The sequence below is a fragment of the Pseudomonas sp. PI1 genome (genome assembly GCF_000812405.1).
In the GTDB taxonomy this organism is placed as follows: domain Bacteria; phylum Pseudomonadota; class Gammaproteobacteria; order Pseudomonadales; family Pseudomonadaceae; genus Pseudomonas; species Pseudomonas citronellolis.
This window is the reverse complement of record NZ_JWMC01000029.1, coordinates 1-44,442: the sequence shown is the minus strand read 5'-3', so window position 1 is coordinate 44,442 and position 44,442 is coordinate 1. Positions and strand designations below refer to the sequence as shown.

Here is a 44,442-nt window from a genome sequence, read left to right as displayed (position 1 = left end):
AGCTTGGGCTCCTACTCGTGCTCGCAACACCGCGGACCTGCAGCTTGCCTCCCGTCGCTCTCACCTTCGATCCTATCGAAAGTCGCTGACACAAGCGGACCTTGTCCGCGATAGCCGGAACCACCGGCGCGTTTCGCGGATGAGATCCGCTCCTACGCTGCCCCACCCCCGCCATTCCCATGTAGGAGCGCGCCCTGCGCGCGAATCGCGGGCAGGGCCCGCTCCTACAGGCGAACCGCATGGCACGGCGTTTGTTCGCGAGCAAGCTCGCTCCTACGAAGGGCACCTCGGCGCGGTTACAGGTTGACGCCAAGTCTCCCGTCCATGCCTGCCCGCCAATCCCACGCCCTTTCCCACAGACGAAAAAAAGCCCCGCCAGAGCTGCGCTCGGGGCGGGGCGGAGAGTGGGACGAGGAATCAGTCGGCCAGGCCCAGACGCCCCTGCTGCAGGCTTTCGCGAGCCTGGCCGCGGGTGGCCAGGCAGTAGTACAGCGGGCAGGTCACCAGCAGGCCGGCCAGCCAGGACAGGTCGGCGCCTTCCAGGTAGTTGGCGTAGGGCCCGACGTAGAGCGCGGTGTTGGCGAACGGCAGTTGCACCAGGATGCCGATGGCGTAGGCGATGATCGCGTGCGGGTTGAAGCGCCCGTAGATGCCGCCGTCGGCGCGGAAGATCGAGGCGATGTCGTAGCGCCCGCGCTTGACCAGGTAGAAGTCGATCAGGTTGATGCAGGCCCAGGGCACCAGGACCAGCAGCAGGGTGAGGATCAGCCCGATGAACTGCGAGATGAAGTTCGCCGAGGCGCTCAGCGCCACCAGGCAGCTACCGGCCAGCACCACCGAGGACAGCGCCACCCGCAGGCGCACGCTGGGCGTCCAGGCGGCGGCGAAGGTCTGGATTGAGGTGACGATGGAAAGCACCGCGCCGTACAGGTTCAGCGCGTTGTGGCTGATGATGTTGAGCAGGAACAGCACCATCAGCGCCGGGCCGAACACGCCGGTGGCCTGCTTCACCGCGGCCATGGCCTCGGTGCCTTCGGGCGTGGCCAGCACCGCCACCGCGCCGAAGCTGAACGACAGGCTGGTGCCCAGCACCGCGCCGAAGAAGGTGGCGAAGAACGGCCTGGCGATGCCGACGCTGGCCGGCAGGTAGCGCGAGTAGTCCGAGGTGTAGGGCGAGAAGCTGACCTGCCAGATGATGCCCAGGCACAGGGTGGCGACGAAGCCGGAGAGGTTGAAGCCACCACGGCTGAAGAAGTCCGCCGGCAGCTGCTGGCAGAAGATCCACGCGAAGCCCACCAGCAGCGCGCCGCCCATCACCCAGGTGCCGATGCGGTTGAGGGTGTGGATGAAGCGGTAGCCGATCACGCCGATGGCGGTGGCGCCCAGGGCGCCGAACAGGATGCCCGCCGGCAGCGGCACGGCCGGGGCGATGCTGTGGATGGATTCGCCGGCCAGGACGATGTTGGAGATGAAGAAGCCCAGGTAGATCAGCGCGGTGAAGAACACGATCAGCAGCGCGCCGTAGCGGCCGAACTGGCCGCGGCTCTGCACCATCTGCGGGATGCCCAGCTGCGGCCCCTGGGCCGAGGCCAGGGCGATGCCGACGCCGCCGAGCATGTGCCCGAGGAGGATCGCCACCAGCCCCCAGAGCAGGTCCAGGTGGTAGACCTGGACCACCATGGCGCCGGTCACCACCGGCAGCGGCGCGATATTGGTGCTGAACCACAGGGTGAACAGGTCGCGCGCACGGCCATGGCGCTCGGCCGGGGGCACGTAGTCGACGGTGTGGTTCTCGATGAGCGGGGTGGACTCGGTATGGGACATCTTCTGGCTCGCTGCGGATGGCCGGGCGCGAGCACGGATCGGCCGGCCGGGCGGCCGACGTCGATCCACTGCGGGCGCGGACAGTCGGGAATCGGGATTGCAGGAATCAGGCCGCGGACGGCCTGGCGCCGGACCGGCGGTCCAGGGGCGGGTGCAACCTCGGGGAATCATCGAGCCAGGCCCGGTCGGGGGCGCGGCGGGGGAACATCATGGACAGCATCTTCTTGTCTTCTTTGTACGAAAGCCACGTATGAAATTTGCCTTCGGCAGCAAGCCCCGGAAAGGGCTGGCAGGCATGCCTAGGAGAACACCATATTATGGTATTCCAAAATTCCGGCAAGCCCCTTCCCCGCCAACGGCTCCGACCATGGTCTATCCTGGCATCCCTCCCGGCATCCCACCGAAGCCTTAGAGCCCAGTCCACATGCGGATTCCAGCCGCGAGCGCGACGTTCGTCGGCAACCGACTGGCGGTCACCCAGGGGCTTGAATTTTCAATAATACGGTATACCATCAGACGAAAATAATTCCTCCACCGCCAGCCCCCGTGGCAGCAGGTAACCGCAATGATCGACGCCAACCTCTACAAGCAAGTCATGGGCTCCTTCCCCTCCGGCGTGACCGTGATCACCACCCTGGACGAGGACGGCCAGCTGGTGGGCCTGACCGCCAGCGCGTTCAGCTCGCTGTCGATGGACCCGGCGCTGGTGCTGTTCTGCCCCAACTACACCTCCGACTCCTACCCGGTGCTGATACGCCGCAAGCAGTTCGCCATCCACCTGCTCTCCGCCGAGCAGCAGCGCGAGGCCTACAGCTTCGCCAAGAAGGGCAAGGACAAGGCCCTGGGCATCGACTGGCAACTGAGCGATCTGGGCAACCCGTTGCTGGAAGGCGCGACTGCGGTGATCGAGTGCGAGTTGTGGCGTGAGTACGAGGGTGGGGATCACGCGATCATGGTCGGCGCGGTGAAGAACCTGGTGGTGCCGGAGCAGCGGGTGCAGCCGATGGTTTATTGCCGTGGGAAGATGGGGGCATTGCCGGCTTTGGCGTGACGCCGATTGCCAGCGAGCTTGCTCGCGAACGGTGTTTCCCGGGGCGTAGGTGCTGGGTTCAAGAGCGCCCTCTCCCCAACCCTCTCCCGCAAGCGGGAGAGGGGGCTGTCCTGAGCGCCGGTTTCGCTCGGCCTTCTGAAGGGGCGTTCCGGTGCGCTTGGATGTTTCTCTGGACGAATCGCGGACAGAGTCCGCTCCTACGCCCATGCGAGCAACTGTCTTGCCGGCTGCGCCGAGGTGCTCTTCGTAGGATGGGTTGAGCTTGCGAAACCCATGCGGCCACGGTGATGGGTATCGCTTCGCTCAACCCATCCTACGGGGGTGTTGCCGGAGGGCGAGCGGACCTTGTCCGCGATTGGACTCACCGGCCACGCCGGACACCCCGGTGGCACGAACAGCCCCCACCACCTCGATCAGGTCCTGAACCGCGACACCAACCGATTCAACTCCTCCGACAGCCCATTCAACGTCTGCGCATCCCCCCGCGTGGCCTCCGCCAGCCCTGCCACTTCCCGGGCGTCGCGGTGGATCTGGGCGATGTGCCGGTTGATCTCCTCCGCCACCTGGTGCTGCTCTTCCGCCGCCGTGGCGATCTGCGCGTTCATGTCGCGGATCACGTCCACCGACTCGCGGATGGCGCCGAAGCAGGCGCGGGCCTCGCGGATGGAGCCGACGGTGCGCTGCGAGGCCTCCAGGCTGGATTGCATCTGCCGGCCGGTGTCGTGGGTGCGGCGGGCCAGGTTGCCCAGCAGCGCGTCGATCTCGCCGGTGGATTCGGCGGTGCGCCGCGCCAGTGCGCGGACCTCGTCGGCCACCACGGCGAAGCCGCGGCCCTGGTCGCCGGCGCGGGCCGCTTCGATGGCGGCGTTGAGCGCCAGCAGGTTGGTCTGCTCGGCGATGGAGCGGATGGTGCCGAGGATCGACTGGATGTCGTTGCTGTCCTGTTCCAGCTGGCGCATGGCGCTCGCCGAGCCGGCGATCTCCTCGCTCAGGCGGCCGACGCTGTCCACCGCTTCGTCGATCTGCAGCTGGCCGTCGTGGGCCTGGCGCTGGCCGCTGTCGGCGGAAGTCGCCGCCTGGCTGCAGGAGCGCGCCACCTCGTTGGCGGTCATGACCATCTCGTTGAACGCCGTGGACACCATGTCCACCGCCTCGCGCTGGCGCGCCGCGGCCTCGGCCAGGGCCTGGGAGGTGCCGCTGGCGCCGCCGGCGCTCTGGTGGATGCCGGAGGCGGCCTGGCCGATGTGCTGCACCAGGCGGCGGATGGCCTCGAGGAACTGGTTGAACCAGCCGGCCAGCTGCGCCGTCTCGTCGCGGCCGCGCACCGCCAGGCGCCCGGTCAGGTCGCCGTCGCCCTGGGCGATGCCTTCCAGGCCGTCAGCCACCGCGCGCACCGGGCGCACCACCAGGCCGGCGAACACGGCGCCGACGCCGGCGAAGCCCAGCGCTATCACCGCGGCGATCAGGCCGACCAGCCAGGTCAGGCGCGTCGCCCCGGCCATCACCTCGCTTTCCTTGATCAGGCCGACGAAGCGCCAGCCCAGGCCCTCCGACGGCCAGACGTTGGCCAGGTAGCGCTCGCCGTCGATCTCCACCTCCACCAGGCCCTTGTCGGCGCTGGCCAGGCTGGCATAGCCGGCGCCCAGCTCGCCGAGCTTCTTGAAGTTGTGCTCCGGCTGGTGCGGGTCGACCAGCACGGTGCCGTCGCCCTCCATCAGCATCAGGTAGCCGCTGTCGCCCAGGCGGATGCCCTTGACGATGTCGGTCAGGCGCTTGAGCGAAACGTCGATGTTGACCACCCCGCCCTGCTCGCCGAGACGGTTGGCGAAAGTGCGCACGCTGCTGACCAGCACCACCTTGTCCGCCGCCCAGTAGTAGGCGTGGGTGCGCAGGGTGCGGCCCGGCTGGGCCATGGCCGCCTGGTACCAGGGACGGCTGCGCGGATCGTAGCTGGCCAGCTTGTCGTCGCCCGGCCAGAAGGCGTAGCCGCCGTCGCGGGTGCCCAGGGACACGTAGGCGTAGTCCGGGTGGCTGTGGGCCAGGCCGGCGAACAGGTCGAACACCTGGCGGTCCAGCGCCCCGGTCGGGTGCTGCGCGGCGTCGGCGCCGATGTACTGCTTGAGACTGCCGTCGATGGCCTGCAGCTGCGGGTGCGCGGCCAGGTACTCGACGTTCTGGGCGATGCCGTCGAAGAACAGCTGCATGGCGTTCTCCACCTGGCGGATTTCCCGGCTGCTGCTGTCGATGAAGCCTTCCCGCGCCTCGCCACGCAGGTTGAAGATCACCAGCACGGCGACCAGCAGCACCGGCAGGCTGGCGATGGCGGCGAAGGCCAGGATCAGTTTCTGTTTGAGGTTCATCCTTAACTCCTTGGGGTGGCGCCGGGCAGAAACGCCTTGCAGATATTCCGTATTATGGTATACCAATAAACCACGGACACCCAGCACGTTTGTGGCCAATCGCCATGACCGCGCCCATTCCCCGAAGCAGCGGTGCGCGCAGGCGCATCCCATCCGCCGGCCCGCCCAGCGCCGGATACAAAAAAGGTTCGAGGTAAGCGATATGAAATTTTCCCTGTTCGTGCACATGGAGCGCTACGACGAGCAAACCAGCCACCGCCAGCTGTTCGAGGAACTCACCGAACTGACGCTGATGGCCGAGGCCGGCGGCTTCAGCACCGTGTGGATCGGCGAGCACCACGCCATGGAATACACCATCTCGCCCAGCCCCATGCCGCTGCTGGCCTACCTGGCCGCCCGCACCGAAACCATCCGCCTGGGCGCCGGCACCATCATCGCGCCCTTCTGGCACCCCATCCGCGTGGCCGGCGAATGCGCCCTGCTCGACGTGATCAGCAACGGCCGCATGGAAGTGGGCCTGGCCCGCGGCGCCTACCAGTACGAGTTCGACCGCATGGCCAACGGCATGCCGGCCACCGAGGGCGGCAAGTACCTGCGCGAGATGGTCCCGGTGGTGCGCGCGCTGTGGCAGGGCGACGTCGCCCACGACGGCGAGATCTGGAAGTTCCCCACCGCCACCTCCTCGCCGCGGCCGATCCAGAAGCCCACCCCGCCGATGTGGATCGCCGCGCGCGACCCGGACTCGCACAACTTCGCCGTGGCCAACGGCTGCAACGTGATGGTCACCCCGCTGATGAAGGGCGACGAGGAAGTGGTCGACCTGAAGAACAAGTTCGAGGCGGCCCTGGCCAACAACCCCGGCGTGCCGCGCCCGCAACTGATGGTGCTGCGCCACACCCACGTGCACAGCGCCGACGACCCGGAAGGCTGGAAGGTCGGCGCGCAGGCCATCTCGCGCTTCTACCGCACCTTCGACGCCTGGTTCGGCAACAAGCAGACCCCGGTCAACGGCCTGCTGCCGCCCAGCCCCGAGGAAAAGTTCAAGGAGCGCCCGGAGTTCGAGCTGGAAAACATCCGCAAGAACACCATGATCGGCACCCCCGAGGAAATCATCGCGCGCATCCGCCACTACCAGGAGCTGGGCGTCGACGAGTTCAGCTTCTGGGCCGACAACAGCCTGCCCTACGAGCAGAAGAAGAAGTCCCTGGAACTGTTCATCAAGCACGTGGTGCCGGCGTTCCGCTGAGTGCCCGCCCAGGCTTCGCAACGACAACGCCGGTCAGGAAACTGACCGGCGTTGCGCATTCAGGCCCGGTTCACCAGGAACCGGCGCCCGCCCCCCCCTCGGCCGCCTGTGCCAGGAACAGCTGGGCATGACGCCCATGGCGGCGATCAACGCGCGCCTGGTGCTGGAAGCCAAGCGCGAGCTGGCCCACTCGCGCCAGAGCATCAAGGCCATCGCCCACGACCTGGGCTTCTCCGACGTCGGCTACTTCAGCCGCTTCTTCCGCAAGCACACGCAGTTGTCGCCCAGCGAGTTCCGCGGCCAGGGCGCCGCCTGACGCGGCCTGCAACCCTCATATTCAATTAAAGAATAATAAAATCTTAATTTATTCTTTTTTACCTCAACCTCGATTCCTCTATAACTGCGCAGGAATCGACGGCCGCTCCACTGTTGCCCTGCCAACAGTTGCCCAGCAGCAACTAGCCGCCAGCCAACAGTTCGCCCAGCAACACTTGATGAATACCCATACCAATCAATGACTTGAGTCCTGGCACAGGTCTTGCGAAACCCGACCTGAACCCGCCCTGCCGGCAGGGCAACAGCACAGGAAACCGAACATGACTGCCCCCTTGAAAGTGGTCGCCGTATCCGGCGGCGCCTATCGCCCCTCGCGCACCCTGGTCCTGACCGAGGCCATCCTCGCCGAGATCGGCCGCCACCTGGACGCCGAGGTCCAGCTCATCGAGCTGGCCGACATCGCCCGCCCGGTGGGCGGCGCCCTGAGCCGCGCCGAGCTGCCGGAAGAGGTAGAGGCGCAGCTGCGCGCCATCGAGGGCGCCGACCTGCTGCTGGTGGCCTCGCCGGTGTACCGCGGCTCCTACCCCGGGCAGCTCAAGCACCTGTTCGACCTGATCGGCCAGGACGCGCTGATCGGCACCCCGGTGCTGCTCGCCGCCACCGGTGGCAGCCAGCGCCACGCGCTGGTCATCGACCACCAGCTGCGCCCGCTGTTCAGCTTCTTCCAGTCGCTGACCCTGCCCCTGGGCGTGTACGCCAGCGAGGCCGACTTCAAGGACTACCGCATCAGCTGCGAACTGCTCCAGGCGCGCATCCGCCTGGCCGTGGAGCGCGCCCTGCCGCTGTTCGACGACCACCGCGCGCTGCGCCGCATCGCCTGAGGAGCCGCCCGATGAATTCGCCGGCACAAGCCTCCATCCTCAGCCCGCTGCAACTGGCCCGCCAGCTGGCGGCGGAATTCGCCGAAAGCGCCGTCGAGCGCGACCGGCTCGGCGGCACGCCGAAGGCCGAGCGCGACGCCCTGCGCCGCAGCGGCCTGCTCGGCCTGGTCATCCCCAAACAGTACGGCGGCCTGGGCGCCAGCTGGAGCGAGGCCCTGGAAGTGACCCGCGAGTTCGCCCGCGTCGACAGTTCCATCGCCCACGTGTTCGGCTTCCAGCACCTGATGCTGGCCACCGTGCGCCTGTTCGCCCGCCCCGAGCAGTGGCAGCCATGGTTCGAGCAGACCGCGCGCAAGCACTGGTTCTGGGGCAACGCCCTGAACCCGCTGGACACCCGCACGGTGGTGAAGAAGTTCGACGGCTGGCGCGAGTTCTCCGGCAAGAAGAGCTTCTGCTCCGGCGCCAGCGATTCGGAAATGCTCATCGCCTCGGCAGTGGACGAAGGCAACGGCGGCAAGCTGCTGATCGCCGCCATCCCCAGCGGCCGCACCGGCATCACCCTGCACGGCGACTGGGACAACATGGGCCAGCGGCAGACCGACAGCGGCAGCGCCACCTTCGAACGGGTGCGCGTGGAGGAATCCGAGCTGCTGCTCGACCCGGGCCCGCTGAGCACGCCCTTCGCCTGCCTGCGCCCGCTGATCGCCCAGCTGCTGTTCGCCAACCTGTTCCTCGGCGTGGCCGAGGGCGCCTTCGAGGAGGCGCGGCAGTACAGCCTCAAGGAAAGCCGCCCGTGGTTCCGCTCCAGCGCCCGCAGCGTCGGCGAGGACCCGTACGTGCTGCGCCACTACGGCGAGTTCTGGGTCGGCCTGGAGAGCGTGCGCCTGCTGGTGCAGCGCGCCGCCGCGCTGCTGGACGAAGCCTGGCGCAAGGAACACGCCCTGGGCGCCGAGGAGCGCGCGCAGCTGGCGGTGGCCATCGCCACCGCCAAGGTCGCAGCCAGCCGCAGCGGCCTGGACATCTGCAACCGCCTGTTCGAGGTCACCGGCGCCCGTGCCACCCATGCCTCGCTGCGCCTGGACCGCTTCTGGCGCAACCTGCGCACCCAGACCCTGCACGACCCGCTGGACTACAAGCTCCACGAGCTGGGGGACTGGGCGCTCAACGGCACGCGGCCGACACCCACCTTCTATTCCTGAGGCAGAGACATGCAACTGCTGACGCTACCCCCCTCCCCCGCACTGGCCACCTCGATCCGGGCGACCGCACAGGTCTTCGAAGACCCGAAATCGCAGGCGCTGCTCGCCCATCTGCAACAGGTCGCCCCCAGCGAGGCCAGCGTCCTGATCATCGGCGAAACCGGCACGGGCAAGGAACTGGTGGCGCGGCACATCCACAACCTCAGTGGGCGGCGCAACGGGCCCTTCGTCGCGGTGAACTGCGGGGCCTTCTCCGAATCGCTGGTGGAGGCCGAACTGTTCGGCCACGAGAAGGGCGCCTTCACCGGCGCCCTGAGCGCCAAGGCCGGCTGGTTCGAAGAGGCCAACGGCGGCACCCTGTTCCTCGACGAGATCGGCGACCTGCCGATGGCCATCCAGGTCAAGCTGCTGCGCGTGCTGCAGGAGCGCGAGGTGGTGCGCCTGGGCTCGCGCAAGAGCATCCCGATCAACGTGCGGGTGCTGGCGGCCACCAACGTGCAGCTGGAACGGGCGATCAACGCCGGGCACTTCCGCGAGGACCTGTACTACCGCCTCAACGTCGTCACCCTGCAACTGCACCCGCTGCGCGAGCGCCCCGGCGACATCCTGCCGCTGACCCGCCACTTCATCCGCAGCTACAGCGAGCGCCTGGGCTACGGCCAGGTGCAGCTCAGCGCCGAGGCCGAGCGCAAGCTGGTGGGCTACGGCTGGCCGGGCAACATCCGCGAGCTGGAGAACGTCATCCACCACAGCCTGCTGACCTGCCGCGACGGCCTGGTGCGCGAGGACGACCTGCGTCTGTCCAACCTGCGCCTGGAACGCCAGGAGGAAGCCCCCGCCGGCCATGCCGGCAGCCCCGCGGCCAGTGGCGGCGAGTCCGCCGAGGAACTGCTGCAGCGCGCCTTCCGCCGGCTGTTCGAGGAATCCGCCGGGGCGCTCTACGAACGCGTCGAGGAAAGCCTGCTGCGCGCCGCCTACCGCTTCTGCCACCACAACCAGGTGCACACCGCCAACCTGCTGGGCCTGTCGCGCAACGTCACCCGCACGCGGCTGATCGCCATCGGCGAGCTGGTGGTGAACAAGCGCCGCGGCCCGGAACAGGCGCTGGACAACCGCGTGGTGCGGCTGTCCATCTGAGCCCCGTCAGGCACTGCCCACCAGGCTGACCCGGTCGGCCAGCGCCTGCGCGCGCGCCACCACCGCCTCGCGCTCCGCCGCCGGCGCCGCCACGCGCAGCCGCAGGCTGCCCAGGGAGCGGCCCTGGATGCGCTCCAGGCTGGCCTGCACCAGGCGCACCTCGTAGCCCAGTTCGCGGCCGATGGCGGCCGGCTCCGGTTCGCGGGCGCTGGCGCCGCTGTAGTGCAGGTCCAGCAGCAGGCCCTCGCCCGCCGCTTCGCCGTCGGCATCATGGTGCAGCGTGCCGAGCAGGCTGCGCGTCACTTCGTGGCGCGGGTCGCCGAACACTTCCCAGACCTCGCCCTGCTCCACCACCCGGCCGCGCTCCAGCACCACCACGCGGTCGCAGAGGTCGCGGATGACTTCCATCTCGTGGGTGATGAGGACGATGGTCAGGCCCAGGCGGCGGTTGATGTCGCGCAGCAGCGCGAGGATCGACTGGGTGCTTTCCGGGTCCAGCGCCGAGGTGGCTTCGTCGCACAGCAGCAGGTCCGGTTGCAGCACCAGCGCGCGGGCGATGCCGACGCGCTGCTTCTGCCCGCCGGAAAGCTGCGCCGGGTAGGCCTCGCGCTTGTCCGCCAGGCCCACCAACTGCAGCAGTTCGGCCACCCGCCGCTCGCGCTCGGCGCGCGGCACGCCGGCCAGCACCAGGGGCAGCGCGACGTTGTCGCCGACGCTGCGCGAGGCCATCAGGTTGAAGTGCTGGAAGATCATCCCGGTGCGCCGGCGCAGCTGCGCCAGGCGCGCGTCGTCGAAGGCGCCGATGTCCTCGCCGTCGACCAGCACCTGGCCGGCGCTGGGCCGCTCCAGGCGGTTGAGCGAGCGCAGCAGCGAGGACTTGCCGGCGCCGCTGCGGCCGATGATGCCGAACACCTCGCCGCGGCGGATCTCCAGGTCGATGCCGTGCAGCGCCTGCACTTCCCGGCCGCCGGCCAGGTAGTGCTTGGCCAGGCCGCGCAGGCGGATGTGGGTGGCAGCCGCCAGGGGCTGCGAATGATTGAAGCTGACCATGGGTGCGTTCCTGCCGGGCGCGGCGCCCGTCCTGGGCGCCGCGCCGGATCACGTCAGAAGCCGGGGGCGATCTCGCCCTTGTAGCGGGTCAGGATGAAGTTGCGCACTTCCGGCGAGTTGAGCGCCTTGGCCAGCTTCTGGATGCCCGGGTCCTGGATGTTGTCCGGACGCGCCACCAGGAACTCGACGTAGAGGTCCTTGCCCTTCTCGACGATCAGCGCGCTCTTGATGTCGATGCCGGCTTCCAGCGCGTAGTTGGCGAAGACGAAGGCCAGGTCCACCTGCTTCACCGAGCGCGCCAGCATGGCGCCTTCCAGCTCGCGGATCTTCAGGTGTTTGGGGTTATCGACGATGTCGCGCTCGGTGGACTGCGGATTGCTCGGGTCCTTGAGCTTGATCAGCCCGGCCTCGGCCAGCAGCACCAGGGCGCGGCCGGTGTTCACCGGGTCGTTGGGGATGGCCACGCTGGCGCCATCGGGCAGCTCGGCCAGGCTCTTGTACTTGGCCGAGTAGGCGCCGAAGGGCTCGATGTGCACGCCCACCACCGGCACCAGGTTGGTGTGGCGGGTCTTGTTGAAGTCGTCGAGGAACGGGCGGTACTGGTAGTAGTTGGCGTCGAGGTTCTTCTTCGCCAGCTGCAGGTTGGGCTGGATGAAGTCGTTGAACACCTTCACTTCCAGGTCCACGCCTTGCTTGGCCAGGGCCGGTTTGACGAATTCGAGGATTTCCGCGTGGGGCACCGGGGTGGCGCCGACGACGAGGTGCTCGTTGGCGTGGGCGTTGATGGCTATTACGGCTGCCAGGGCGGCCAGGACTTTCTTCATGCTGTTTGCTCCGATCAGTGGTTTCTTGGAATGGCCGTCGTGGGTTGGACGTGGGGCCAGCGGCGGCGTTTTCCCGGCCGCCGCGAGCGGGTGTTTGGGTTCAGCGCCGGGTGTAGTGGCGCACCAGGCGGTCGCCGCTCATCTGCAGGGCCTGCACCAGCAGGATCAGCAGCAGCACGGTGACCACCATGACGTCGGTCTGGAAGCGCTGGTAGCCGAAGCGGATGGCCAGGTCGCCCAGGCCGCCGCCGCCGACCACGCCGGCCATGGCCGTGTAGTCGACCAGCACGATGGCGGTCACGGTGATGGCGGCGATCAGCCCGGTGCGCGCTTCCGGCAACAGGGTGTGGAAGACGATCTGCCGGGTGCTCGCGCCCATCGCCTGCACCGCTTCCACCAGGCCGCGGTCGACCTCGCGCAGCGAGCTTTCCACCAGCCGCGCGAAGAACGGCGTGCAGCCCACCACCAGCGGCGGGATGGCGCCGCGCACGCCCAGCGAGGTGCCGGTGAGCAGCTCGGTGGCGGGGATCAGCACGATCAGCAGGATGATGAAGGGCATCGAGCGCAACACGTTGGCCAGCACCGAGAGCACCCGGTACAGGCGCGGCGAGTCGAGCAGCTGGCGCTGGCCGGTGAGGTACAGCAGCACGCCCAGCGGCAGCCCGAGCAGCACGGTGGAGCCGAGGGCGGCGCCGAGCATGCTCAGGGTGTCCAGGCAGGCCTGGGCGATCTCGCTCCAGTCGACGTTGGCCAGCCACTCGTTCATCGCCGGGCCTCCTCACGCAGGGCGGCGACCGGGTGCGGCGCGGCCAGGCGGTCGCCGGCGCCGAACAGCTTGTGGCGCAGGGTGCCTTCGGCGTAGTCGCGCTTGAACAGGCCGCGGGCCTGCAGCTCCGGCACCAGCAGGTCGACCACCGCCTCGAAGGTTTCCGGCATGACCACGCCGGCCAGGTTGAAGCCATCGACGTCGGTTTCCGCCACCCATTCCTGCAACTGGTCGGCCACGGTCCGCGGCGAGCCCACCAGCACCGGGCCGTCGCCGCCGATGGCGCAGTAGTCGGCGATCTCGGCGGTGGTCCAGGTGCGCGTCGGGTCGGCGCGGGTGAAGGCTTCCACCGCCGACTGGATGGCGTCGCTGGGCACCTCGCGCAGCACCTGGCCGGGGGCGTATTCGGCGAAGTCGATGCCGGTCCAGCCGGACATCAGCGTCAGGGCGCCGCTGGCGCTGGCGTACTCGCGGTACTCGGCCAGGCGCGCCAGGGCCTCGGCGTCGGTCGGCGCGACTATCACCGTGAGCTGTTCCAGCACCAGCACGTCGCCCGGCTCGCGCCCGGCGGCGCGCACCGCTTCGCGCAGGTCGGCCACCTGCTTCTTCAGCACGGCTTTGCTCGGCGCGGCGACGAACACGCACTCGGCGTTGGCTGCGGCGAAGGCCCGGCCACGGCTGGAGGCGCCGGCCTGGTAGAGCACCGGGGTGCGCTGCGGCGAGGGCTCGCAGAGGTGGAAGCCGGGCACCTGGAAGTATTCGCCTTCGTGGCGGATGCCGTGGACCTTGGACGGTTCGGCATAGACGCCGCTGTCGCGGTCGGCGACCACGGCGTCGTCTTCCCAGCTGGTTTCCCACAGCTTGTAGCAGACCTGCAGGTACTCGTCGGCCAGGGCGTAGCGCTGGTCGTGGGACAGCTGGCGCTGCTGGCCGAGGTTGCGCGCGCCGCTGGCCAGGTACGAGGTGACGATGTTCCAGCCGGCGCGGCCGCCGGTCAGGTGGTCGAGGGTGGACATGCGCCGGGCGAAGGGGAACGGGTGCTCGAAGGACACCGAGGCGGTCACGCCAAAGCCCAGGTGGCGGGTGGCCGCGGCCATGGCCGGGACCAGTTGCAGCGGGTCGTTCACCGGCACCTGCGCGCCGCTGCGCAGCGCGGCGTCGGCATTGCCGCCGTAGACGTCATAGACGCCCAGCACGTCGGCGATGAACAGGCCGTCGAGCTTGCCGCGTTCCAGGGTCTTCGCCAGCTCGACCCAGTAGTGGATGTCGGTGTAGCGCCGCGCCTGGTCGCGCGGGTGGCGCCAGAGGCCAGGCGAGAGGTGGCCGACGGTGTTCATGGCGAAGGCGTTGAGGCGTATCTGCTTGCTCATGGCGCCCCCTCAGTTCCAGTCGTGGCGCGGCGGGCGCTTGCCGTTGAGCAGCCAGTTGCCGACCAGGTGGTACTTCCAGCGCACCGGGTCGTGCAGGGTGTGCACGCGGGCGTTGCGCCAGTGGCGGTCGAGGTTGTGCTTGCGCAGGGTGGAGCGGGTGCCGCCGAGCTCGAACAGCTTGTTGCTCGCCTCGATGGCGATCTCGGTGGTCAGCACCTTGGCCCGCGCCACGGCCAGGGAAGCGGCGGCCACCTTGTCCTCGTCGGGCGCCGCCTTGCCGGCGTCGAGCACGCGGCCGGCGCGTTCCAGCAGGGCTTCGGCGGCTTCCAGGCGGATGTCCAGGCCGCCGACCTGGATGATGGTCAGCGGGTCCTCGCTGGCCTTCTCCACCCCCGCATCGATCCACGGGCGCGCCTGCTCGCGGACGAAGGCGATGGTGTCGCGCAGCGCGGCGCGGGCAATGCCGGCGTCGATGGCGGCGGTGGTAATCTGGGCGAAGGGTCCGGCCAGGGTCGGGCTCTCGTAGGAGCGGTAGCTGGGGAACAGGTGGAAGGCCGGCACGCGCAGGCCGTCCAGTAGCACGCTGCCGCTGGAGGTGGTGCGCTGGCCGATGCTGTCCCAGTCGTCCACCACCGTCAGCCCGGCGCTTTCCCGCGGGACGAAGGCCAGCTGCGCGCGGTCCTGCTCGTCCAGCGCCAGCACGCCCAGCCAGTGCGCGTAGAGCGAGCCGGTGCAGTAGCCCTTGCGGCCGTCGATGCGGTAACCATCGCCCTCGGCGACCAGGCGGGTGCGGATGTCCTGGACGTTCTTGCCGCCGGTTTCCGACAGCGCGTTGGCGAAGCGGTGGCCTTCCAGCACCAGGGCGAAGAAGTGCCGCTTCTGCTCCTCGCTGCCCTGCAGGCGGATGTCCTCCAGCAGGCAGTAGTGGTTCTGCGGGATCTGCCCCAGGGACGGGTCGGCCGCCGAGACGATGGCGATGACCTGGGCCAGGGTGGCATGGGACACCTCGGCGCCGCCGTATTCGCGCGGCACCGTGATGCCCCACAGGCCGCTGTTGGAGAAGGCGTCGACGATCTCCACCGGCACCAAGCGGTTGAGGTCGCGCTCGGAAGCGCCGGCCAGCAGCAGTTCGGCGACCTCGTGGGCGACGCGGAGGGCCTCGGCATCGTCGCGGATGATCCGCGCGGCGGGGCGGTTGATCGGATAGGCAGCAGAAACGGACATGGTCTTCCTCGTGGCGAACAGTGGCCCGTGTGGGGCCGGGACCTCCCGGCAGCGGGCCCTGTCCTGGCTGAGCACGATCCATGCCCGAAATTTTCTTCCTATAAATCAGCCACTTAATGGTTAGCAAAGGCAGCCGAGTCGCTGGCCGGACACTGTTTGTTGAAGCACTGTCCGGCAGCCAACAGTTGCCCGTCAGGCAACAGCCTTGCGCTGCGCCTCGTCCTCCAGCTCGCGCACCAGGGGCAGGACCTTCTCGCCGAAGTACTCCACCTCTTCCTGGAAGTGCAGGAAGCCGGAGAGCACCAGGTCCACGCCCACCGCCTTGAGCGCGAGGATGCGTTCGGCGATCTGCCGCGGGGTGCCGATCAGGTTGGTCTTGAAGCCGTCGTTGTACTGCACCAGGTCTTCGAAGCTGGACTTCGCCCAGTTGCCCTCGCCTTCCGGGCTGGCGGCGCCGGCGTTCTTCACCTCGTGGCCGAAGGCGTTGACCGCCTCGGGGTTGGCCTTGTCGATGATTTCCTGCAGCACCGCGCGGGCCTCGGCCTCGCTGTCGCGGGCGATGATGAAGGCGTTCACCCCGATCTTCACCGCATGGCCGTTGGCCGCGGCCTTGGCGCGGATGTCGTCGACCTGGGCCTTGATGCCTTCCAGCGTGTTGCCATTGGTGAAGTACCAGTCCGACACCCGCGCGGCCATGTCGCGCGCGGCCCGCGAGCTGCCGCCCTGGAAGATTTCCGGGTGCGGGCGCTGCAGCGGCTTGGGCTTGAGGCTGTAGTCGCGGAAGCGGTAGAAGTCGCCGTTGAAGGTGAAGTTGTCCTGGGTCCAGATGCCCTTGAGCGCGCGGATGAATTCCTCGGAGCGGCGGTAGCGCTCGTCGTGCTCCAGCCAGGGCTCGCCGATGGCGTGGAACTCGCCCTTGAACCAGCCGGAGACGATGTTCACCGCGATGCGCCCGCCGGTCAGCTGGTCGATGGTCGCCAACTGCTTGGCCGCCAGCGCCGGGTTCCACGGGCCGGGGAGGATGGCGGCGATGACCTTGAGCTTCTCGGTGGCCGCCAGCAGCGCGTGGCTGATGGCCACCGACTCGTGCTGGTACTCGGCGCCGTAGCCGGCGGTGAAGCGGATCTGCGACAGGGCGTAGTCGAAACCGGCCTTCTCGGCGCTCTGCGCCAGCCGGCGGTTGTAGTCGAAGTCCCAGCTGGTGCGCTGCTCGATGTTGCTGACGACGAGGCCGCCGCTGACGTTGGGCACCCAGTAGGCGAAGCGGATGGGTTGCTGGCTCATGGTTCTGCTCTCCGGGAGTTGCATGCCGCGCAGCCAGGCGCCACGCGGCTTCCACCAGGGCCGGAGCAGCAACCGTGCCAGTGCCGGAAAGCCTTGCGGATCATGAACTTGCAACAGGCGCCGGGTTATCGTCCTGTCCGCGGCCGAGCAAGCTGCTGATGCGCTGTTGCCAGGTGAACAGCCGGGCGACGGAAATGTGCCGCCGCGCCCTGCAAGCGCCAAAGCACCGACTAGACTTGCAACTCCCGGCCCGTGCATTTTCCAAGGAGGCCATCGTGCGTACCTGTTTCGTACTGCTCCTCGTGGCCGGCCTGGCCGGCTGCGCGGCGGATGTGAAGCGCGCCGACGCGCTCTCCCCCATCAGCACCTATGCCGACACCCGCAACCGCCTGCTGGTGAACTTCCAGGGCGACCCCAGCGTGACCGCTACGCCGGGCTGGACGCGGCTGACCAGCGCCTGGCGGCGCATCCTGGCGGACCGCGCGGCCTCGTCCGACTACCAGCTGGGCGAGCAGGCCGGCGCGGTGACCCCCACCGCGCTGCCGGCGACGCTGCTGGTGGTGGAAGTCGACCGCCTGCGCCAGCAGGCCGACGGCGACGGCCTGGGCAAGGGCAGCCTGCGCGTCAACGTGCGCTTCACCGACGGCCCCAGCGGCCGGCTGATGGGCTCGCGCCGCTACGAGACCGACTCCGCCGAACCCGAGGCGCTGGAAGGCCAGCTCAAGGACATTTCCAAGGCGATCATCGAGGAAGTCGAAAGCGCCCAGCGCATTGCCAAGCGCGACCCGCTACCGGCAGCGCCCATGCCGGCCAGCACGCCGGCCGAGCAACCGGCCCGCCCCGCGCCGGCCCCGGCGCCCGGCCAGTCGGTGGCCAGCCGGGAGGCGGCGGCCAAGCCGGTGGTGGCGGTGGAGAACCAGGAGCGCCAGCTGCAGAAGCTGCAGCGCAGCAACCTGCCGTTCGACCAGTACCAGAACGAGTACCGGCGCATCACCTCGCAGTGAGCGCCGGCGCGCCTCAGTCGTCGTGCCAGTGGGCGTCGCTGTCCTCGTCGTCCCAGTCGTCCTCAGCGTCCTCGGGCTCGTCGCGCAGGCCGGTGGCGTCGTGCTCGAAATCCTCCGGGGAATCCTCGTCCCACTCGTGGTCGAGCAGGTGCTCGTGCTCCGGCTCGGGGAGGTCGATGTCGTCGTCGTGCATGGTGCGGTCTCGGCAGGCGGGGTGCGGCAGGCCTCAATGCTACGGCCTCGCCGGACCCGCGCAAAGCCTCGGCGGTCGCGCGGCGCGGCGCATTTGGCTATAAGTCAGAAGGAAGGTCATGACGTTTTCCTATGGGGGCGATGCCGTTTCCAGCATTGTGCGGGAAGCCTCGCTTGCCGATCCTGTCGCCACCCCGGGGTAATAGCCCTGCGCACAACAGCAGAAGGACATCCAGCATGAAGACCGTCGCACAGCTCCTCCACGCCAAGCAGAGCCAGCAGGTGCACACCATAGGCCCGCACGAGATGGTGCTCGACGCCCTGCGGGTGATGGCGGTGAAGAACGTCGGCGCCCTGCCGGTGGTGGACAACGGCCAGGTGGTGGGCGTGGTCAGCGAACGTGACTACGCGCGCAAGATGATCCTCCAGGGCCGCAGTTCGGTGGGCACCCCGGTCAGCGCCATCATGAGCTCGCCGGTGGTCACGGTGGATTCGCAACAGAACATCGACACCTGCATGAGCATCATGACCGAGCGCCACCTGCGCCACCTGCCGGTGGTGGAGAACGGCCAGCTGGTGGGCCTGCTGTCCATCGGCGACCTGGTCAAGGAAGCCATCGCCGAGCAGGCCCAGCTGATCCAGCAGCTGGAGCAGTACATCCGCGGCGAACAGTGAGCCGGCGGCGGCTGCGGCGGACGGCGCCATGACAGGGGCACGGATGGGGCATTAGAATTTGATTAACATCCGCGAACCGAACAAGTAGAACCCATGGAAAACCGCACCGCCCGCCTGACCGTCCTGATCGACCCGGTGAAGAAGAAGGCCTTCGAGGAACTCTGCGCCAGCCAGGACCTGACACCTTCCCAGGTGGTTCGCCAGTTGATCCGCGATTACCTGGAGAGCCACGGGGTGAGCTATGCCACGCAGCCGAAGGTGGGGGGGCAGGATTGAGGGCCGCCGGCCAGTCCGGAGCAGCCTGCCGGCTCGATCGCGGACGGAGTCCGCTCCTACGCCCGTGCCGCCCTGGGCCCGGTCTCGCCAGCGCTTTTCGTAGGATGGGTTGAGCCTGCGAAACCCATGCGGTTGCGGTGATGGGTATCGCTTCGCTCAACCCATCCTACGGACGTTGCGTTTGCCGGCGGGCGTAGGAACAACTGTCTTGCAAGCCGCGCCGGGGCGCTTTTCGTAGGATGGGTTGAGCTTGCGAAACCCATGCGGTTGCGCTGATGGGTATCGCTTCGCTCAACGCCATCCTACGAAAAGCCGTGCTTCCTGGAACCGTAGGAGCGGACTCCGTCCGCGATTGCTCCCAGGCGGCGCCGAACCCTCCCTACGAAGAAACCACCTCTTCCCCCCGCCCCTCGCAGGCCGCCAGCGCCATGGCAAAACTGGCATGGTAATTCCGCCGCCCCACCGCCTCGATGATCCCCGCCCGCACCAGCTTGTGCCGCACCCGCGGGTTGGCCTCGCAGAGCTTCACCGTCACCCCGCGCTTGCGCAGTTGCTGGATCATCTCCTCCAGCGTCTGCATCCCGGTGATGTCCATGAACGGCACCCGCCTCAGGCGGATCACCAGCAACTGCGGATCGCTGCGGGTCTGCGCCAGGGCGCGTTCGAAGGTTTCCGCCGCGCCAAAGAACAACGGCCCCTCGATGGTGTAGACCAGCACGCCCGGCGGCAGCGCGCCCTGCAGTTCGCCCCGCAGCTCAGCGCTGCCCTGCTGCAGCACTTCCACCGAGGAGGCCATGCGCCGCATGAACAGCAGCATGGCCAGGATCACCCCGATGTTCACCGCGATCACCAGGTCGCTGAACACCGTCAGGCCGAAGGTGATCAGCAGGATGGCCACGTCGGCCCTGGGCGCGCGGCGCAGCATGCGCACGAAGTGGCGGGCCTCGCTCATGTTCCAGGCCACCACGAAGAGGATCGCCGCCAGCGCGCACAGCGGGATGCTCGACGCCAGCGGGGCGAGGAACAGGATGATCAGCACCAGGGTCGCCGCGTGGGCCACCCCGGCGATCGGGCTGTTGCCGCCGTTGCGGATGTTGGTGGCGGTGCGGGCGATGGCGCCGGTGGCGGCGAAGCCGCCGAACAGCGGCGCCAGCAGGTTGGCGATGCCCTGGCCGACCAGCTCCTGGTTGGAGTCGTGGCGGGTGCCGGCCATGCCGTCGGCGACCACCGCCGAAAGCAGCGACTCGATGGCCCCGAGCATGGCGATGGCGAAGGCCGGGCCGATCAGTTCCAGCATCCGCGGCAGGCTGATCTCCGGCAGGCTCGGCACCGGCAGGCCGCGGGGGATGCCGCCGAAGGCGCTGCCAATGGTGGCCACGCCGTCGAACTGGAACAGCGCCTGCAGCATGCTGACCAGCACCATCGCCAGCAACGGCCCCGGCACCCGCCCCAGGTACGGCAGGCGCGGGCCGTAGAGCACCGCGGCCAGGCCTAAGAGGGCCAGCAGGGTGGTCGCCGGGTGCAGCTGCGGCAGCGCCTGCAACAGGTGCCAGAGCTTCTGGTGGAAGTGCTCGCCGCCCACCGCCGGCAGGCCGAAGAAGTCCTTCCACTGGCCGACCCAGATGATCACCCCGATGCCGGCGGTGAAGCCGACGATGACCGGGTCGGGGATGTACTTGATGACGCTGCCCAGGCGGGTGATGCCCAGCAGCAGGAGGATGACCCCGGCCATCAGCGTGGCCAGCTGCAGGCCGTCGACGCCGTAGCGCGCGGTGATGCCGGCGAGGATGACGATAAAGGCCCCGGTGGGCCCGGCGATCTGCACCCGGCTGCCGCCGAACAGCGACACCGCGATGCCCGCCACTATGGCCGTGTACAGGCCCTGTTCGGGCTTGACCCCGGAGGCGATGGCGAAGGCCATGGCCAGGGGCAGCGCGACCACCCCGACGATGACCCCGGCCAGCAGGTTGCGTGGCCAGTTCTGCAACTTCAGAAGCCCGGCCGCCCAGGCGTCACGTACGGCGATCATCGTCCACTCCTCCGCGGAAGAATGCGCATCAGATTAACATGCCATGTTAATGGACGTGTACTAGGCCAAAGTCCTGTCTTACGCCTTTCCCGGGGAGGCGCTACGCTTGCCCGAGGGCGCTGCGCAAACGCAAACGCTGCTGCATTTCTGCATACAGTCGCCACGGCGCCGGGCCGCGGGGCCCCATGCCGCGGGCTCCGCGTCCTGGCATGCAACCTGCCTGGGTAGACGACTGGCCGGCGCCCCGCGCCGGCCCCGTCATCCCCCATGGAGAATCCCAGATGGACCCGCTACGCCTGCTGCTCGACCGTGGCCTGCTGCTGGCCGACAGCATCGCCGCGGATGGCCGCTTCCTCGACGTCTCCGCCGAGCAGAGCGACCAGCTCGGCTACCCGCCCGGCGCGCTCCACGGCCAGGGCATGGAACAGGTCTACACCGCCGATTCGGTGCGCGCCCTGCAGCAGCTCTTCGCCAACCCGCCGGCCGACGAACGGGTGCAGGACCTGGAGCTGACGCTGATCCGCCACAACGGCGGCCTGCTGCCGGTGCTGGCCAGCGGCGTGCTGCAGTGGCGCGACGGCGAGCCGGCGCGCCTGCACCTGGTGAAGATGCCCCTGGGCGGCATCAGCCGGCGCCTGGGCGAGTTGCAGAACGCCAACGAAGTCATGAGCCAGATGCTCTACAGCGCCAAGGTGGCCTACTGGTGCATCGAGTTCGCCGAGCCGGTGGACGTGCGCCAGACGCCGGACGAGATCGTCCGCCAGGTGTTCGAGAACCGCTCCTACTGGCGCATGTGCAACCGCGCCATGGCGGCGATCTACGAGATGCCCGCCGACGTCGACTTCGGCCAGCAGCCGGTGCGCCTGTACTGGCCGCGCAGCCCGGCCAACGAGGAGTTCGTGCGGCGGCTGATCGAGGCCGACTTCCACGTCGACGGCGCGCTCTCGGTGGACCGCCGCCACGACGGCTCGCCGGCCTACGTGGAGAACGACGTGCGCGCCAGCATCCACAACGGCCGCCTGCTGCGCATGTGGGGCAGCCTGCGCGACGTCAGCCAGGAGCTGCGCATGCAGCACGACGCCGAGCAGCGCATCGAGGCCCTGCGCCGGGTGTTCGACGCGGTGCCCGACGCGGTGCTGGTGATCGACGAAGCCGCCCAGCCGCAATGGCGCAACGCCGCCTTCGAGCAGGTGTTCGGCATCACCCGCGCCGCCGGCGTGGCCGCCACCCTCGACCGCCTGCCGCTGCCCGAGCGCACCTGGCAGCGCCTGGAGCTGCCCGACCAGTACGGCCGCTACCGCACCTTCGACAGCCACTGCTCGCGCATCCTGATCCGCGAGAACCAGGCCTGGCGCGTGGTGGTGCTGCGCCCGGACGGCGTCGAGCGCCGGCCGGCAGAGCTGCACCCATGAGCGGCGAGGGCTTCTTCGCGCCGATGCGCATGGGCATGCGCTCGTCGGTCAACGTCAGCGCCGAGATGCTCGCCGCGCTGCTGGAGGCGCCGGCGCTGCACGCCCTGCTCGACGGCTTCGGCGAGGCGCTGATCGTCTGCGACGGCGACTCCCGGGTGCGCTTCCTCAACCTGGCCGCCGAGCGCATCAACCGCGTGGCGCGCCAGGACGTGCTGGGCCTGAGCGACAGCGATTTCTACCAGCGCTCGGCGCTGCAGTTCGACGACTTCCTGCAGGCCGTGCGCCGCGGCGGCAAGAGCGCGCTGACGCGCTCGCGCGACGGCCGGCTGTTTCTCACCCGCCTGCAGAGCGTGCCCGCCGGCGCCTACGAGAAGCCCTACACGCTGCTGATCCAGCGCGAATACGAAGCGCGCGAAAGCGCCGGCCGCAACACTCCGGCCCCATCGCTGGCGGACAGCCCGGCGAGCCTGGGCGACCCGCAGGACAATGCGCTGCACATGTCGCCGCTGCTCTCGGACATCGCCGACATGGGCGTGCGCGCCTTCCGCCGCCGCGCCCGCCTGCTGCTGCTCGGCGAACCGGGCGTGGGCAAGACCGCCATCGCCCGGCACATCCACCGCGCCGCCGGCTGGGGCGACCGGCCCTTCGTCGACGTCAACTGCGCGAGCATCCCCGAGACGCTGTTCGAGTCGGAGATGTTCGGCTACGAGCGCGGCGCCTTCACCGGCGCGCTGCAGCAGGGTAAGCGCGGCTACATCGAGAGCGCCGCCGGCGGCACGCTGTTCCTCGACGAGATCGGCGAGATCCCGCTGCAGGTGCAGGCCAAGCTGCTCAAGTTCCTCGACGACGGCACCATCCAGCCGGTGGGCTCGCCGCTGTCGAAGAAGGTCCAGGTGCAGGTGATAGCCGCCACCAACAAGGACCTCAAGGCACAGGTGTCCGCCGGCCTGTTCCGCGCCGACCTCTACTACCGCCTGGCCGTGCTGCCGGTGGACATCCCGCCGCTGCGCGCCCACCGCGACGACCTGCCGGTGCTGATGGACATCCTCCTGGCGCGCATCAACCGCGACCGCCAGCCGCCCCTGCGGCTGTCCACGTCCTGTCGCCAGCGCCTGCTGGGCCATGACTTCCCGGGCAACATCCGCGAGCTGGTGAACATCTTCGAACGCCTGGCGGTGCTGGCCGACGACGTCGCCGAAGAGCAACACCTGCCGCCGGAGCTGCTGGGCCAGGCCGTGTCAGCCGGGGAGGAAGAACCGCTGCCCTTCGCCAGCGCCGACGAACCGCTCAAGGCACAGGTGCAGCGCTTCGAGCGCCAGGTGATCCTCCAGGCCGTGCGCCTGTGCGGCAGCAAGCGCAAGGCGGCGCAGCACCTGGGGATCGACGTCGGGACCTTGATTCGGAAGTTGCAGAGGGATTGAGCGGCAGGCTGCTCCTTCTTTTGCAGGAGCCACTGCCTTGCAGGCTGCACCGAGATGCTTTTCGTAGGATGGGTTGAGCTTGCGAAACCCATGCGGTGGCGGTGATGGGTATCGCTTCGCTCAACCCATCCTACGGGGGTTGTGTTTGCCGGGTGCATTGGCATTGTTCTGACCTCCGTTCCCTCTCCCTAACCCTCTCCCTGAAGGGAGAGGGGACCGTTGGGCAGGGTTGGGTATTCTGGCGTCAGCCGGCAGCTCCAGTGGTTTCCAGCTGAAACCACTCTTCCTCTCGGCACGGACTAGCCCCCTCTCCCTTCAGGGCGGGGCGCGCAGCCGAGGGCTGGGGAGAGGGGCGGCGCCCAACCAACACACCGCCGCCCCAGGATAACCACCCCCACCAACGCTGCATTTCTGCCTATCCCCCTTGTCATTTCTGCTTACATTTCCTCCCCTCAAAAACAATAATCCATTAATTTTCAACAACTTAATTTCTTGGCACACCCTGTGCTCCACCTCCATCGACCCGTGACCGTGCGCGGGTCCTCGAATCGCGCCAGGCATCCCCGACCGGGGTTGCCGGCAGTTCTGGAGGCACAACAACAATGCTCATCACAGGTATCAAGAGCAGGCCGGTCTACGACGACCTGCGCCCGCTCGCCGGCAGCAACCACATAGTCGCAGGGCAAGGCAGCGGCGGCAGCGCCATGCTCCGGCTGCTGGCCGAAATGCCGCGCACCGCGCCCATCCGCGTGCTCTATTCCACCGAATCCTTCTCCGGGCAGAACCACCTGGCCGCGCTGCGCGACATCGCCGGCGTCGAGCTGAGCGTCTATCCGAGCAACCGCTCGCTGGTCGACGACCTGCACGCCCTGCTCGGCCAGTCGCGCATGGGCACCCGCCTGTACCTGGCCGGCTCGGAAAGCTTCATCGGCACCGCCATGCAGGCGGCCGACGCCATCAACCTGAACCGGGACGAGGTGCTGCGCGAGCACTGCGGCTCCTTCGTGCGCCGCGTCTGGTGCGTGCACTGCGACGGCTACACCGAGAACGTCACCCAGCGCGTGTTCATCTGCCCGCACTGCGCCCGCACCCTGGTGGTCCGCGACCACTACTCGCGCCGCCTCGCCGCCTTCCAGGCGGTCAAGGCCGACGCCGAAGTCCCCGGCGAGCTGCCGGCAGCCGAGGAGCTCGACACATGAGCCAGTCCAGCGGAACCCTCAACGTCCGCGTCGCCCGCATCGAGCAGGTGACCCCGGAGATCAAGCGCTTCACCCTGGTGCCGCGCGACGGCGGCCAGCTCACGCCCTTCTCCGGCGGCAGCAACGTGGTGGTGCTGATCCCCCACGACGGCGGCACCTACCGCAACGCCTACTCGCTGATGAGTTCGCCCTACGACGCCAGCGCCTACCAGATCGCCGTGCGCCGCGTGGAAGACGGCCGTGGCGGCTCCAGGCGCATGCACGATGCGGTGAAGGAAGGCGACGAACTGGAAATCCTCCGCCCGGTGAACCTGTTCCCGCTGAGCAAGCACGCGCGCCTGCACCTGTTCATCGCCGGCGGCGTGGGCATCACCCCGGTGTGCTCGCAGCTGGCCGAGCTGCGCCTGCGCGGCACCCCGTTCGAAGTGCACCTGGCGGTGCGCGGCGCGGAACACGCGCGCCTGGGCGAGGAGCTGGCGCGCGAATACGGCGACGCCGTGCGCCTGTACCGCGACGACCGTGGCGAGCGCCTGAATATTTCCGCCGTGCTGGCCGACCGCCCGCTGGGAAGCGACGTGTACGTCTGCGGCCCCGAGGGCATGATCCAGGCCACCATAGACGCGGCCCACGCCCATGGCTGGACCGACAGCCACATCCACTACGAGCGCTTCCTCGAACAGGGCAGTTCCGGCGAGCCGTTCAAGGTCACCCTGGCGCGCAGCGGCGCGACCATCGAGGTGTCGCCCGACCAGAGCCTGCTGGAAGCCGCCGAGGCCGCCGGCCACGAGATTCCCTACCTGTGCCGCGGCGGCGCCTGCGGCATGTGCGAGACCAACGTCCTGGAGCTGGACGGCGAGATCCTCCACACCGACGACTGGCTGTCCGACGAGGACAAGGCCGCCAACAAGAAAATCATGCCCTGCGTGTCGCGCGCCAAGTGCTCGCGGCTGGTCATCGACTGCTGAGCCGGAGAACGACCATGACCATCCAATTCCGCCCCGACGAAACCTACCGCGACGACTACACCTACGCGAACAGCCCCGCGTGCATCGCCCGCGCGCCCTTCCCGTTCCCGGACGACGAGTACATGTACTCGATGAACCTGGAACCCCACGTCAGCGTGGGCGACGGCGCCTTCCGCGCGGTATTCGACATCGATGAGCACTACATCAGCGAATGCCGCGACCGCGCCATCACCCTGGAGAAGGACCCGGGCATGCACTACGTCTCGGCGCCGCACATGATGGAGGCGCAGTGGGACCTGCTGGAACTGATCATGGAGTCCTACGCCAAGGACTACCCGGAGTACTTCGCCCTGGAGCGCGACGGCACCCGCTGGCACTGGACCAACAGGCTGCTGGGCATCGACGACACCTTCACCTTCGGCGACCCGGCCACCCTGCCCTACGAGCCGATGGAATACATCACCCGCCAGGCCCAGGGCGACTGGGTGCTGCAGGAAGAACGCGACGGCACCCTGTACTGGGGCGCCGGCATCGCCACCCAGCGCGCCGACTACTCGCTGCGCTTCAACCTGGGCATGGCCTGGCACGAGTACCACGGCCCGGTGCCGCTGGTGAAGGAAACCGGCATGCTCGACCGCGCGCTGAAGTTCCTCCTGCGCCTGCGCAACGGCCACCCGGTGCGCCGCCTGAACTGGTCGCTGACGGTCAACCCGCGCCTGGACGTCTCCGCCGAGAGCCTGCCGGACTGGGCCCCGGACCGCACCCAGGTGACCGCCGAGAACGCCGGCAAGCTGGTCTACCTGCGCATCGAGCTGCAGCCGCTGCACCGCCTGCCGCGCAGCAACGCCATCGTGTTCCCGATCCGCACCTACCTGCTGAACCTGGAAGACATCGCCACCAACCCGGTCTGGGCCAAGCGCATGCACCGCGTGCTCAAGTCCCTGAACCAGGAACTGGTGGACTACAAGGGCTTCACCCGCTACCGCGACGCGGCGGTGGAGTGGCTCTCGCAGTACGACGACGGCAAATAGGCGCCGCGCTTTCCATAACGACAATGAGCCCGTAGAGGGCAGCGGCGGATGCGCAAGCTCCGCCGCAGACAATCCGCCACTGCCCATTACCCCCTGAGAGGAAACAACGATGAGTGGGTCCCCTGCCAAGCGTGCCGCTGGCGTAACCGATTCCGATGCCGAGCAGCTCGCCGCCCTCGGCTACAGCTCGAACTTCGAGCGCAGCATGAGCCTGTGGGAGAACTTCTCCCTGGGCTTCACCTACCTGTCGCCGGTCGTCGGCGTCTACACCCTGTTCGGCCTGTGCCTGGCCGCCGGCGGCCCGCCGATGTTCTGGTCGTACCTGCTGATCGGCCTCGGCCAGCTGCTGGTGTGCCTGGTGTTCGGCGAGGTGGTCTCGCAGTTCCCGATCTCCGGCGGCGTCTACCCCTGGGCGCGGCGCCTGGTGGGCAAGCGCTGGGCGTGGATGGTCGGCTGGGTGTACGCCTGGGCGCTATGCGCCACCATCGCCGGCGTCTCGGTCGGCGCCGGGCCCTACCTGGCCGCGCTGCTGGGCTTCACGCCGAGCGCGGACGTCAGCATCTACATCGCCCTGGTGCTGATCCTGGTCTCCACCGGCCTAAACCTGGTGGGCACCAAGCTGCTGGCGCGGGTGGCCATGTTCGGCTTCCTCTGCGAGCTGGTCGGCGCCATCCTGGTCGGCGGCTACCTGCTGATCTTCGAGCGCCACCAGCCGTTCAGCGTGCTGTTCGACACCTTCGGCCTCGGCGCGGCGCAGGGTTCCTACCTGCCGGCGTTCCTCGCCGCCTCCCTGGCCGGGCTGTTCCAGTACTACGGCTTCGAGGCCTGCGGCGACGTCGCTGAGGAAACCCCCAACCCCGGCAAGCGCATCCCCAAGGCCATGCGCATGACCATCTACATCGGCGGCGCCGCCGCGATGTTCGCTTGCCTGGCGCTGATCCTCTCGGTGCCGGACATGCACAAGGTGCTCGCCGGCGAAGACACCGACCCGGTCGCCACCATCCTGGCCAACGCCTTCGGCCCGCTGGGCTCGCGCCTGGTGATGGCGGTGGTGCTGGTGTCCTTCGTGTCCTGCGTGCTCAGCCTGCAGGCCGCCGCCAGCCGCCTGCTGTTCGCCTACGCCCGTGACGAGATGATCGTCGGCAGCCGCGTGCTGCAGCGCCTGTCGGCCAACCAGGTGCCGTCCGCCGCGTTGCTCGTCAGCGGCGTGGTGCCGGCGGCGATCGTCTGCCTGGGCCTGTTCATGGCCGACGCCACGGCCACCATCGTCGGCTTCGCCGCCATCGGCATCTACGTCGCCTTCCAGCTGATCGTGGTCGCCGCGCTGATCGCCCGCGCCAAGGGCTGGGTGCCCGGCGGCCAGTTCAGCCTGGGCCCCTGGGGCACGCTGGTGAACGTCGCCGCGCTGGTCTACGGCGCCGGCGCCATCGCCAACATGGTCTGGCCGCGCAGCCCCGACGCGCCCTGGTACATCAACTACTCGATGATCCTCACCACCGCCGTGGTGCTGGGCGCGGGCGTGCTCTACATGCTGCTGGCCAGGCCCTACGACAAGGGCACCGCGCCGGCCGGCGACGCCCACCGGATCTCCGGCCGCCAACGATCCGTGCGCGCGACTGGCGCGCTTGCCGAACCGGCTTGATCGCAACCCTGACGCAATTCGGGCCATACGCCTGAGGGGCGCGTCCGGCGCCACGCGGGGTCCCCTCCCCGCGCCGGCGCCACGCGGTTTGCGAACGGGCCTGCCAGCCCCGCGCTTGGCAGGCCCGGTTTTTTTCCGCACTACGCCAGGCTTGACCACGGCGTGGCCGCAACCTTGGCTCAACGCGCAATCCACAACAGGCACAGCGACAAGGTCAGCAACGACCCCAGCGTCGACAACAGAATGCTGCGCGACACCACCGGCGCCTCGCGCTTGTAGTACTCCGCCAGCATGTACGGCCCGGTGCCGGTCGGCAGCGCGCTGAGCAGCAGCGCCGAATCCGCCCACAACGGCGGCAGGGCGAACACCTTGTAGGCCAGCACGCCGGTCAGCAGCGGCTGCCCCACCAGCTTGACCAGCACCAGCGGCCAGGCGCCCACCTGCGGGCCCTCCTGCTTCTGCGCCAGGAACAGGCCGAGCGAGATCAGCGCGCAAGGCGTGGTGGCCGCCGCCAGCAGGTCGAGGAAATGCACCACCGGCTCGGCCAGCCCCAGGCCGCTGGCCGCCCACAGGCCACCGATGATCGGCGAGACCACCAGCGGGTTCTTCAGCAGCGCGCGGCTCACCACCAGCACCGCGCGGCCGACGTGCTTCTCGCTCTGCAGGCCGACCTCGATGCACACCACGGCGACGGCGAACAGCACGCAGACCACCAGCAGCGAGGCGATCAGCGCCGGCTCCAGGCCGTCCTGGCCGAACACCAGCAGGCACAGCGGGATGCCCATGTAGCCGGTGTTTGCGTAGGAGGCGCTGAGCCCGTCGATGCTCGCCGCCGGCAGCTCGCGGCCCTGCCACATACGCCAGGCCAGGGTGGCGACGAACACCAGCAGGCAGCCAGCGGTAAAGGCAGCGAGGAAGCCCGGCTGCCAGATTTCCGCCCAGGTGGAGGTGGCGGTGACCTTGAACAGCAGCGCCGGCAGGCATAGCCAGACCACCAGCTTGTTGATCTCCGACGCCGCGCCCTCGCCCAGGCGGTTGGTCCTGCGCGCCAGCCAGCCGGCCAGGATCAGCGCGAAGATGGGCAGGACGACGGCGATCACGGTGTGCATGGCAAGCTCGGCAAGGCGTTGTTATAGGAGGGCTGGCGAGCATAGGATTGCCGCATCGATACCGTCCAATGCTTGTTGAGAGCCCAATCGATTCCGGAAACGCATCGATGATCGAATTGCGCCAGCTGCGCTACTTCCTCGCCCTCGCCGAACACCTGCACTTCGGCCGCGCCGCCGAGGCCCTGCACCTGACCCAGCCGCCGCTGAGCCGGCAGATAGCCGCGCTGGAGGCCGAGCTGGGCACCCCGCTGTTCGCCCGCCACTCGCGCTCGGTGGAGCTGACCGCCGCCGGCCGCGAATTCCAGCAGCACTGCAAGAGCCTGCTCGCCGGCCTCGACCTGGCGGTGCGCTCGGCCCAGGCCAGCGCCCGCGGCGAGCGCGGCGAACTGCGCCTGAGCTTCACCATGGTCGCCGCCTGGACGCTGCTGCCGACCCTGCTCAAGCGCTACAGCGACGCTTATCCACAGGTGAAGGTGGTGCTCAACGAAGTATTGCCGCGCGACCTCGGCCCGGCGCTGGAAGCCGGCGAGGCCGACGTGGCCCTGACCTTCCCGGCCCACGGGAGCGGCCAGCTGCAATACCGCACGCTATTGCGCGAGCCGCTGTGCGCGGTGCTGCCCAGTGCGCACCCGCTAGCCGCGAGCGCCCAGGTGACGGCGGGAAAGCTGGCGCAGGAATCGTTCATCAGCTTCCCCCACAGCACCGCGCCGGCGCTGCACGAAGCGGTGATGCAGTGCTGCCGGAACAGCGGTTTCGAACCGCGCATCCAGCTGGAGCCGCACCTGCAGCAGACCATCGTCAACCTGGTGGCCGAGGGCCTGGGCGTGGCCCTGGTGCCGGACTCGATGCGCAAGATGCAACTGCCTGGTGCTGCGTTCGTGGCGCTGGAGGCGTCGCCGTTGGTGGATTATGGGGTGGCTTGGAGTCCGCATAACGACAACCCTTGCCTGGGGGCTTTTCTGCGGTGTGCGGGGGTCAACGACGGCACAGGCTCTTCGTAGGAGCGAGCTTGCTCGCGAACGGTGCTTGCTCGGGACTTTGGGCGTTGGGGGGTAGAGCGCCCTCTCCCTAACCCTCTCCCTGAAGGGAGAGGGGACCGTTGGGCAGGGTTTGATGTTACGGCGTTAGCCGGCTAGCGCAGAGGTTTCCGGCGGAAACATCACTTTTCTCGGCACAGACAGGCCCCCTCTCCCTTCAGGGAGAGGGCTGGGGAGAGGGGACGGAGGTGACCTCACGCACAGCGTGGCCGGGAGGCACCGTTCGCGAGCAAGAACTAGGCGCCCCCCCGCTCCTACACCAACCGCGCATCCAGGCTGTTCTGCGCCAACCGCTGCGCCTGCTCCTTCGTCATCCCCAGGTGCTCATACAGCGCCTGGAAGTTCTCGCTCACATACCCCCCGAAGTAAGCCGGATCATCCGAGTTCACCGTCACCTTCACCCCGCGCTCCAGCATCGCCAGGATGTTGTGCTGTCCCATGTGCTCGAACACGCACAGCTTGGTGTTGGACAGCGGGCAGACGGTCAGCGGAATCTGCTCGTCGATGATGCGCTGCATCAGCCGCTCGTCCTCGATGGCGCGCACGCCGTGGTCGATGCGCTCTACCTTCAGCAGGTCCAGGGCTTCCCAGATGTATTGCGGCGGGCCTTCCTCGCCGGCGTGGGCCACGGTCAGCAGGCCCTCGGCGCGGGCGCGGTCGAACACGCGCCGGAACTTGCTCGGCGGGTGGCCCACTTCGGAGCTGTCCAGGCCCACGGCGACGAAGGCGTCGCGGAAGGGCATGGCCTGCTCCAGGGTCTTGAAGGCTTCTTCCTCGGACAGGTGACGGAGGAAGCTGAGGATCAGGCCGTGGCTGATGCCCAGTTGCTTCTCGCCGTCCTTCAGCGCGCCCTGGATGCCGCGCAACACCACCTCGAAGGGGATGCCGCGGTCGGTGTGGGTCTGCGGGTCGAAGAAGGGTTCGACGTGGATGACGTTCTGCGCCTTGCACTTGAGCAGGTAGGCCCAGGTCAGGTCGTAGAAGTCCTGCTCGTTGCGCAGCACGTCGGCGCCGGCGTAGTAGAGGTCGAGGAATTCCTGCAGGTTGTTGAAGGCGTAGGCCTTGCGCAGGGTCTCGACGTCGGCCCAGGGCAGCTTCACCCGGTTGCGTTCGGCCAGGGCGAACAGCAGCTCGGGCTCCAGGGTCCCTTCCAGGTGCAGGTGCAGTTCGGCCTTGGGCAGGGCGTTGAGCCATTCGTACATGGGTGGTTTCTCGTCATCGGGCTGAATCGATGCAAGTTTAACCCGGCCCGCCATGGCGGCCACCCCGGGCGAGCCGGGGCGGCCGCCCGGCCATCAGAAGGCGAAGTGCGCCTCGTCCAGCGCCATCAGGCAGCCGGCGCCGCCCAGCAGGGCCTCGCGGTGCATGCTGGCGCGCGGCAGGATGCGCCGCAGGTAGAAGTCGGCGCTGGCCAGCTTGGCGCGGTAGAAGTCGCCCTCGCCGCTGCCCGCGTCCAGCGCCGCCTGGGCCACGCCGGCGGCGCGCAGCCAGAGCCCGGCGAGCAGCACGTAGGCGCTGTACTGCAGGTAGTCCACCGACATGGCGCCGATCTCCTGCGCATCGCGGCGGGTGGCGGCCAGCACGTCGGCGGTCAGCCCGCGCCATTCCTGGATGCGCTCGCGCACCACCGCGGCCATGGGCTCCAGCTCGGCGTGGGCGGCAAGCGCGGTGCAGGTTTCCGCCAGGTCGGCCTGCAGCGCGGCCATCTCGGCGCCGCCGTCGCCCAGCAGCTTGCGGCGGATCAGGTCCAGCGCCTGGATGCCGTTGGTGCCTTCGTAGATCTGCGTGATGCGGCTGTCGCGCATCAGCTGCTCCATGCCCCATTCGCGGATGTAGCCGTGGCCGCCATAGACCTGCACGCCGAGGCTGGCGACTTCCTGGCCCATGTCGGTGAGGAAGGACTTCACCAGCGGGATCAGCAGCGCCGCGCGCTTGCCGGCGGCCCTGCGGCCCTCGGCCTCGGGGTGGCCGTGCTCCAGGTCCAGCTCGCGGGCGCAGAGCGCGGCGAGCATGCGGCTGCCCTCGGTGAGGGTCTTCTGCGTCAGCAGCATGCGCCGCACGTCGGGGTGATTGATGATCGGGTCGGCGGCCTTCTGCGGCTGCGCAGGTCCCGTCAGCGCGCGCGATTGCAGGCGCTCGCGGGCGTAGCTCAAGGCGCCCTGGAAGCTGCGCTCGGCGATGCCCAGGCCCTGCAGGCCGACCTGGAAGCGTGCGTCGTTCATCATGGTGAACATGCAGGCCAGGCCCTGGTTGGCCTCGCCCAGCAGCCAGCCGCTGGCGCCGTCGAAGTTCATCACGCAGGTGGAGGCGCCCTTGATGCCCATCTTGTGCTCGATGGCGCCGCAGCTCAGCGCGTTGCGCGCACCGGGCGTACCGTCGGGGTTGGCGATGAATTTCGGCACCAGGAACAGGCTGATGCCCTTCACCCCGGCCGGGGCGTCCGGCAGGCGCGCCAGCACCAGGTGGACGATGTTCTCCGACAGGTCCTGCTCGCCGCCGCTGATGAAAATCTTGCTGCCGCTGACCGCGTAGCTGCCGTCGGCCCGGGGCTCGGCGCGGGTGCGCAGCAGCGCCAGGTCGGTGCCGGCCTGGGGCTCGGTGAGGCACATGGTGCCGGTCCACACGCCGCTGACCATCTTCGCCAGGTAGTCGCGCTGCAGCTCGGCGCTGCCGTGCTTGTACAGCGCCAGCACGGCGCCCTCGGTGAGCCCGGAATAGACGCGGAAGGACAGCGAGGCGGCCATCAGCATCTCGTGGAAGTTCGCCGCCACCAGCTGCGGGAAGCCCTGGCCGCCGAACTCGACCGGGCCGGTCATGCTCGCCCAGCCGTTGTCGCAGTACTGCTTGTAGGCCTCGCGGAAGCCGTCCGGGGTGGTCACCGCGCCGTCGTGGAGGGTCGCGCCCTGCTCGTCGCTGTTGCGGTTCAGCGGCGCCACCACCTCGCCGGTGTAGCGCGCGCCCTCTTCCAGCACGCCGTCGATCAGCTCGCGGTCCAGGCCGTTGCCCAGCAGCGCGCAGTGAGCGGTCGCGTCGAAGAGTTCGTGGAGGACGAAGCGCATGTCGCGCAGGGGCGCCTGGTAGCTCATGCGTGGTGCTCCTTGTGGACGTCGGCGAAGCGCCCACCGCTGGCGGCCAGGCGCTCGATCAGCGCGGCCGGCTGCCAGTGCGCGCCGTGCTGCCCGGCGAAGTCGCGCAGGCGCGCGAGGATGCTCGGCAGGCCCTGGGCGTCGGCCCAGGCCATGGGGCCGCCCTTGTCGGCGGGGAAGCCGTAGCCGTTGAGGTAGACGGTGTCGATGTCGGCGCTGCGGCTGGCGATGCCTTCGTCGAGGATTTTCGCGCCTTCGTTGACCAGCGCCAGCAGGCAGCGCTCGAGGATTTCCTCCGGGCCGATGTCGCGGCGCGCGTAGCCCAGGCGCTCGGACTCGCGCAGCACCAGGGCGTCGACCTCGGGGTCGTGCTCGGCCTGGCGGCTGCCGGGTTCGTAGTGGTAGAAGCCGTTGCCGCTCTTCTGGCCGAAGCGGCCTATCTCACAGAGGCGGTTGTCCACCTGCACGGTGGGCGCATCCTGGCCCTTGCCGGCCAGCTCGCGGGCGCGCCATTCGAGGTCGATGCCGACCACGTCGAACATGCGGAACGGGCCCATGGCGAAGCCGAAGCCCTGCAGCGCGGCGTCCACCTGGTAGGGCAGCGAGCCTTCGAGGATCAGCCGGCGCGACTCCTGCACGTACTTCTCCAGCATGCGGTTGCCGATGAAGCCGTGGCAGTTGCCGGCCACCACGCTGACCTTGCCCATGCGCCGGCCCAGCTCCAGGGCGGCTTCCAGCACGGCGGGCGCGGTTTTCGCGCCGCGCACGATCTCCAGCAGCTTCATGATGTGCGCCGGGCTGAAGAAGTGCAGGCCGAGCACCTGCGACGGGCGATTGGTCACGGCGGCGATGGCGTCGACGTCGAGGTAGGAGGTGTTGCTGGCGAGGATGGCCGCGGGCTTCAGCGCCGCGTCCAGCTCGCGGAAGATCGCCTGCTTGAGTTCCAGGTTCTCGTAGACCGCCTCGATCACCAGGTCCGCCTCGCGGATCGCAGTGTAGTTGTCCACAGGCGAGATGCGCGCCCGCCGGGCCGCCGCCTCCATCTCGTCGATCCGCCCCTGGCGCACGTTGTGGGCGTAGGTGTCGGCCACCGCGCCCTGGGCCTGCAGCAGCATCTGCGGATTGTTGTCCAGCCACTGCACCTGCACGCCGGCGTTGGCCAGGCACATGACGATGCCGCGGCCCATGGTGCCGGCGCCTATCACCGCGGCGCTGCGAATCGGGGGGATCTGGCTCATGGTCTTCCTCTTGTTATCAAACGGGCGTTCGAGCAAAAAAGTGACAGTCACCTTAGGGAAGATCGGATTATTTTTGAAATTTAGTCTTGTGATGCGCAGTATTTAGCTAATGAATATAAATACCTTCGACCTGAACCTGCTGCGTGTCTTCGACGCCCTGTTGCGCGAGCGCAGCGTTTCCCGCGCCGCCGAGCGCCTGGCCCTGAGCCAGCCGGCGGTGAGCAACGCCCTGGGCCGCCTGCGCGAGCTGCTCGACGACCCGCTGCTGGTGCGCATCGGCCGCAGCATGCAGCCCACGCCGCGGGCCCTGGAGCTGGAGGCGCCGATCCGCGAGTCGCTGCAGCGCATCCTCCACAGCCTCAGCGGCGCCGAGCGCTTCGAAGCGGCGCGCAGCCGCCAGCGCTTCACCCTGGCGCTGACCGACTACGCCGAGCTGCTGTGCATGCCGGCGCTGCTGCAGCACCTGGGCACGGAGGCGCCGGGCGTGGCCCTGGACGTGCGCCACCTGGCCCCGAGCCTGCCGGTGGAGGCGCTGGACAAGGGCCACCTGGACCTGGTGCTGGGCCGCTTCGAGGACATCCCGGCGCGCTTCGGCCGCCGCCCCTGGGCCAGCGAGACGCTGCGCCTGCTGGCGCGCCGCGGGCATCCGCGGGTGAGCGGCCCGCTGGACCTCGACGGCTTCCTGAACGAGCGCCACCTGTGGGTGTCCGGCGGGCAGACCAAGGGCATGGTCGACCAGTGGCTGGCCAGCCAGGGCCTGAAGCGGCAGATCGCCTACGTCACCCCCAACTACCTGCAGGCCGCGCAACTGGTGGCCGGCACCGACCTGCTGACGGTGCTGCCGACGCGCCTGGCCGAATACTTCGCCAGGCTGCTGCCGCTGCAGGTGCTGGAACTGCCCTTCGACGTCGGCCAGTTCCACCTGGAGCTGGTGTACCTGGCCCAGCGCGAGCGCGACATGGCGTTGCAGTGGCTGCTGGGGCGGATGCAGGAGGCGGCGCCGAGGCCGTAGGCCCTGCGCCGAGATGCTTTTCGTAGGATGGGTTGAGCTTGCGAAACCCATGCGGTCACGGTGATGGGTATCGCTTCGCTCAACCCATCCTACGGGTGCCTCCTGGAACCGTACCGTCCGCGAGGCGTCCCCCTCGCCCCCACGAAAAGCAGAACGCGCCCGAGGGCGCGTTCATTGGCCATCGGCAAACCTCAGAACCGATCGCGAATCACCACCTCGTCCAGCGCCAGCTTGCCCACCCGCGGCTTGGGCGCCACGGCCTGCTTGCCGACGGCGACCATCAGGCCGATCACGTGGTTCTCCGGCAAGTTGATCAGCTTGGCCACGGCGTCGAAATCGAAGCCGTCCATGGGGCAGGAATCCAGGCCCTTGCCGCGGGCGGCGAGCATCAGCGTCTGGGCCATCAGGCCGCAGCTGCGCATGGTCTCGTCGCGCTGCACCTGGGGCTTGCCGCGGTAGTAAGCGTCGATGGCGCCGGCCATGTAGTCCTGCACCTCCTGGGGCGCGCCTTCCCACACGCGGCGGGCGTTCTGCTCCCAGCTGTCGAGCTGGGCGCAGACCACCACCAGCATCGAGGCGTCGGTCACCTGCGGCTGGCCCCAGGCCACTTCGCGGATGTGCGCGCGCAGTTGCGCGTCGCTGACCTCGACCAGGCGCACGTGCTGCAGGTTGAAGGCCGAGGGCGCGAGCATGGCCAGCTGCAGCAGCTCGTCCTTCTCTTCGCGGCTGAGAGTGAAGGCCGGGTCGTAGCCCTTGACCGCGCGGCGGCTGCGGATGGCTTCGTCGATATGCATGGGGACTCCTTTCGTTGACGGCGAAAAATGTCCGCCATGGTAAACCGCCCGGGCGCAGGCTTGCCGCGGTTTTCCCGATAGGAATCATCGAATCGCTACACCGCCTGCAACGAGGCCCCGTCGTCCTGCTGGGCGCGCGGCGAGGTGAAGGTCAGGTAGCCGTCCTCCACCTTGCCGTGGCGCAGCAGCGCCAGGTCCAGGGCGTAGTTCTGGTAGAGCTTCCAGGGGGTGCGGTCGCCCTGCTTGGGCATCTTGTCGGCGGCGCGCTGGATGTAGCCGGAGTTGAGGTTGAGGAAGGGTTCCTCCTTCACCTGCCCGGCGCCGGCGCGCGGCGTGCACTGGCGCATGCCGATGGCGTCCATGTGGTTGATCAGGCGGCAGAAGTACTCGCTGGAGAGGTCCGCCTTGAGCGTCCAGCTGGCGTTGGTGTAGCCCACCACCGCGGCCAGGTTGGGCAAATCGCGCAGCATGATGCCGCGGTAGCCCATGCTCTGGTTGACCTGGAACGGCTTGCCATCCACCGCCAGTTCCGCGCCGCCGAACATCACCAGGTCCAGGCCGGTGGCGGTGACGATGACGTCGGCCTCCAGCACCTGCCCGGACTTCAGGCGGATGCCCTTCTCGCAGAAGCTGTCGATGTGTTCGGTGACCACCGAGGCCTTGCCCTTGCGCAGCGCCTTGAACAGGTCGCCGTCGGGCACGCAGCACACGCGCTCGTCCCACGGCTTGTAGCGCGGGCTGAAGTGGCGCATGTCGAAGTCCTTGCCCAGTTGGTGCCTGGCCAGCCCCAGCAGGGCCTTGCGCGCCAGGTTGGGGAAGGTCTTGGCGAACAGGAAGAAAACCATCTGCATGGTCACGTTGCGCGCCCGCGCCTGGCGGTACACCCAGGTCTCGGGGAGGAAGCGGCGCAGGAAGTTGGAGATCGGGTCCTTCTGCGGCAGGCTGATCACGTAGGACGGCGAGCGCTGCAGCATGGTGACGTGGCGCGCCTTGTCGGTCAGCGAGGGCACCAGGGTCACGGCGGTGGCGCCGCTGCCGATGACCACCACGCGCTTGTCGGCGTAGTCGAAGCCTTCCGGCCACAGCTGCGGGTGGATGATCTGCCCGCGGAAACTGTCGCGGCCCTTGAATTCCGGGGTGTAGCCGGCCTCGTAGCGGTAGTAGCCGGTGCACATCAGCAGGAACTGCGCGCTCATGCGCACCGGTTCCGGCTCGTCGCCGCGCTGCACGGTCAGCAGCCAGCGCGCGCTGTCGCTGTTCCAGTCGGCCTTGAGCACGCGGTGGCGGTAGCGGATCTTGCGGTCGATGCCGTTTTCCTGCGCGGTCTCTTCGATGTAGTGGCGGATCGAGGGGCCGTCGGCGATGGCCTTGGCGTCGGTCCAGGGCTTGAAGTTGTAGCCCAGGGTGTACATGTCCGAATCGGAGCGGATGCCCGGGTAGCGGAACAGGTCCCAGGTGCCGCCCATGGCCTCGCGGCCCTCGAGCAGGGCGAAGGTCTTGCCCGGGCAGTGCTTCATCAGGTGATACGCGGCGCCGATACCGGACAGGCCGGCGCCGACGATCAGGACATCCAGGTGCTCGACAGACATGGGGGCTCCTCGGCCGGTGGCGGGCAACGCCTTGCTGAGTCTAGGAGGAATTTCCTCCCCCGTACCCTACAAGGGCCGCCGCCGGCCGGCGCCCCACCCTAGGATGGGTGGAGCCGCCGCGGCGTTACCCTTGCGCCAGCTGCGCCATCACCCAGGCGCGCACCTGGGCGTAGGGGTAGTCCTCCAGCGCCGCGTAGCCCGGCAGCGTGCGCGCCCGCAGGCGGGTGAAGGCCGGCACGCTGATGCCGCAGAGGAAACGCGTCACGCAGTCGGCGCTGGGCGGCATGCCGCGGGCGCCCTGGTACTTGTCGAGGAAGGCGGCGCAGCGGCTCTGCAGCGTCTGCCCGTCCAGCGGCGGCAGGGCCGGCGGCTCCGGCAGGTGGGCGACGCGGCCGGCGCAGACCGAGCAGTGCCCGCAATGCTCCGGCGCCCGCGCGTCGCCGAAATAGCGGGCCAGGCGCCGGCTCAGGCACTGGTCGCTGGCGAACAGTTCCAGCATGGCGCCGATGCGCGCGATCTCGCTGGCCTCGTGGCGCTTGAAGTAGGCGTACAGCTCGTCGCTGAGCGCATCCATGTCGAACCCCGCCTCGCGCACCGCGTAGACCTCGGTCATCTGCTTGCTTTCCAGCTCGATCCAGCCGCGCTCCTGGAAGTAGTCCAGGGCCTTGACCACCCGCGCGCGCTCGGCGCCGTGGCGCTGGTAGAGGGTGTCGAAATCCAGCGTCGACCAGGTGCGCGCCCGCGCCGAGGTGTCGAGGATGGCCTCGACGAACTGCCGCCGCTCGCCCTCGAAGTGGCCCAGCAGCGCCGCGGGCTCGACGAGGTTCTTGAAGCGGTATTCGGCGAAGTAGGCGAAGCGCGGGGCGATGATGCCGCGCAGCTCCAGCTGCACCAGCAGCGTCTTGAGCGGCAGCTGGCGGATGTTCGACTGGTCCGACAGCGCGGTCAGCATCAGCTCCCACTGGCCGTTGGGCGCCGCGGCGATTTCCGCCAGCACGCTGCGGATGCCCTCGCGCTCGGGGGTGTCGCCGTAGACGAAGTTCTCCAGCACGCTGAGGCTGTCGCGGTTGGCCAGCACCAGGCAGTCCGAGGGCTGGCCGTCGCGCCCGGCGCGGCCGATCTCCTGGCTGTAGTTCTCCACCGACTTGGGCAGGTCGAAGTGCACCACGTTGCGGATGTCGCTCTTGTCGATGCCCATGCCGAAGGCGATGGTCGCGACGATGCAGTTCAGCGCGCCGGCCATGAAGCGCTGCTGGATGGCCTCGCGCTCGGCGTGGTCCATGCCGGCGTGGTAGGCGCGGGCCGGGATGCCGTGCTCGGAAAGGTGCGCGGCGATGTCCTCGGCGGTCTTCTGCTGGGTCACGTAGACGATGCTCGGCTGCCCGGCCCGCGCACCCAGCCACTCCACCAGGCGCGCACGCTTGGCGGCGCCGGCCACCGGCTCCACCTGCAGGTTCAGGTTGGCGCGGTAGAAGCCGGTGGTGACCACGTCGGCCTCGGCGATGGCGAACTTGGCGCGCATGTCGGCGATCACCGCCGGCGTGGCGGTGGCGGTCAGCAGCAGCACCTGGGGGATGCGGAACTGCTTCTGGTAGGCCGGCAGCTTCAGGTAGTCGGGGCGGAAGTTGTGGCCCCATTCGGAGATGCAGTGGGCCTCGTCGACCACCAGCAGGGAGATCGGCACTTCGCCGATGAAGTTGCGGAAGCGTTCGTTCTTCAGGCGCTCCACGGAAATCATCAGCACCTTCAGCTCGCCGCTGCGGGCGCGGGCCATGGTCTGCGCCACCTGCTCGCGGCTCTGCGCCGAGTCGATGCTGGCGGCGGCGATGCCGTGGCGGGCGAGGAAGGCCAGCTGGTCCTGCATCAGCGCCAGCAGCGGCGACACCACCAGGGTCAGGTGCGGCAGCAGCAGCGCCGGCAACTGGTAGCACAGCGACTTACCCGAGCCGGTGGGGAAGATCGCCGCCGCCGAGCGCCCGCCCAGCACGGCGCTGACCGCCGCCTCCTGGCCGGGGCGGAACTGGCGGAAACCGAAGACGCGTTCGAGGGTGTCGTGCATGCGGGTATCTCCCTTACCGGTCATGGGTGGAAACGCCATGCTAGGGGTAGCCATTGTAGGAGCGGGCTTGCTCGCGAACGAGCCGATTCCGGTTCAGCGGAAAGTACGCTCCTAAGGTAGGCGCGGACCTTGTCCGCGATCGCGGATAAGATCCGCTCCTACGAGGGAGGAATACCGTGTTCCCCGGCAACCTGTAGGAGCGGGCCCTGCCCGCGATTCGCGCGCAGGGCGCGCTCCTACAGAGGAATGGCGTGGGTGGGGCGGCGTAGGAGCGGATCTTATCCGCGAAGCCCGCCAATACGCCCGGCTATCGCGGACAAGCTCCCACAGGGGCCGGCCAATGAAAAAGCCGCCCGGAGGCGGCTCTTTCGGCGAACGGGCGCGCTTACAGCTGCGGGCCGGCGTTCTTGATGGCTTCGCTCACTTCGAACTTCTTGAAGTTCTCGATGAACTTGCTGGCCAGGCCCTTGGCGGCTTCGTCGTAGGCGGCCTTGTCAGCCCAGGTGTTGCGCGGGTTGAGCAGGTTGGTCTCGACGCCCGGGACGGCCTTGGGCACGTCCAGGTTGATGATGTCCAGGTGCTCGGTCTCGGCGCCGACCAGCGCGCCGCTCTGGATGGCGGCGATCACGCCACGGGTGGTCGGGATGTTGAAGCGCTTGCCGACGCCGTAGCCACCGCCGGTCCAGCCGGTGTTGACCAGGTATACCTTGGAGCCGAAGGCCTTGATGCGCTTGATCAGCAGCTCGGCGTAGACGCCGGCCGGGCGCGGGAAGAAGGGCGCGCCGAAGCAGGTGGAGAAGGTCGACTTGATGCCGCCGCCCGAACCCATTTCGGTGGAACCGACCAGCGCGGTGTAGCCGGAGAGGAAGTGGTAGGCCGCCTGCTCGTTGTTCAGGATCGACACCGGCGGCAGTACGCCGGTCAGGTCGCAGGTCAGGAAGATCACCGCGTTGGGCTCGCCGCCCAGGTTGGCTTCCGAACGCTTCTCGACGTGCTCCAGCGGGTAGGCCGCGCGGGAGTTCTGGGTCAGGCGGTCGTCGGCGTAGTCCGGGGTACGCGCGTCGTCGAGAACCACGTTCTCCAGCACGGCGCCGAACTTGATGGCCTTCCAGATGACCGGCTCGTTCTTCTCGGACAGGTCGATGCACTTGGCGTAGCAGCCGCCTTCGATGTTGAAGACCACGCCTTCGCCCCAGCCGTGCTCGTCGTCACCGATCAGGTAACGGCTTTCGTCGGCCGACAGGGTGGTCTTGCCGGTGCCGGACAGGCCGAAGAACAGGGTCACGTCGCCCGCTTCGCCGATGTTGGCGGCGCAGTGCATCGGCAGCACGTCCTTTTCCGGCAGCAGGTAGTTCTGCACCGAGAACATGGCCTTCTTCATTTCACCGGCGTAGCGCATGCCGGCGATCAGCACTTTCTTCTGGGCGAAGTTGAGGATGACGCAGCCGTCGGAGTTGGTGCCGTCGCGCTCGGGCACGCACTCGAAGTTGGCCACGTTCAGCACCTGCCACTCGTCGCGGCCGGCCGGGTTGTAGGTTTCCGGGTTGATGAACAGCTGACGGCCGAACAGGTTCTGCCAGGCGGTGGCGGTGGTCATCTTGACCGGCAGGTAGTGATCGGCGGCCGAACCTACATGCACGTGGGAAACGAAGTGGTCCTGGGCGTCGTTGAAGGCCTGGACGCGCTCCCAGAGGGCGTCGAACTTGTCGGCCGGGAACGGGCGGTTGATCGCGCCCCAGGCGATGGAGTCCTTGCTGCCGGGCTCTTCGACGATGAAGCGGTCGGCAGGCGAGCGGCCGGTGCGGTGGCCGGTTTCCACCACCAGCGAGCCGTTGTCGGCCAGGCGACCTTCGCCGCGGCGAATGGCTTCCTCGACCAGTTGGGCAACGCTGATATCGGTGTACACGGCTTTGTTGGCTTGCGTCATGTGGGTCCCCATCGGCCGGAGCCGAGTCCTCCAAACATTGCGTAGTGACTTCTAATTCCCACTACAGCGGAAAAAAGTCGCGGGATTATGCCAGAAAAGAACGGTTCTCGTGCAGCCTCTGATCCGGCGAGGGCGTCAATGGTTCGGCTATCGCCCCGATAGCGCCGATCAATGGCGGGTTTGTGACGGTGCCGCGCTGCCGCCGCCGGCGAACAGCTGGGCGATGTCGCTGCCGTCGAAGGCGTAGCGCTGGTTGCAGAACTGGCAGTCGACGGTGATCTCGCCGCCCAGCTCGCCCAGCAGGCGCTCGGCGTCTTCCTTGCCGAGGCTGACCAGGGCGTTGGCCGAGCGCTCCCGCGAGCAGCTGCAGCGGAACACCAGCGGCTGCGGCTCGAACAGGCGCACCGCTTCCTCGTGGTACAGGCGGTGCAGCAGGGTCTCGTTGTCCAGGCCCAGCAGTTCCTCGACGTTGAGGGTGTCGGCCAGGGTGGTCAGGTGCTGCCAGCTGGCCTCGCGGTCCTCGGCGTCCTTCAGGCGGTCGGCCGGCAGTTGCTGCAGCAGCAGGCCGCGGGCGTGGCGGCCGTCGGCGCCGAGCCAGAAGCGCGTGGGCAACTGCTCGGAGGTGGCGAAGTAGGACGACAGGCAGTCCGCCAGGCAGGCGCCCTCCAGCGGCACTATGCCCTGGTAGCGCTGGCCGTTCTTCGGGTCTACGGTCATGGTCAGCACGCCGTCGGGCATCAGGTCGAGCAGGCCGGCGCTGTCGCGGATCGACTCGGCGTCGTAGCGGGCCAGGCCGCGCACTTCGCGGTCGCTGGAGCATTCCACCATGAGCAGCGGCACGGCGCCGCTGGAGCGCGCCTGCAGCACCAGCAGGCCGTCGAACTTCAGGGTGCCGCACAGCAGCGCCGCGGCGGCGAGCATCTCGCCCAGCAACTGGGCCACCGGCTGCGGGTAGGGGTGCTTGGCCAGCACTTCGGCGAAACTGCGTTCGAGCGCCACCATTTCACCGCGAACGTCGGTGTTGTCGAAGAGGAAACGCTGACTTTGATCGATCTGGGACATGCTGGGCACAACGCTGGCTAAGGCACAAATACATGACAAGCTGATGGCAAAGGCCTATAAAGCGCGCTTTGCGACAGCCGCCCGGTTCAGTAAGGGGGAATCGATTCTATGGAGAAAGCTTCGCCGTTCCAAGCCACCTGGTCGTGGCGCCCGTTCATCGCCTGCCATGCGCTGGCCCTGGTCCTGCTGCTGCTCTGGCTGTGGACGCCGACCCGCGCCGCCATCGACTTCTTCGACTTCAGCCTGTTCCACGCCCTCAACGCGCCGCTGGCGACCAACGAGGCCTGGCGCAACGTCTGGGCGGTGGCCAGCACCCGGCCGTTCGACATTCTGGTCGGGGTCATCCTGCTCCTGCTGCTGATCCGCGGCGACTGGATCTTCAAGGCCGGCCAGGTGCGCGCCGCGACCTTCGGCATGGTGGTGACCATGGTGGTGCTGATGATCGTGCGCACCCTCTATGCCAAGATCGCCCACCACCTGGGCTGGCAGCACGCCAGCATCTCGGCCATCGCCCCGGACGCCGTGCGCCTGGAAGACTTCTTCCGCAGCTGGCAGGACACCCTCTTCGAGGTGAAGGACGAGTCGGCGCGCAGCTTCCCCGGCGACCACGCCTCGGTGCTGCTGGTGTGGGCGCTGTTCCTCAGCCTGTTCGCCCGCAATGCCGTGCAGTGGCTGGTGGTCTGGGCCCTGGCCCTGCTGTTCATGCTGCCGCGCCTGGTGGCCGGCGCCCACTGGGGCCAGGACGACTATATAGGCGGCGTGCAGATGGCCCTGCTGGCCCTGGCCTGGAGCTGCTTCACCCCGTTCGCCGCCTGGGCCAGCGCCGGCCTGGTGCGCCTGACCGAGCCGCTGTTCGCCCTGCTGGCGAAGGTGCCGCTGCTCAACCGCCTGAGCGTGATCGTCGCCTGAGGCGCATTCCGGAACCCCCGCCACGGCGGTAATGCTGTTCACTTAAGAAAGGATGCCGTTTCTCTGCCTGGGGGAAACGGTATTTTTCATTTTGGGGTTATGGCTTGGCTCGCGAAGCTTGCCCCACTCCGGCCTTAACCTCGTCATTGCCGCGAACAATACTTGTGCGGGGCCGAAGGGGAATAACCCAGTTGCCTTGGCTTGGGTGTTTCTGCGCCGCACCGAGTCTGCCCGACCGTCTTGTTTCGCCCCCTCGGGCGAGTCCCTTTTGTCAAACGCCAC

The 44,442-nt window shown here is 68.4% G+C and carries 37 protein-coding genes and 2 pseudogenes; 18 read left to right on the top strand and 21 right to left on the bottom strand.

The window, feature by feature from the left end:
- Window positions 1-417 precede the first annotated feature (417 nt).
- Window positions 418-1,824: a purine-cytosine permease family protein gene (locus tag RN02_RS10895; protein ID WP_043314504.1), complete on the bottom strand. Its 1,407-nt coding sequence runs from the start codon at window positions 1,822-1,824 to the stop codon at window positions 418-420.
- Between the two features lie 565 nt (window positions 1,825-2,389).
- On the opposite strand from RN02_RS10895, the gene RN02_RS10890 reads away from it, so the two are divergent.
- Window positions 2,390-2,875, top strand: coding sequence for a flavin reductase family protein (locus tag RN02_RS10890; protein WP_043314503.1), 486 nt, complete (start codon window positions 2,390-2,392; stop codon window positions 2,873-2,875).
- Between the two features lie 413 nt (window positions 2,876-3,288).
- Here the strand turns inward: RN02_RS10890 and RN02_RS34680 are convergent, their stop codons facing one another.
- Complete coding sequence (locus RN02_RS34680; RefSeq protein ID WP_407733547.1) at window positions 3,289-4,017, bottom strand: methyl-accepting chemotaxis protein; 729 nt, start codon at window positions 4,015-4,017, stop codon at window positions 3,289-3,291.
- Between the two features lie 129 nt (window positions 4,018-4,146).
- A pseudogene (locus RN02_RS34675) lies at window positions 4,147-5,079 on the bottom strand (cache domain-containing protein); the annotation flags it as partial.
- A 358-nt stretch (window positions 5,080-5,437) separates the two neighbouring features.
- On the opposite strand from RN02_RS34675, the gene RN02_RS10880 reads away from it, so the two are divergent.
- The 5 genes and pseudogenes from RN02_RS10880 (at window position 5,438) to RN02_RS10860 (ending at window position 9,974) form a co-directional block, all read left to right on the top strand.
- Window positions 5,438-6,481 carry an LLM class flavin-dependent oxidoreductase gene (locus tag RN02_RS10880; protein ID WP_043314501.1) on the top strand — a complete coding sequence of 348 codons (1,044 nt, stop codon included), beginning with the start codon at window positions 5,438-5,440 and terminating at the stop codon, window positions 6,479-6,481.
- A gap of 97 nt (window positions 6,482-6,578) precedes the next feature.
- Window positions 6,579-6,797, top strand: a pseudogene (locus RN02_RS10875) (helix-turn-helix domain-containing protein); the annotation flags it as partial.
- Window positions 6,798-7,077: 280 nt separating this feature from the next.
- Window positions 7,078-7,638, top strand: coding sequence for an FMN reductase (msuE, locus tag RN02_RS10870; RefSeq protein ID WP_043314498.1), 561 nt, complete (start codon window positions 7,078-7,080; stop codon window positions 7,636-7,638).
- A gap of 11 nt (window positions 7,639-7,649) precedes the next feature.
- A complete protein-coding gene (locus RN02_RS10865; RefSeq protein WP_043314496.1) occupies window positions 7,650-8,837 on the top strand; it encodes an acyl-CoA dehydrogenase family protein in 1,188 nt (395 codons plus the stop codon).
- Between the two features lie 9 nt (window positions 8,838-8,846).
- Complete coding sequence (locus tag RN02_RS10860; RefSeq protein ID WP_043314495.1) at window positions 8,847-9,974, top strand: sigma-54 interaction domain-containing protein; 1,128 nt, start codon at window positions 8,847-8,849, stop codon at window positions 9,972-9,974.
- Window positions 9,975-9,980: 6 nt separating this feature from the next.
- Here RN02_RS10860 and RN02_RS10855 read toward each other — a convergent pair whose 3' ends face one another.
- From RN02_RS10855 to sfnG, 6 genes are all read right to left on the bottom strand, one after another.
- Window positions 9,981-11,024 (bottom strand): methionine ABC transporter ATP-binding protein, encoded by a 1,044-nt coding sequence (locus RN02_RS10855; RefSeq protein ID WP_043314494.1) that lies wholly within the window; start codon window positions 11,022-11,024, stop codon window positions 9,981-9,983.
- 53 nt (window positions 11,025-11,077) lie between these two features.
- Window positions 11,078-11,848 (bottom strand): MetQ/NlpA family ABC transporter substrate-binding protein, encoded by a 771-nt coding sequence (locus RN02_RS10850; protein ID WP_043314493.1) that lies wholly within the window; start codon window positions 11,846-11,848, stop codon window positions 11,078-11,080.
- Between the two features lie 100 nt (window positions 11,849-11,948).
- The gene (locus RN02_RS10845) at window positions 11,949-12,614 is read right to left on the bottom strand and encodes a methionine ABC transporter permease (protein WP_043314492.1); all 666 of its coding nucleotides are present in this window, start codon (window positions 12,612-12,614) and stop codon (window positions 11,949-11,951) included.
- Complete coding sequence (locus RN02_RS10840) at window positions 12,611-13,984, bottom strand: LLM class flavin-dependent oxidoreductase (protein ID WP_043314490.1); 1,374 nt, start codon at window positions 13,982-13,984, stop codon at window positions 12,611-12,613. Before RN02_RS10840 ends, RN02_RS10845 begins: the two co-directional genes overlap by 4 nt.
- A gap of 9 nt (window positions 13,985-13,993) precedes the next feature.
- Window positions 13,994-15,208 (bottom strand): SfnB family sulfur acquisition oxidoreductase, encoded by a 1,215-nt coding sequence (locus RN02_RS10835; RefSeq protein WP_043314489.1) that lies wholly within the window; start codon window positions 15,206-15,208, stop codon window positions 13,994-13,996.
- 192 nt (window positions 15,209-15,400) lie between these two features.
- Entirely contained in the window at window positions 15,401-16,492 is a 1,092-nt protein-coding gene (gene sfnG / locus RN02_RS10830) for a dimethylsulfone monooxygenase SfnG (RefSeq protein WP_043314487.1), read from the bottom strand.
- Between the two features lie 275 nt (window positions 16,493-16,767).
- Between sfnG and RN02_RS10825 the strand changes: the two genes are divergently transcribed.
- On the top strand, window positions 16,768-17,496 hold the full coding sequence (locus RN02_RS10825) for a hypothetical protein (protein WP_043314486.1): 729 nt from the start codon (window positions 16,768-16,770) through the stop codon (window positions 17,494-17,496).
- Window positions 17,497-17,509: 13 nt separating this feature from the next.
- Here the strand turns inward: RN02_RS10825 and RN02_RS10820 are convergent, their stop codons facing one another.
- Complete coding sequence (locus tag RN02_RS10820; RefSeq protein WP_009615004.1) at window positions 17,510-17,689, bottom strand: hypothetical protein; 180 nt, start codon at window positions 17,687-17,689, stop codon at window positions 17,510-17,512.
- 236 nt (window positions 17,690-17,925) lie between these two features.
- On the opposite strand from RN02_RS10820, the gene RN02_RS10815 reads away from it, so the two are divergent.
- On the top strand, window positions 17,926-18,363 hold the full coding sequence (locus RN02_RS10815) for a CBS domain-containing protein (RefSeq protein WP_043269727.1): 438 nt from the start codon (window positions 17,926-17,928) through the stop codon (window positions 18,361-18,363).
- A 93-nt stretch (window positions 18,364-18,456) separates the two neighbouring features.
- Complete coding sequence (locus tag RN02_RS10810; RefSeq protein ID WP_009615001.1) at window positions 18,457-18,639, top strand: ribbon-helix-helix domain-containing protein; 183 nt, start codon at window positions 18,457-18,459, stop codon at window positions 18,637-18,639.
- Window positions 18,640-19,018: 379 nt separating this feature from the next.
- Here RN02_RS10810 and RN02_RS10805 read toward each other — a convergent pair whose 3' ends face one another.
- The gene (locus tag RN02_RS10805; RefSeq protein ID WP_043314483.1) at window positions 19,019-20,668 is read right to left on the bottom strand and encodes a SulP family inorganic anion transporter; all 1,650 of its coding nucleotides are present in this window, start codon (window positions 20,666-20,668) and stop codon (window positions 19,019-19,021) included.
- 281 nt (window positions 20,669-20,949) lie between these two features.
- On the opposite strand from RN02_RS10805, the gene RN02_RS10800 reads away from it, so the two are divergent.
- The 6 genes from RN02_RS10800 (at window position 20,950) to RN02_RS10775 (ending at window position 28,338) form a co-directional block, all read left to right on the top strand.
- Window positions 20,950-22,080, top strand: coding sequence for a PAS domain-containing protein (locus RN02_RS10800; RefSeq protein WP_043314481.1), 1,131 nt, complete (start codon window positions 20,950-20,952; stop codon window positions 22,078-22,080).
- Window positions 22,077-23,501: a sigma-54 interaction domain-containing protein gene (locus RN02_RS10795; protein WP_043314479.1), complete on the top strand. Its 1,425-nt coding sequence runs from the start codon at window positions 22,077-22,079 to the stop codon at window positions 23,499-23,501. The genes RN02_RS10800 and RN02_RS10795 overlap by 4 nt, the downstream gene beginning before the upstream one ends.
- A 602-nt stretch (window positions 23,502-24,103) precedes the next feature.
- A complete protein-coding gene (locus tag RN02_RS10790; protein WP_043314477.1) occupies window positions 24,104-24,700 on the top strand; it encodes a dimethylamine monooxygenase subunit DmmA family protein in 597 nt (198 codons plus the stop codon).
- Window positions 24,697-25,665, top strand: coding sequence for a PDR/VanB family oxidoreductase (locus RN02_RS10785; protein ID WP_009614991.1), 969 nt, complete (start codon window positions 24,697-24,699; stop codon window positions 25,663-25,665). The genes RN02_RS10790 and RN02_RS10785 overlap by 4 nt, the downstream gene beginning before the upstream one ends.
- A 14-nt stretch (window positions 25,666-25,679) precedes the next feature.
- Window positions 25,680-26,696, top strand: coding sequence for a heme-dependent oxidative N-demethylase family protein (locus tag RN02_RS10780; protein WP_043314475.1), 1,017 nt, complete (start codon window positions 25,680-25,682; stop codon window positions 26,694-26,696).
- 109 nt (window positions 26,697-26,805) lie between these two features.
- Window positions 26,806-28,338 carry an APC family permease gene (locus RN02_RS10775; protein ID WP_043314473.1) on the top strand — a complete coding sequence of 511 codons (1,533 nt, stop codon included), beginning with the start codon at window positions 26,806-26,808 and terminating at the stop codon, window positions 28,336-28,338.
- A 179-nt stretch (window positions 28,339-28,517) separates the two neighbouring features.
- Here the strand turns inward: RN02_RS10775 and RN02_RS10770 are convergent, their stop codons facing one another.
- Entirely contained in the window at window positions 28,518-29,447 is a 930-nt protein-coding gene (locus RN02_RS10770) for an AEC family transporter (protein ID WP_043269744.1), read from the bottom strand.
- Between the two features lie 107 nt (window positions 29,448-29,554).
- Here RN02_RS10770 and RN02_RS10765 point away from each other — a divergent pair, with 107 nt between their 5' ends.
- Complete coding sequence (locus tag RN02_RS10765) at window positions 29,555-30,448, top strand: LysR substrate-binding domain-containing protein (protein ID WP_043314471.1); 894 nt, start codon at window positions 29,555-29,557, stop codon at window positions 30,446-30,448.
- 290 nt (window positions 30,449-30,738) lie between these two features.
- On the opposite strand, the gene RN02_RS10760 is transcribed toward RN02_RS10765, so the two are convergent.
- The 3 genes from RN02_RS10760 to RN02_RS10750 form a co-directional block, all read right to left on the bottom strand.
- Window positions 30,739-31,686: an adenosine deaminase gene (locus RN02_RS10760; RefSeq protein ID WP_043314469.1), complete on the bottom strand. Its 948-nt coding sequence runs from the start codon at window positions 31,684-31,686 to the stop codon at window positions 30,739-30,741.
- A gap of 93 nt (window positions 31,687-31,779) precedes the next feature.
- Entirely contained in the window at window positions 31,780-33,570 is a 1,791-nt protein-coding gene (locus tag RN02_RS10755; RefSeq protein ID WP_043314467.1) for an acyl-CoA dehydrogenase C-terminal domain-containing protein, read from the bottom strand.
- Window positions 33,567-34,808 (bottom strand): 3-hydroxyacyl-CoA dehydrogenase, encoded by a 1,242-nt coding sequence (locus tag RN02_RS10750; RefSeq protein ID WP_043314465.1) that lies wholly within the window; start codon window positions 34,806-34,808, stop codon window positions 33,567-33,569. Before RN02_RS10750 ends, RN02_RS10755 begins: the two co-directional genes overlap by 4 nt.
- A gap of 109 nt (window positions 34,809-34,917) precedes the next feature.
- Here RN02_RS10750 and RN02_RS10745 point away from each other — a divergent pair, with 109 nt between their 5' ends.
- The gene (locus RN02_RS10745) at window positions 34,918-35,820 is read left to right on the top strand and encodes a LysR family transcriptional regulator (protein WP_043314463.1); all 903 of its coding nucleotides are present in this window, start codon (window positions 34,918-34,920) and stop codon (window positions 35,818-35,820) included.
- 191 nt (window positions 35,821-36,011) lie between these two features.
- Here RN02_RS10745 and RN02_RS10740 read toward each other — a convergent pair whose 3' ends face one another.
- From RN02_RS10740 to hslO, 5 genes are all read right to left on the bottom strand, one after another.
- The gene (locus tag RN02_RS10740; protein WP_043314461.1) at window positions 36,012-36,614 is read right to left on the bottom strand and encodes a nitroreductase family protein; all 603 of its coding nucleotides are present in this window, start codon (window positions 36,612-36,614) and stop codon (window positions 36,012-36,014) included.
- Window positions 36,615-36,709: 95 nt separating this feature from the next.
- Entirely contained in the window at window positions 36,710-38,203 is a 1,494-nt protein-coding gene (locus tag RN02_RS10735) for a flavin-containing monooxygenase (RefSeq protein ID WP_043314459.1), read from the bottom strand.
- 124 nt (window positions 38,204-38,327) lie between these two features.
- Window positions 38,328-40,262 (bottom strand): RecQ family ATP-dependent DNA helicase, encoded by a 1,935-nt coding sequence (locus tag RN02_RS10730; RefSeq protein ID WP_043314456.1) that lies wholly within the window; start codon window positions 40,260-40,262, stop codon window positions 38,328-38,330.
- Window positions 40,263-40,647: 385 nt separating this feature from the next.
- On the bottom strand, window positions 40,648-42,189 hold the full coding sequence (locus tag RN02_RS10725) for a phosphoenolpyruvate carboxykinase (protein WP_043314454.1): 1,542 nt from the start codon (window positions 42,187-42,189) through the stop codon (window positions 40,648-40,650).
- Between the two features lie 168 nt (window positions 42,190-42,357).
- On the bottom strand, window positions 42,358-43,251 hold the full coding sequence (gene hslO, locus RN02_RS10720; protein ID WP_043314452.1) for an Hsp33 family molecular chaperone HslO: 894 nt from the start codon (window positions 43,249-43,251) through the stop codon (window positions 42,358-42,360).
- A 108-nt stretch (window positions 43,252-43,359) separates the two neighbouring features.
- On the opposite strand from hslO, the gene RN02_RS10715 reads away from it, so the two are divergent.
- Window positions 43,360-44,160: a phosphatase PAP2 family protein gene (locus RN02_RS10715; RefSeq protein WP_043314450.1), complete on the top strand. Its 801-nt coding sequence runs from the start codon at window positions 43,360-43,362 to the stop codon at window positions 44,158-44,160.
- A gap of 42 nt (window positions 44,161-44,202) precedes the next feature.
- Here the strand turns inward: RN02_RS10715 and RN02_RS34250 are convergent.
- The coding region (locus tag RN02_RS34250; RefSeq protein ID WP_236695176.1) for a hypothetical protein at window positions 44,203-44,442 on the bottom strand (240 nt) is incomplete at its 5' end.

Bases quoted from the DNA above. Each gene is read 5' to 3' on its own strand.
- sfnG (WP_043314487.1), bottom strand. From the start codon at position 16,492: ATGAGCCAGCAACCCATCCGCTTCGCCTACTGGGTGCCCAACGTCAGC.
- RN02_RS10760 (WP_043314469.1), bottom strand. From the start codon at position 31,686: ATGTACGAATGGCTCAACGCCCTGCCCAAGGCCGAACTGCACCTGCAC.
- RN02_RS10845 (WP_043314492.1), bottom strand. From the start codon at position 12,614: ATGAACGAGTGGCTGGCCAACGTCGACTGGAGCGAGATCGCCCAGGCC.
- RN02_RS10755 (WP_043314467.1), bottom strand. From the start codon at position 33,570: ATGAGCTACCAGGCGCCCCTGCGCGACATGCGCTTCGTCCTCCACGAA.
- RN02_RS10785 (WP_009614991.1), top strand. From the start codon at position 24,697: ATGAGCCAGTCCAGCGGAACCCTCAACGTCCGCGTCGCCCGCATCGAG.
- RN02_RS10865 (WP_043314496.1), top strand. From the start codon at position 7,650: ATGAATTCGCCGGCACAAGCCTCCATCCTCAGCCCGCTGCAACTGGCC.
- RN02_RS10775 (WP_043314473.1), top strand. From the start codon at position 26,806: ATGAGTGGGTCCCCTGCCAAGCGTGCCGCTGGCGTAACCGATTCCGAT.
- RN02_RS10750 (WP_043314465.1), bottom strand. From the start codon at position 34,808: ATGAGCCAGATCCCCCCGATTCGCAGCGCCGCGGTGATAGGCGCCGGC.
- RN02_RS10815 (WP_043269727.1), top strand. From the start codon at position 17,926: ATGAAGACCGTCGCACAGCTCCTCCACGCCAAGCAGAGCCAGCAGGTG.
- RN02_RS10765 (WP_043314471.1), top strand. From the start codon at position 29,555: ATGATCGAATTGCGCCAGCTGCGCTACTTCCTCGCCCTCGCCGAACAC.
- RN02_RS10745 (WP_043314463.1), top strand. From the start codon at position 34,918: ATGAATATAAATACCTTCGACCTGAACCTGCTGCGTGTCTTCGACGCC.
- RN02_RS10810 (WP_009615001.1), top strand. From the start codon at position 18,457: ATGGAAAACCGCACCGCCCGCCTGACCGTCCTGATCGACCCGGTGAAG.
- RN02_RS10890 (WP_043314503.1), top strand. From the start codon at position 2,390: ATGATCGACGCCAACCTCTACAAGCAAGTCATGGGCTCCTTCCCCTCC.
- RN02_RS10895 (WP_043314504.1), bottom strand. From the start codon at position 1,824: ATGTCCCATACCGAGTCCACCCCGCTCATCGAGAACCACACCGTCGAC.
- RN02_RS10735 (WP_043314459.1), bottom strand. From the start codon at position 38,203: ATGTCTGTCGAGCACCTGGATGTCCTGATCGTCGGCGCCGGCCTGTCC.
- RN02_RS34680 (WP_407733547.1), bottom strand. From the start codon at position 4,017: ATGGTGTCCACGGCGTTCAACGAGATGGTCATGACCGCCAACGAGGTG.
- hslO (WP_043314452.1), bottom strand. From the start codon at position 43,251: ATGTCCCAGATCGATCAAAGTCAGCGTTTCCTCTTCGACAACACCGAC.
- RN02_RS10795 (WP_043314479.1), top strand. From the start codon at position 22,077: ATGAGCGGCGAGGGCTTCTTCGCGCCGATGCGCATGGGCATGCGCTCG.
- msuE (WP_043314498.1), top strand. From the start codon at position 7,078: ATGACTGCCCCCTTGAAAGTGGTCGCCGTATCCGGCGGCGCCTATCGC.
- RN02_RS10860 (WP_043314495.1), top strand. From the start codon at position 8,847: ATGCAACTGCTGACGCTACCCCCCTCCCCCGCACTGGCCACCTCGATC.
- RN02_RS10780 (WP_043314475.1), top strand. From the start codon at position 25,680: ATGACCATCCAATTCCGCCCCGACGAAACCTACCGCGACGACTACACC.
- RN02_RS10820 (WP_009615004.1), bottom strand. From the start codon at position 17,689: ATGCACGACGACGACATCGACCTCCCCGAGCCGGAGCACGAGCACCTG.
- RN02_RS10880 (WP_043314501.1), top strand. From the start codon at position 5,438: ATGAAATTTTCCCTGTTCGTGCACATGGAGCGCTACGACGAGCAAACC.
- RN02_RS10740 (WP_043314461.1), bottom strand. From the start codon at position 36,614: ATGCATATCGACGAAGCCATCCGCAGCCGCCGCGCGGTCAAGGGCTAC.
- RN02_RS10800 (WP_043314481.1), top strand. From the start codon at position 20,950: ATGGACCCGCTACGCCTGCTGCTCGACCGTGGCCTGCTGCTGGCCGAC.
- RN02_RS10850 (WP_043314493.1), bottom strand. From the start codon at position 11,848: ATGAAGAAAGTCCTGGCCGCCCTGGCAGCCGTAATAGCCATCAACGCC.
- RN02_RS10835 (WP_043314489.1), bottom strand. From the start codon at position 15,208: ATGTCCGTTTCTGCTGCCTATCCGATCAACCGCCCCGCCGCGCGGATC.
- RN02_RS10770 (WP_043269744.1), bottom strand. From the start codon at position 29,447: ATGCACACCGTGATCGCCGTCGTCCTGCCCATCTTCGCGCTGATCCTG.
- RN02_RS10805 (WP_043314483.1), bottom strand. From the start codon at position 20,668: ATGATCGCCGTACGTGACGCCTGGGCGGCCGGGCTTCTGAAGTTGCAG.
- RN02_RS10725 (WP_043314454.1), bottom strand. From the start codon at position 42,189: ATGACGCAAGCCAACAAAGCCGTGTACACCGATATCAGCGTTGCCCAA.
- RN02_RS10715 (WP_043314450.1), top strand. From the start codon at position 43,360: ATGGAGAAAGCTTCGCCGTTCCAAGCCACCTGGTCGTGGCGCCCGTTC.
- RN02_RS10790 (WP_043314477.1), top strand. From the start codon at position 24,104: ATGCTCATCACAGGTATCAAGAGCAGGCCGGTCTACGACGACCTGCGC.
- RN02_RS10840 (WP_043314490.1), bottom strand. From the start codon at position 13,984: ATGAGCAAGCAGATACGCCTCAACGCCTTCGCCATGAACACCGTCGGC.
- RN02_RS10855 (WP_043314494.1), bottom strand. From the start codon at position 11,024: ATGGTCAGCTTCAATCATTCGCAGCCCCTGGCGGCTGCCACCCACATC.
- RN02_RS10730 (WP_043314456.1), bottom strand. From the start codon at position 40,262: ATGCACGACACCCTCGAACGCGTCTTCGGTTTCCGCCAGTTCCGCCCC.